The following is a 56,718-nucleotide window of genomic DNA, read 5'->3' on the forward strand; positions in this document are numbered from 1 at the left end:
GCGCGGATCGGCTCAGACCTCCGACCCGCCCCGCATCCGTCGCTGCGCCAGAGCGCGGCCGGCCACCGGACACCCGGCCCGGCGCCCGGTCCACCGCCCGCCGTTCAGCAGCACGCCCTCCGGCCGGCGGGCAGCAGCAACAACGGGCCCCTGCGTGCACCAGGGGGCCGGCGGCCCGCCCCCGGGCCACCGCCCCCGGCGCGAAGCCCCGCCGCCGCCATCACGACCGGCGCCCCTCCCCCTCCCCCTTCTCCCGCCCGCCGGACTCAGCCGCCGGCCGGCGCCTCCCACGGGCGGAAGACGGCGAACTCCAGCGGATCGTCGTCCTCGTCCAGCGCGGGCAGGCCGGGTATCCGGCCCTCGCCGCGCAGCCAGCTCAGCAGCATCCCGGTCAGCGTCATGCCGTGCAGCGGCGGGCCCTGCCCGGCATGCCGGGGCCAGACCACCAGCGGCCAGGAATCCGGCTCGCCCTCGGTCAGCCAGCCCAGCACATCACCGTCGGCCGAGTCGGCGAAGGACAGCAGCCCGCCCGGCTCCGGCCAGACCGGCAGCGGACACTCCTCCGGGAACTCCGCCCGCAGCTCCCGGTAGACCTGTGCATCCGCCCGGGACCGCGCGACGAGCCCCGACCCGCCGCCGTCCAGCGGATCGTAGAAGCGCAGCCAGCCGCCCCACTCCCCGGCACCATAGAGCTCCATCAGCTCGGCATACTCCCGCGGCAGCCCCGTCCCCAGCCGCTCGGAGACCTCCGGCCAGGCCGGCTCCCCGGGCCGCGGCCGGTCCGGGGGCGGCGGAACCAGCACCCGCAGCGCCGCCGTCCCCGTGCCCGTCTCCAGGGCGAACCGGCGCAGCTCCGGGGAGAGCGGCACCCGCCGCGGCGGGGGTGTCCACGGCCCGGGGCCGGTCAGCGCCCGGTTCCGCGCCACCACCGCGGGCAGCGGGCCGAACCCCTCGCCGCCGTCCGCCGGCCGCACCGGCCCGCGCACCACGGCCGCCAGAAACTCCGACAGCGTCAGCCCGGTCTCCCACCAGGGGTTGCCCTCCCGGTAGAGCGCGTCCCGCCGGAAGACGGTGACCGTCCAGCGGTCCGGATCGGCCGCCGAGGTGTCCCAGAACAGCTCCTCGGCCGCCCGCGTCGTCCCCCAGGCCAGCAGCCCGCCCTCGGCCGGCCGGAACTCCGGGACCCGGCAGGCCCCGGACTCCCGGCTGAGTATCCGGCACATCCGGTGCGTGGAGCGCAGCCACTCCCCGTAGTCGAACCGGCCCTCCTGCCGGCATGGCACATGCAGCCACAGATGCCCGCCGAAATCCGCCGGGCCCCAGGCGTCGGCCAGCGCCTTGTAATCTCCCGGCAGCCGCACCCCGAGCCACCGCTCGACCCGCTCCCAGTCGACGCACACGCCCACCGGCGGACTCTCCCGGTCCACCGCCACCACCGCGGCCATCCCCGCCTCGTCCATGGCACCAAGCCTGCCACCGCCCACTGACAGACCCTCATGCCCGCCCGGAGTGACCGGATCTGACCTCTGGCTACTTCTCCTCCCCCTTCTCCCGGCCCTCTTCCTCCTCCTCGGCCTCATTCTCCGTCTCCCTGCCGTGTTCGGACGATTCCATTGCCCGCTGCGCGACCGAGAGTTCGAAGCCGGCGATCAGCGGATAGACGACGGAGACCAGAAAGGCGGCCAGCGGCCAGGCGGCCAGACCGCCGATGAAGTGGGCCACGGCCCAGGCGGTAAGGGTGGTGGCCCCCACGGACAGCGGACTCAGCGAAATCCCCATGGCCGTGACCGTGCTGGGCTCCCGCTCCAGCGGTTTGCGGAAACCGGACGAGGCCACAGCCTGCAGCATGCTGAAGGCGAGCGCCGCTCCCAGCGCAAAACAGATGATGTGCACCACTCCGGAAAGCGCCGCCTCGGCGTTGAGCAGCGCCAGCGCGGCGGTGATGGACACCGAAAACCCATATGCCTGACCGTTGTTGCGCAACGAGGAACGCAGCCCGTGCGCCAGGTGTGTGAAATGCATGCTTCCCGCTCCGTGGTGGCGAGACAAATCGCTTCCGAGCCGCTCAATTCTGCACGAATTCCCGCCGCCGTTCCCGCACCCCGCCACCCCCGGGCCACCGCCCGGCGCGCTCCCGCCGTCCGCCTGTCAGACCTGGCATGTAGCTTTCTGCCGTTCTGCCCGCAGCTGTCGAGGAGACCTCGCGTGGTCCGTCACACTCCGCCCCGCCCGGTGCCGATCGAGGAACTGTGCCCGGAGCTTGCTCCCTTCCGCAGGGAGGCGGTGCGGCTGCACCCCCGCTCCGGCAGTCCCACCTGCCGGGACAGCTCGGTCGGTGGCCCGCTGCTGTGGCCGGAGGAGGAGCCATGGCCGATCTGCCCGGGCAGACAGGGAGACGTGTCCTACGCCGGCCACGAGGAGCCCGTGCCGTACATACCGATAGCGCAGGTCTACCGGTCGGACGCCCCTTGGACGCCCTTCCCCGAAGGGCGTGACCTGCTCCAGGTGCTGTGGTGCCCCTACGACCACGGTGAGTTCTGCTACCCGCTGCCGATGGTGCGCTGGCGCTCCGCCGCTCCGGTGGCGCGCGTGGCGTCTGCTCCGCCGCCGCCCGCCGGGGCTTCCGAGGATTACGTGCCTGACCCCTGCATCCTCCATCCCGAACCCGTGGTGGAGTACCCGAGCTCGGATCTGCCCGACGAGGTCGCCGATCGCATCAGGGACCGCCTTGACCGCCTGGAGACGGAGACCGGCTGGATGTACCACTACCACTTGGCCGACGCACCGGGCATCAAGCTCGGAGGCTACCCGGGCTGGACCCAGGAGCCGTGCTGGCCCGGCTGCCCCTCCTGCGGCAAGCGCATGGAGCACCTGATCACCGTGAGCAGCTGGGAGTGCGACGGCGAATCCTGGCGCACCTGGCTCCCCACCGAGGACCGGGTCATCGAAAACGGCCGGGAAACCAGACGCCAAGGGGTGATCAACGCGGCGGGCCTGATGCTGGGGGACGCCGGAGGCGTGTACATCTTTGAATGCCCCCGCTGTCCCGACCGCCCCCTCGGCCACTGGTTCGACTGCTCCTGACCCGAGCCTCCCACCCGAGTCCCGCCGCCCTGCGGCAGGGCTTCAGCCTTCGGCGGGGAGAGAGCCCACGGGCCGTAGCCGTTCTCATCGCGGTCGAGATACTCCTGGCGGGTGCTTCCACCGGCAGTGCTGTGCGTCCGGTCCGCCTTCTCAGCGGGCATCTCCCGCTCTGTGGCACGTGCTCGCTGTCGGGGAGGCCAGCAGGAGAACAAGTGCGTCCCGGCCGAGGTTGCTGCCCCGGCCGGTGCGGGGACGAGCCATTCGCGGAAGCCGGTCAGCATGGCGCCGCGGGCCCCGGCATCGAGGCCGTAGAGGTGGGTGACATGGGAACGGCAGGAGCCGTCCAGCGGGCCGAGTATTCCGGGGCGTCGCCGGAGATGGTCCAGGTGTTCTGACGTTCCACCGGTCAACCCCGAGCGCCCACCGGCGGACGGCCTCCAGGACGCCGGGCAGCCCACCACCCGGCAGCCATCCGCACGGCCCAGGACAGCCCGGCGCCCCTACGGCCGGCGGCAGCCCTCACCCACCGCCGAAGCCACCACCAGCCCAACCCAACCCCCGCGCGCACAGACAGCGAAGCGGCCCGGTCCCCGTGAGCCACAGCGGGAACCGGACCGCACGACGGACAGCCATCCGCCGCAACCCCGGGAACCGGTGCGCGAAGGAACCCCGGGGAGTCCATCACCGGCCGCTACCCGGCACTGTCGTGGTAGGGGTTGCCCGGCGCCGGTTCCACCACCCAGCGCTGCTCGATCCGCAACGTGAACCGCCGGTGCGAGGGGTTCAGCCCTGTGTGCTTGATCGTCCACACCTCGACCGACAGCGGCTCGTCCCGGGCCGTGAGCGACCGCGCGCCGCAGTCCGCGCACTCGGCCGTGAACTCCGCCCGGGGCAACTCCGGTGACGGGTCCAGCGTCAGCGTCCACTCAGTCGTTCTGATGACAGCCCGGCTCACCGCAGCGTCCCCCGCCGTGACCGGTTGTTCGTCACGGCCACCCGGGCGCTGAGCGACGCCTGGTCGCCGAGGACCACCACGTCCTCACGGTCCGCCTGCCACTCCCGGCCGCCTCCCAGCGGGCGCAGGTGCACCCAGATGCGGTCGACGTCCATCACTTCTCCGACCCTGTCCCGCACGGTGTCACGGGCCACCACACCCCTGCGCAGCTCCGGTGGCCGTTTCCCGCCCCCGGCCGCACCACCCACCGGCGACCCGGCATTACTCTTCATCCGTCAACGCTCCTAGTCAGCGTCTGGCCACGCCCCCGGACGTCGCCACGTCGCGGGGGTACGTGCTTGCGTGACCATGGTTTGCGCCGCCGTGTGTGACTCAACAGGTGACCAGCGTGACTACACTGGGGAGTTGTCAGTCACCCCCTCAGTGAGGACTGATCGCAGTGAGTGACTTCGCGGAGCGAGCCGGACAAGCGCTCGAACACAGCGGGTACTCCATAACCGCCGCAGCGCGGGCGCTGAACTACGACCGGGCGTTCCTGAGCCGTGTACTCAACCGAAAGCAACAACCTTCGCTGAGGCTTGCCCAGATGCTCGACGACCTCACCGACTCCGGCGGAGATCTCTACCGGCTCGTGGCCAAGCAGTCCTCACCGGACCCGTCGCCCGGACTACCTGTACCGGTCCTGTCGCTTCCGGATCTGGCACCTGATCCCGACCTCAACGACCGCATCACCCGGACAATGGAGGGACTGCGCCACCACGTCGACGCGTCCGTGATCGAGTGGCTGCACCGGTGCCTTGCCGAACACCGTAAAGCGGAGGACACCATCGGCGCGGGACCGGTCATCGCAGTCGTACAGGCGCAACTGTCCTCGGTCTCGGCCCTCACCCGGAACGCTTCCGGCCCTCTCGCCGATCAGCTCACGAGTCTGGTCGCCCAGTACGCGCAGTTCGTCGCCTGGATGTGCAACGACCTGGGGGACAAGGCGGCTGCGCTGGGGTGGTACGACCGCGCGCACGACTGGGCGATGGAAGCCGGTGACGCCAGCATGGCGGCCACCGCTCTCAGCATGAAGGCACACCTTGCCTGGAGTGTGGGGAACCCGACCCGCACCGTCAGGCTGAGCGAGGCCGCCCGCTGGCACGAAGGGCGCATCACACCCGGGGTACAGGGCATGGCGACCCAGATGACCGCCCGTGGTCATGCCCTGGGCGGAGACGCCAGCGCCACCCTGGCCGCCCTGGACACCGCAGAGCGGCTGATCCGCCGCGCCGCCGAGCACCCAGAGGACGAGCCGTCATGGATGTACTTCTACGGTGAAACCTGGTTGGCGGGCCAGCGCGGCATGATCATGCTCGACCTGGTGGAGCGGACCGGCCGCGACGCCTCCCAGGCGATCGCTCCCCTTGAGCTCTTCCTGAATCAGCTTCCGGCCACCTACGTGCGGGACCGCGCGTGGTACGGCGCCTGCCTGGCCCGCGCTCACTCGGCGGCCGGTGATCTGGACGCCGCCAGCCAGACGGCCCGGACCTTCGCCCCGGACGCGGTGAGACTCAACCGCTACGCGGCCGACGACCTTCGCACGCTCCACGGTCTTCTCAGCCGGAGAATGAGCAGTGATCCCGGCATCCGGGAGCTGGGCGAGGTGCTGCAATGCGCCTGACACGGACGGTGGTTGGGGCGGTCGGTCTCCGGGATTTTTAGGCAGCCACCATGGGGGAGCCTCGAAGACCGGGTACCCCATCGGGCTACATACCGGGCAGGCCACAAGCCAGCCCGATTCGCGGAGCCTACGGGCACCCGAACTCTCCCCCCATGGCAGCTCCCGCCCAAAAGTCCCTCCGACCGCCCGCGCTGGCACGTGCGGGCGGTACGTGGCGCGGCGCAGGTCAGCCGTCGGTGGGCAGGATGCCGGTCGGGCAGGAGGCGCCGCCGCTGATGCCGTCGATTGGGTCACTTAGCTTGACGCCGGTGCCACCGATGCCGCAGTAGCCGTTTTTATTGCGGTCGAGGTACTGCTGGTGGTAGTCCTCGGCGGGGTGGAAGGGGCGGGTGTCGGCGGGGAGGATCTCGGTGGTGATGGTGCCGTGGCCGGCGGCGGTGAGCGCCTGCTGGTAGGCGGTGCGGGAGAAGGATGCCCGCTCCTGCTGCTCCGGGGAGTGGGTGAAGACCGCGGAGCGGTACTGGGTGCCCACGTCGTTGCCCTGGCGGAAGCCCTGGGTGGGGTCATGGGCCTCCCAGAAGACCTGGAGCAGCCGGTCGTAGGAGACGACGGCGGGGTCGAAGACGACGCGGACGCTCTCGGTGTGCCCGGTCAGCCCGGAGCACACCTCCTCGTAGGTCGGGTTCGGGGTGTGACCGCCCTGGTAGCCGACCAGGGTCGTCCACACGCCCGGGGTCTGCCAGAAGCGCCGCTCGGCGCCCCAGAAGCAGCCCAGCGCGAAGTCCGCCACGTCGAGCTGCTCCGGGTACGGCGGCAGCAGCGGGTTGCCCAGTACGGTGTGCCGCTCCGGCACCCGGAAGGCGGGCTCGGCGCGGCCCGGCAGGGCCTCTTCGGGGGTGGGCAGCCGGTCCTTGACGCGGAAGCGCACGTCGGATCACTCCTTACTGTCCGCCGATGGCCAGGGCCCGGTAGGCGGCGTACTGGCGGGCCGGGTCCTCACTGTTCACCCAGGGCAGGGCACCTACATAACCATCCACCGCGCGCACCTGTTCCGCCGCCTCCGGGTACCGCTCGGCACGCACCAGGAAGAACAGCAGCAGATGGTGCACGTGCGGCAGCACGGGGTGGCCGGGGCGGGCGTGGAGCAGCGCGTAGTGCGCCGCCTCGATGGCGTCCGTGGTCACCTTGCCCCGGTAGACGCCCTCGGCGAAGGTCACCTCCGGCAGGTGGTCGTAGACGGCGAACAGCGGGAGCGCGGGCAGCAGGCTGCCGGGAGCGGCGCCGGCCGCGGCGCTCTCGGCGAAGGCGTACGCCTCCTTGCGGGAGCCGTGCCACTTCTCGGACCAGTAGGGCAGGGCGGCGAGATGGGCGCCCATATGGTCCGGGGCAAGACGGACGACGCGCTGCCACAGCGCCTCGAACTCCGGCCGGCCGTCGCCCAGGACGCGGGCCACCATCAGCTCGGTGATCAGCGGCGTGGGATCGTCCGCGGCCAGCCCGGCGGCCTCCCGGCAGACGGTGCGCGCCTCCTCCAGGATGATCCGGTGGCCGGCCGAGCCGGGGTCGGACAGGGCCTGCCAGACCAGGAACTGGGCGTAGACCTGGGCGCCGCCCGCGTCGGCCGGCTGCTCCCGCCGCCATTCGCGCAGCCAGCCCGCGTCGCTCACCGGCGCGCCGGGGGCACCGCCGGGGACGCCGGTGGCCTCCGGTGCTCCCGGGGGCTGCTCGTCCGGTCCGGCGGAGCCCTGCGCGGCCTGCCACCGGGCGAGCTCCATGGCGGCGGCCCCGGCCAGCGACTGCACCCGCTGCCAGCGCAGTTCCACGTCATCGGTGAGGGCCAGCAACTGTCCGGCCGGACGCCAGTCCTGGGTCCGCTGGGTTTCCTCCAGCGCCTCGATCAGCTCGTCGTCCGGGCCGGGCAGCCGCCGGTCCAGGTTCTCCACCGGTACCAGGCCGCCTTCGGTGACCCGTCCCGGGCCGGCGTCCCCGTCCGCGCCCTCCTTGCGGAACGACACCGGGCGGTCGCCGGACGCCTCCGGCCCGAGGGGCGGGCGCGGCGACGAGGCGGCTGCCCGCTCGAAGTCCCGGCGCCTCAGGTGGCGCAGGATCGCGGGCCTGGCCACGATCACGGCGAGGACGGTACAGGCGAAGAGCACCAGCAGGAATTCCATGACGTGCGGCTTCCGTGGAGACGACAGGGACGGCGGGGCGGGCAGGAACGGGCAGGAACGGGCAGGGGCGGCGAGGCGGCGGCGGCACCGCCGCCGACACACGGTACGGCAGCGCCGGCCCGGTCCGGCGGTGCGGCCGGTCGCCGTCCTCTCTCCACGGTACGGCGGACTACGGTGGTGCCATGCAACCGCAGCAGCAGGAAACCGGCGGCGACCGGCCGCGCTTCGAGACTCTCGCCATCCACGCCGGCCAGGAGCCGGACACCGTCACCGGCGCGGTGGTGCCGCCGATCTATCAGGTCTCGACCTACAAACAGGACGGCGTCGGCGGCCTGCGCGGCGGCTACGAGTACAGCCGTTCCGCCAATCCCACCCGTACCGCGCTGGAGGAGAACCTCGCCGCGCTGGAGGGCGGGCGCCGCGGGCTGGCCTTCGCCTCCGGCCTGGCGGCCGAGGACTGTCTGCTGCGCGCCCTGCTCCGGCCCGGTGATCATCTGGTGATCCCGGACGACGCCTACGGCGGCACGTTCCGGCTGATCGCCAGGGTGGTGGAGCGGTGGGGCGTGAGCTGGACGGTCGCCCGCACCTCTGACCCGGAGCAGGTGCGGGCCGCGCTTCGCCCCGAGACCAGGCTGGTCTGGGTGGAGACGCCGTCCAATCCGCTGCTGGGCATCACGGATCTGGCGCTGGTGGCGGATCTCGCCCGGTCCGCCGGGGCCCGGCTGGTGGTGGACAACACCTTTGCCAGCCCCTACCTCCAGCAGCCGCTGGCGCTGGGCGCCGATGTGGTGGTGCACTCGACCACCAAGTACATGGGCGGGCACTCGGACGTGGTGGGCGGCGCGCTGGTCACCGCGGACGAGGCGCTGGGCGAGGAGCTGGCTTTTCACCAGAACGCCATGGGCGGGGTGGCCGGGCCGTTCGACGCCTGGCTGGTGCTGCGCGGCATCAAGACCCTGGCGGTGCGGATGGACCGGCACTGCGCCAATGCCGCCCGGGTGGCGGAGATGCTGGCGGCGCATCCGCGGGTGACCCGGGTGTACTACCCGGGCCTGGAGTCACACCCGGGTCATGAGACCGCGGCAAAGCAGATGCGCGGCTTCGGCGGCATGGTGTCGTTCCGGGTCGCGGGCGGGGAGGAGGCCGCGGTGGAGGTGTGCGACCGGACGCGGGTGTTCACGCTGGGCGAGTCGCTGGGCGGGGTGGAGTCGCTGATCGAGCATCCGGGCCGGATGACGCATGCCTCCGCGGCGGGTACGGCGCTGGAGGTGCCGGCGGATCTGGTGCGGCTGTCGGTGGGGATCGAGGCGGCGGAGGATCTGCTGGACGATCTCGGCCGGGCCCTCGGCGCGCTCGGCTGACCGGGCGCCGGGCGCCGGGCCCGCCGGGCCCGCGGGGGAGGGCGGCGGCACACGCGAGGGCCGGCGGTGCGGGGCTGAGTCCGGGCCGCCGGCCCTGTCCTCCGGGTGCGGTCCGGCCCGTGCCGCCGCCGCATCGGCGGCCGGATCGTCCTGTCCCGGTGTGCGTCGTGTGTTCGGTGTTTCCGGTGATTCCTGTGCTGTGGTGTCCGTGCCGCCGGCCGTGAGCGGTGGGCCGGGGCCCGGGGCGTCCGGTCGTGCCGGGGCTACTCGGGCAGGGTGTAGTTGTTCTGCCACTCGGCCACGGCGGTGTTGAACCGGGTGAGCAGCTCGCGGAAGACCTCTCGCTCGTCATCCGACCAGTGCTCGGTGAGCCGGGTCATCAGCTTGCAGCGCGAACGCCGCACCTCCGCCAGGCGCACACTGCCCCGGGGGGAGAGCTGAAGGACGACGGCCCGCCCGTCGTCGGGGTCGGCGGTACGGGTGACCAGCCCCGATTCGACCAGCGGGGCGACCTGCCGGGTAACGGTCGAGGAGTCGATGCCCATCCCGGCGGCCAGGGCCTTGACCCCGGTCGGGCCTTGCTGGTCGAGCTTGCTGAGCAGCAGGTAGGCGGCGCGGTCCATGGAGTTGCGGGCGGGACCCAGACCGCCGAGGCGGGTCTGCTCCGCGCGCCGGGCGAAGATCGCCACCTCGTGCTGGAGCGCGTCGAGCTGGGGACTGATCTGGTCCTGGGGTGCAGTTGCTTCAGGCTTCATTTCCAACGGTTGCGTTAGGAGGGGTGAGGGTAGAAGAAGAGTTTGTGTGCGGTGCGCCACAGAGTACGCGCCGCAGACCATGCGCGGACACCGTTGCGTAAACCTCTGACAACACCATTCGATAACTGGACTGGCCCGGCAACGAAATGGTCGCCTTGGAACGTTTCGGATGGTTGCTGAGAGGGTTTCCGGGGCGGGGCGCGGCAGGGGACGGCGCCGGCGCGGCCGGGTCCGCGGGCGGGGCGGCTGCCAGACTGGCCGCATGGCTGCGAATTCCGCGAACCCCGCGAGCGACGCCCCGGGCGCCACCCGTGCCCCCGCCTCCGCCGCGCTTTCCGCCACCCCCGGCCCGCTCGCCCCGCCGGGCCTGGAGGAGATTCTCGCCGCCCAGAAGGCGCTGGCCTCGGTGGCCCGGGTCACGGCCCTGGAGGGCAGCCGCCATCTGAGCCGGCTGATCTCCGCGCCGGTGCATCTGAAGTGCGAAAACCTCCAGCGCACGGGCTCTTTCAAGATCCGCGGCGCCTACACCAGGATCGCCGCGCTGGGGCCGCGGGAGCGGGCCCGGGGGGTGGTGGCGGCCAGTGCCGGCAACCATGCCCAGGGGGTGGCCCTGGCGGCCACCCTGCTCGGGGTCCGGGCCACCGTCTTCATGCCCATGGGGGCGGCGCTGCCCAAGGTCGCCGCTACCCGGGAGTACGGCGCGGATGTGCGACTGCATGGTCATGTGGTGGACGAGACCCTTGCGGCGGCACAGGAGTATGCCCAGGAAACAGGTGCAGTCTTCATTCACCCCTTTGATCATCCCGATGTGATCGCGGGGCAGGGGACCATCGGTCTGGAAATCCTGGAGCAGTGCCCCGAGGTGCGGACCATCGTGCTGGGCATGGGCGGCGGCGGGCTGGCCGCCGGGGTGGCACTGGCGGTGAAGTCGTTGCGTCCCGATGTCGCGGTGGTGGGTGTGCAGGCGGCGGGCGCCGCCGCCTACCCGCCCTCGCTGGCCGCCGGTCGTCCGGTGGCGCTGGACTCGGCCGCCACCATGGCGGACGGCATCCGGGTGGCGCGCCCCGGCGACGTTCCCTTCAAAATCGTTGGCGCACTCCTCGACGACGTCCGTACCGTTACCGAGGACGAGCTCTCCAGCGCTCTGCTGCTGTGCCTGGAGCGGGCGAAGCTGGTGGTGGAGCCGGCCGGGGCAAGCCCGGTGGCGGCCCTGCTGTCGGCGCCGGAGGCGTTCGACGGGCCGGTGGTGGCGGTGCTCTCCGGGGGCAATGTCGATCCGCTGGTGCTTCAGCGCACGCTGCGCCACGGCATGGCGGCGGCGGGCCGGTATCTGTCGCTGCGGCTGCGGCTGCCGGACCGTCCCGGGGTGCTCGCGGCGCTGCTCGGGGAATTGTCAGTGGCCGACGCTAACGTCCTGTCCGTCAATCATGTGCGGACGGATCCGCGGCTGCGGATGGACGAGGCGGAGGTGGAGCTCCAGCTCGAAACGCAGGGCCATGAGCACTGCGCGGAGGTGACGGCCGCCCTGCACCGGGCGGGTTACACGGTGCTCGGCTGAGCCGTCGGCCGGGCCGCCCACGGGGGTGGCGGCCCGGCCGGGCGGCCGTTCCGCGGGCGCTCCGTCTTGCGTATAACGTCTTGCGTATAACGCGATACATCGCGATAGTGTAAAGTGGCGGCGCCGCCCGGCCCGGGTGAGCCTGAAACCGCCGACCGGGCCGGACAACCCGGGCAAACCATTCTTCAGACCCCCAACCGGGAGAACTCATGCCAGGCGCCATATACGCCGAGGGCCTTGTCAAAACCTTCGGCGATGTCAAGGCACTGGACGGCGTAGACATCGACGTACCAGAGGGCACCGTGCTGGGCCTGCTCGGGCCGAACGGAGCCGGCAAGACCACCACCGTGCGGGTGCTCACCACCCTTCTGCGGCCCGACAGCGGCCGGGCCGAAGTGGCGGGCATCGACGTGCTCAGGCACCCCAACGAGGTGCGCCGCTCGATCGGCCTGTCCGGCCAGTTCGCCGCCGTGGACGAATACCTGACCGGCCTGGAGAACCTCCAGATGGTCGGCCAGCTCTACCAGCTTCCCGCGAAGCAGGCCCGGCAGCGTGCCGAGGAACTGCTGGAGCGGTTCAACCTCACCGACGCGGCCGGCCGCATCGCCAAGACCTACTCCGGCGGCATGCGCCGCCGCCTGGACCTGGCCGCCGCCCTGGTGGTCAGTCCGCCGGTGATGTTCATGGACGAGCCCACCACCGGCCTGGACCCGCGCAACCGGCAGGGGCTGTGGGAGGTCATCCAGGAACTGGTGGCGGGGGGCACCACCCTCCTCCTCACCACCCAGTACCTGGAGGAGGCCGACCACCTGGCCGACACCATCGCCGTGGTGGACCACGGCCGGATCATCGCCCGCGGCACCTCCGACCAGCTCAAGGACCAGACCGGCGGCGATGTGGTGGAGGTCGTGGTGCACGAGCGCGAGCACATCCCGGTGGCCACCGAGATCCTGGAGCGGCTCGGCGAGGGCGAGGCCAAGCTGGAGGGCCACACCCGCAAGCTGACCGTGCCCGCGGCCGGCGGCGCCAAGCTGCTCGCCGAGGTCATCCGCGAACTCGACTCCCGGGGCGTGCCCATCGACGACATCGGGCTGCGCCGTCCCACCCTGGACGACGTCTTCCTCTCCCTGACCGGACACACCGCCGAGGACGCCGAGGACGGGGAGAGCGGCGAAGGCGGCGAAGGCGGGCACGGCAAGGGCGCCCGGGGCAGGGGAGCGAAGGCCGCCAAGGGCGCGGCGAAGGAGAAGGTGACCAAGTGACCACCACCACCGAGCGGCCCTCGGCCGCCCCGGCCCCGGTGCCCGGGAACATCGGCATCGGCCAGACCGTGCACGACTCCCTGGTGATCGCCAAGCGGAACCTGCTGCGCATGATGCGGATTCCCGAAGTGGTGATCTTCGGGCTCATCCAGCCGGTGATGTTCGTCGTGCTGTTCAGTTATGTCTTCGGCGGTTCCATCAACATCCCGGGCGCCGGCCTGGACGCGAGCGCCTACCGGGAGTTTCTGATGGGCGGCATCTTCGCGCAGACCGTCACCTTCGCGGTGGCCGGTCCCAGCATCGGCATCGCCGAGGACATGAGCAAGGGCATCGTGGACCGGTTCCGCTCCCTGCCCATCGCCCGCGGCGCCGTGCTCACCGGGCGCACCTTCGCCGACCTGGTGCAGACCGCGCTGATCCTGCTGGTGCTGGCGGTGGTGGCGTTCCTGGTCGGCTGGCGCATCCACGAGGGGCCGCTCAAGGCGCTCGCCGCCTTCGGGGTGCTGCTCCTTCTGGGCTATGCCTTCACCTGGATCGGCGCGCTGATCGGCCAGTCCGTGCGCACCCCGGAGGCGGCCGGATCGGCCGGGCTGATCTGGCTGTTCCCGCTGACCTTCATCTCGGTGGCGTTCGTGCCCTCGGAGAACATGCCGGGCTGGCTGCAGCCGGTCGCCGAGTACAACCCGTTCAGCGCCGTGGTGATGGCGGTGCGGGATCTGTTCGGCAATCTGCCCCAGGGGTACCAGCCGCCCGACGCCTGGCCGCTGCAGCACCCGGTGCTGGCCTCGGTGATCTACTCGGTGCTGATCATCGTGGTGTTCCGCACCCTGGCGGTCCGCAAGTACAAGAGCAACGCCGGCTGAACCCCGGCACCACCGGGCCCTCTGCCACGACGGCCCCGCCGCGCGCCCCGGCGCCCGGCGGGGCCGTCCCCGTGTCCGTGGCCGTGTCCGGCGTGCGGGCGTGCGTGCGTGCGAACGTGAACAACTACCCACCGTGCGGCCCCTCATCCGCGTCCAAGCCTCAAACCGGGCTCAAAATCAGCTTGATTGACCAATCCAGAGGGAACGCCTCCTGCACGGGAGACGCAGAGGGGGAAGCGATGGCCCAGTTGGAGATGACCGAGCGGCACCGGGCCGATGTGGAACGGCTGCTCGTCCGGGCGGTGGAGGAGGAGGTGCGCCGCTCCGGCGACACCGTCGACGGACGGCTGCTGCTGCGCCGGGCCCGCGACGCCATGGCCGACATCGTGCGCCCGGCCGCCGAGGAGTGGGAGCACTACCGCCAGGCCGAGATCGCCCACGCCCCCGGACGGCTGGCCGAGCGCTTCAACGGCCGCGCGCTCGGCGGCCTCACCGCCGCCGCGCTGGCCGCCGCGCTGGCCGCGCTGCTGCTGATCGGCCGCCACACCGACGCCGGCCCGGCCTTCTCCGGCGCCGCCATGGTCGCCCTGGCCGCCTTCCTCGGCTTCAGCTGCCAGGCGGCGCTCGCCCACCTGTGGTCCGCCGAGTCCCAGGCCGGCCGCCGCCACCAGCCCGGCGGCGTGGAACAGCTCCGGCTGAGCTGGCTGACCGCCGCGGAGGTCCGCGGCATCCGGCCGTGGATGGAACAGCAGCGGGTGACCGCCCCGCGCCGCGCCGACACCCCGGCCGGCGAACCGCCCCGCCGCACCAGGCCCAGCCGCGGCGGTGCCGCCCGCACCCGCGCGGTGCTGGCCAAGTCCTTCGACCGCCTTCCCGACCGCGGCCGGCCCTTCATCGGCCGGCACCGCGAGCTCGCCCGGATCACCCAGTGGGTGCATCGCGACCGGGCCCGTACCGACACCCGGCCCACCGTGGTGGTGCTGCACGGCCCCTCCGGCTCGGGCCGCACCATGCTCGCCCGCTGGGCCGCGCACGACATGCGGGAACTGTTCCGCGGCGCCTGCCTGGTCGATCTGCGCGGCCAGAGCCAGGACCCGCTGCCCACCCGGGACGCCGTGCTGCATCTGCTCAACCGGCTCGGCGCCCCGCGGGAACAGCTCCTCTTCCGGGAGGGCGGCGGCCCCGGCGGCGAGCAGCAGCGGCTGCGCCGCCTGCTGGAGCGCTACCACCAGCACCTCACCGACCTCAGCGTGGTGATCATCCTGGACGACGCCACCGACGCGGAGCAGGTCCGCGCCCTGGTGCCGGAGCGCTCCAACTCCCTGGTGCTGGTCACCGCCGAGCAGCCGCTCACCCTCGGTCCCGGCCTGCACGCCTCCGTGCACCAGCTGCCGCTCGGCGCCCTGGACCGGCCGGACGCCGAGGCCCTGCTGCGGGCCGCGGCCGGGCCCGAGGCAACCGGCCCGGACACCCCCTCCGGCGACCCCGCCTGGGAGCGGGTGATCGGGCTGTGCGACGCCCGTCCGCTGCTGCTGCACCTGGCCGGCGCCGCCCTGGACCACCGCACCCCGGCAGCCCTCGCCGCCGGCCTGGAGGCATACGGACCGGCCGCCGGCGGCATCGACCCGGTGGAGCGCACCCTGCGGCTGCGCTACGCCGACCAGTCCGAGCCCGCCCGCCGGCTGCTGCGCCGGCTCGCCCTGGTGGGACGCGCCAGCCTCGGTGCCCGGGCCGCCGCCGCCCTGCTGGACACCTCCCAGGCGGAGGGCGCCCGCCGGCTGGAGGAGCTGACCCGCGCCGGGCTGCTGCGCAATGTCCGCGGCAACCGCTACCGGCTGCACGACCTGGTGCGCCGCTTCGCCCGCGCCCGGATGCGGGACGAGGAGAACCCGCGGGAGCGCGTCGCCGCCCAGGAACGGCTCATCCGCAGCTATGCCGAGCTCGCCGACACCGTCATCCGGCTCGTCGACGGCAACACCTCCACCCGGGCCGGCCTGCTGCCCGCGGCGGCCGGCGGCCACGGCTTCAAGTCCCTGGACGCCGCCCTGAGCTGGCTGGACGACGAGACCAGCTTCATCACCGCCACCCTGCGCCATGCCGACCCGGCCGTGGACCGGGAGGTCGTCCAGCATCTGCTGGGCGCGCTGTGCGACTACTGCCTGCTGCGCGGCGACCTCTACCGGCTGGGCGAGCTCAACGAACTCACCCAGGCCATCAACCAGTCCATGCTCACCCGCTCGGTCAAATGGCGCACCGGCGTGGCCGAGCGGCAGCTCGGCGAACTGGACAAGGCCCGCACCACGCTCTCCACGGTGGTCGATCTCTACCAGGCGGCACACAACGAGCCCGGCGCCGCCCGGGCGCTGCGCGATCTGGGCATCACCCTCCAGCACCAGGGCTCCCTGCCGCAGGCCGGGGAGAAACTCGGCGAGGCCCTGGAGTTCCAGCGCGGCGAGCGCCTGGCCGGCGACCGGGCCTGGACCCTGCACGCCCTGGCCGCGGTGGAACGGGAACGCGGCCGGGTGGTCTCGGCCTCGGCGCTGCTCGCCGAATCCCTGGAACTGCACCGGGCCAGCGGCAGCGTGCACGGCGAGGCCTGGGCGCGGTTCCAGCTCGGCCAGAACCTGCTGCGCCGCGGCGCCCCGGCCGAGGCCGGGGCCGAGCTGCGGGAGTCCCTGGCGCTCTACGAGCAGTCCCGGGACCCGCGCGGCCAGGCCTGGGCGCTCACCCAGCTCGGCGTCGTCCGTATCCACGAGGGCGAGGCCACCGCGGCGGCCGAGGAACTGCGCGCCGCCATCGCCCGCCACCGGGAGAACGAGGACGCGCGCGGCGAGGCCTGGGCGCTGTACAACCTGGGCCAGGCCCTGGAGGACTCCGGCGACCCGGAGGGCGCCGTCCGCACCCTGGAGGCGGCCCGCACCATGTTCAGCCGGATGCCGGACAGCTACGGCCTGGCCGCGGCCCGGCACCACTCGGGCCGGGTGACCCGGGACCTGCGGGCCGAGGCCACCGGCTCACTGCGCAACAGCGGCTTCGCCCGGCAGCTGCTCACCGACGCCCGCCGTGACTTCCGGCGCTCCGGCGCCCCGCACGGGGAGGCCTGGTCGGCCGCGGAACTGGTCGTCATCGAGGCCGGCAACGAGCGCTTCGCCGCCGCCCTGGACCTGGCCGGCCAGGCGCTGGCGCTGTTCACCGAGGGCTATGGCGAGGGCCGGCCCGACCGGCGCGGCGCCGACTGGGCGGCCTTCCTGCGCTGCACCCTGCTGCCGCTGGCCTCGCCCGGCGGCTCCGAGGTCGGGCAGGCCGTGGCCCAGCAGGAACTCCAGCAGCTTCTCGCCGCCGACCACCCCCTGCGCGACCCCCGGCTGGCCGATGCCGCCGAGACCTACGGCCTGATGCTGGAACGCGGCCAGGGCCCGGAGGACGGCTGGCCCGCCTGGCGCCTGGGCATGGTCCCCCGGCGCGCCGCCCGGGATGTCCTCGCCGTCCTGTGACCTGGGGCGTGAAAGGGATTCCGGGGTGGTTGCGGCGGCCGGGGGCGGAGGGGGGACAATGGCGGTATGAGTGAGCTTGTACCCCTGGCGGCACGTGAGCTGAACGAGTACACCGTCACCCCCGGCGTGCTCGGGTTCATCGTGTTCGCCGTGATGGGCGTGGCCGTCTGGCTGCTGCTGAAGTCGATGACCCGGCAGCTCAACAAGATCGACTTCAAGGAGCGGGACCGCGAGGAGCACTGACCCGCCCGGGGAGCCCGCCTCCATTCCGGCCCCTCCTCCTCCCGTCCTCCTCCCGTCCTCCTCCCGGCCGCCCGGGGAGCCCGCCGGCTCAGAGCCGCTCGCGGACCCCGGCGAACAGATCCGACTCGGGGACCGATGTCTCCACCAGGCTCTTGGCCAGCTCGTACTCCTCGGTGGGCCAGACCTCCTGCTGGATCTCCATCGGCACCGCGAACCAGCCGCCGTCCGGATCGATCTGGGTGCGGTGCGCCAGCAGCGCCTTGTCCCGGACGGGGAAGAACTCCGAGCAGGGAACGAAGGTCGTCAGGGTGCGTTCCTTGCGGCTGAACTCGTCCCACCGCTTCAGCCACTCGCCGTAGGGCGAATCCAGCCCGCGCTCCAGCAGCGCGTTGTGCAGCGTCTCGGTGCGGGGGCGGTTGAAGCCCTGGTTGTAGTAGAGCTTCAGCGGCTGCCAGGGCTCCCCGGTCCCGGGATACCGTTCCGGGTCCCCCGCGGCATCGAAGGCCACCATGGTGATCTTGTGGGTCATGATGTGATCGGGATGCGGATAGCCGCCGTTCTCGTCGTAGGTGGTGATCACATGCGGCCGGAACGCACGGATCTGCCGCACCAGCGGCCCGGCCGCCTCGGCCACGTCCTGCAGGGCGAAGCAGCCCTCGGGCAGCGGGGGCAGCGGATCGCCCTCCGGCAGCCCGGAGTCCACAAAGCCCAGCCATTCCTGCTGCACGCCGAGAATGTCCCGCGCCTCCGCCATCTCACGGGCGCGCACCTCGTGAATATTGGCCTCGATGTAGGCGTCTCCCTGCAGCTTGGGGTTCAGGATCGATCCCCGCTCGCCGCCCGTGCACGTCACCACCAGTACGTCGACACCCTCGGCGACGTACTTCGCCATCGTCGCGGCGCCCTTGCTCGATTCGTCGTCGGGGTGCGCGTGCACCGCCATGAGCCGAAGCTGCTCAGTCAAGGCTCGGTCCCTGTCGTCTCGCGGTCCTGGAAGGGCCGGTCCGGTCGGCGGTGCCCGGCCACTGGCTTCTATAGTTGCGGAAGGGTCTGACAACAGGCACAGCGCCCGTTCCGCCGGCCGTATTCCGGTTTCTGTATCCCGGGGCACCCCGGCGGTGCCCGGCCGCACCGCGGTGTTCCGCCCCTCCGTCCCAGGAAGTGATCATGCCGACCGCTCAGCAGCAGCCGCCGCACGGCCGGTACGGCCGTCCGGCCGGCACGGCCGCCCGTACCGACCGGCGGCTGAAGGCCGTGGGCGCGGCGCTGGGGGCCCTGCTGACCGCCGGGCTGGCCTGGGCCGGCTGGGCCCATGTCACCGGAAACCCGGTCTCCGGGGAACTCACCGGCTTCCAGGTACTCTCGGACACCGAGGTCGAGGCCAGCATCCAGGTGCGCAAGCCGGCCGGCACGGTCGCCCTGTGCACCGTCCGGTCACAGGCGGTGGACGGCCTGGAGGTCGGCCGGGCCGAGTTCCGCTTCGAGGACGACGCGGACCAGGTGCACCGGGCGGTCACCCTGAAGACCATCGGGCGGGCCACCACCGCGGAGCTGCTCGGCTGTACCGCGGCCCCGGACTGAGCCGCCCAGCCTCCGCCGGCCATCCGCCGGGCCCGGTCCGGCCTGGAGTCCGGCACTCCGGGTACCCGGAGCATCCCCCTGTGGACCTGCCGCTTTTCGACCACAGGTCACCGGTTTGCGTCTGGTCCCGGAGGGTAATTCTTCCGAAACTCGATCAGCCTTCGTTATGATCGATGTTTCGCCCACCCGGAAACACAGTCCAGGCGACGACGTCATCCGGGGCGGGCGTTGCTTTTAGCAGAACACGTACCCGAGGAGCACTTGTGACCCAGACCAGCGAAAACGTTACCTGGCTGACCCAGGAGGCGTTCAACCAGCTCAAGAGCGAGCTGGAGTATCTGGAGGGTCCTGCACGCACCGAGATCGCGAAGAAGATCGAAGCGGCTCGCGAGGAAGGCGACCTGAAGGAGAACGCCGGCTATCACGCGGCCAAGGAGGAGCAGGGCAAGCAGGAGGCGCGTGTGCGCCAGCTCCGCCAGTTGCTGGAACGCGCCAAGGTCGGCGAGGCCCCCGCGGACACCGGTGTCGTGGCCCCCGGCATGGTGGTGACCGTCGCCTTCGACGGCGACGAGGACGACACCCTCACGTTCCTGCTCGCCTCCCGGGAGTTCGCGACCTCGGACATCGAGACCTACTCGCCGCAGTCCCCCATGGGCAGCGGGGTCAACGGCAAGAAGGTCGGCGAGGACGCGCACTACGAGCTCCCCAACGGCCGGCCGGCCATGGTGAAGATCCTGGAGGCCAAGCCCTACCAGGGCTGATCCCCTTCCCGCGGCCCCGGCCCGGCCGTTTCCACGGACCCCCCGGTGACCGGGTGCCGCCTCCCGCGGCACCCGGTCACCGCGCGTATACCTCCCCTCCGGTACGTTGACCGCACCGGCAGATGAGGACCGACGGGGGGATGGGCCGTATGCCGATGTATCGCAAGGGGGGTATCAGCCCCTGGCAGCCGGCGCTTCTGGGACTGCTGCTGACCGGGCTGGGAGTGGCGGTGCCCGCCGTCATGCTGCCGCCGGCGCTGGCGGACGGGCGGGCCTACGCCGCCGCCGCGCCGTGTCCCGGGGGAACCGCGGCGGTGGACCCGGCGGCGGACTGCCTGCTGACCCGGCAGGCCGCGGTGACCGGCAAGGACGTCACCGGCAGGGGCGACAACAAGAAGTACTTCCTGGTCCTCGGCTTCCCGGACGGCACCCGGCAGCGTGCGCAGCTCGGGAAGAACAGCCAGCAGAAGTTCGAGACGGGGGAGCCGGTCACCGTTGTCTCCTGGCGCCACGAGATACGGGAGATCACCACCCGCGACGGCGAGCGGCTGACCACCCGGGCCCACCCGGCCGGCGGGTACATCGCGCCGATGATGGTGGCCGTGCTGGCGACGCCGGTGGGCGGGTCGCTGCTGTGGATGGCGCACTGGCTGCGGCGGCTGCGGCGCACCGGCCGCAGTCCGGCGTCCGTCGGCCGCCGGCACACCTCGGTCCCGTTCGTGACCGCCGTGCTGTACGGATTCGCGGCGATGATCGCGGTCGCCCTCTCGCCGAGCGCCCCGGCCGCGGCGGCCGGCGCGGGCGGGGTGGCCGTCGGCGCGGTCCTGCTCGGCGCCCTGGCCTGGCGCCGGCAGCGGAACAAGGCCGGGCCGAAAGCGGCCGGGCTGCTGGCCGCCACCGGGGTCCGGGTTCCGGTGGCCGAGACGGTGATCCCCGCGCGGGTGTCGGGGGAGGTCCCCTACAGCCGTACCGACTGCGACCATCTGGTCCTCTCTCCGGCGGGCGTGGCCGTGACCTCCGACGGGCGGGGCAGGGGCCTGCGCATCCCGCTGCCGGGGTCCCTGGCATTTGTCCGGCTGCACCGCGGGGACGCGGTCGGCCGCATCGACGGCGTCGCCCGCCCGCTGCTGGTGGAGTGCCGCGACGGCGACCGCGAAGTGCTGATCGCCGCCGACCGGGGCCATGTGCCGTGGATTCTGGGCGCGCTGTGGCCACGGCTGCCGGGCGCCGCTCCCGCCGTGCCGCCGGGAAGCTGACGGGCGCGGTCCGCGGGGTCCGGCCGCGCAGACTGGGCCGGACGGACCGGATCATGCGACGATGCCGTTATGAATCGACTGGCCGACTCCCAGTCGCCCTATCTCCTCCAGCACGCGTCGAATCCAGTGGACTGGTGGCCCTGGGAGAAGGCGGCGTTCGACGAGGCGAAGCGGCGCGACGTCCCGGTACTGCTGTCAGTTGGTTACTCTTCGTGTCATTGGTGTCATGTGATGGCGCATGAGTCCTTCGAGGACGCGGAGGTCGCGGAGTACCTCAACGAGCGGTTCGTGGCCGTGAAGGTGGACCGCGAGGAGCGGCCCGATGTGGACTCCGTCTATATGGAGGCGGTGCAGGCCGCCACCGGGCACGGCGGCTGGCCGATGACCGTCTTCATGACCCCGGCCGGCGAGCCGTTCTACTTCGGCACCTATTTCCCGCCCGAGCCGCGGCACGGCATGCCCTCCTTCCGGCAGTTGCTGGCCGGGGTGCACAGCGCCTGGCAGGAGCGCCGGTCCGAGGTCGGCGAGGTGGCGGAGCGGATCACCCGGGAACTGGCCGGGCGCAGGCTGGGCTATGACGCGCCCCGCCCGCCCGAGGAGCGCGACCAGGCCGCCGCGCTGCTGATGCTGACCCGGGAGTTCGACGCGGCGCGCGGGGGCTTCGGCGGGGCGCCCAAGTTCCCGCCCTCGATGGTGCTGGAGTTCCTGCTGCGGCACCATGCGCGGACCGGGTCCGAGGGCGCGCTGGAGATGGTCGAACGCACCTGTGACGCCATGGCCCGCGGCGGCATCTACGACCAGCTCGGCGGCGGTTTCGCCCGCTATGCGGTGGACGCGGAATGGGTGGTCCCGCACTTCGAGAAGATGCTGTGGGACAACGCGCTGCTGTGCCGGGTCTACACCCATCTGTGGCGGGCGACCGGCTCCGCGGCGGCCCGGCGGGTGGCACTGGAGACCGCCGGTTTCCTGGTGCGGGAGCTGCGCACCGACGAGGGCGGCTTCGCCTCCGCGCTGGACGCGGACAGCGAGCCGGAGACCTCCGGCCGTCCGGAGGAGGGCGCGTACTACGTCTGGACGCCCGCGCAGTTGCGGGAGGCGCTGGGCGAGGAGGACGGACGGCGGGCGGCCGGGCTGTTCGGGGTGACGGAGCAGGGGACGTTCGAGCGGGGCGCCTCGGTGCTGCGGCTGCCGGGGGAGGAGGCCCCGGAGGAGCTGCGCGCCCGGCTGCTCGCCGCCCGCGAGCGGCGCCCGCGGCCCGGGCGGGACGACAAGGTGGTCGCCGCCTGGAACGGGCTGGCCATCGCCGCGCTGGCCGAGACCGGCGCCTGCTTCGACCGCCCCGACCTGGTGCAGGCGGCGGTGGCCGCGGCCGATCTGCTGGTCACCCGCCATCTCGACGAGCACGGCAGGCTGGTCCGCACCTCGCGGGACGGGGTGCCGGGCGCCGGGGCGGGCGTGCTGGAGGACTACGCCGATGTGGCCGAGGGCTTTCTCACCCTGTGCGGGGTGACCGGCGAGACGGCCTGGCTGGAGCTGGCGGGCACCCTGCTGGAAACCGTGCTGACCCGGTTCCGCGCCCCGGACGGTTCGCTGTTCGACACCGCGGACGACGCCGAGCGGCTGATCCGCCGTCCGCAGGACCCGACCGACAACGCCACCCCCTCCGGCTGGACGGCCGCGGCCGGTGCGCTGCTGTCCTATGCCGCGTACACCGGGAGCGAACGCCACCGGACCGCGGCCGAGGAGGCGCTGGGCATCGTCCGGGTGCTGGCCGGAAAGGCGCCGCGCTTCATCGGCTGGGGCCTGGCGGTGGCCGAGGCCGCGCTGGACGGGCCGCGGGAGGTGGCGCTGGTCGGGGCCGGGGACGACCCGCGGGCCGCGGCGCTGCACGCCGCCGCGCTGCGGGCCACGGCGCCGGGCGCGGTGATCGCGCTGGCCGAGCCGGACACCCCGGAGGAGGAGCGGCCGGCGCTGCTGCGCGACCGGGCGCCGCGCGGGGGCCGGGCCACCGCCTATGTCTGCCGCCGTTTCGTCTGCGCCGCCCCGGCCACCGACGCCGGCACGCTCACCGACCAGCTCACCCCGGCCGGGAGCTGACCGCCCGCCGCCGCCCGCCGCCGCGGGGCGCGCGGTGAAGCCCGCCGGGCCCGGGGGCCGCGGTGGTGACACAGGGGCGGCGGGACACACACCGGAAGCCATGGCGTGAACCGGCGGTAACACATCGAGTGGTGCTGCTCACCTGAGCATGAACTAGACACAGACGTGTACGCCTGGCAGCATCAGATGAGCGTGGTCGATACCGGATGAGCGCCAGCGGCATCCGGATCGCAGCCCCCACGGGGTCGATTCAGTCGTGTCAAAACGGATATGTGTGCAGATATCCGACAGAGCACCCTCACCCTTGGAGCGAGACGTGGCGCCCACAACAACGGCTCCCACCCACACCCCGGCCCCCACCAACCACAAGGAACTCCTCGCCTGGGTCGACGAGATCGCGGCCCTCACCCAGCCCGCCCGCGTGGTCTGGTGCGACGGCTCCGAAGCGGAGTACCTCCGTCTCAGCGAGGAACTGGTGGCCCGGGGAACGTTCCGCAAGCTGAACCCCGAGCGGCGCCCGCACTCCTACTACGCCGCGTCCGACCCGACCGACGTCGCCCGGGTCGAGGACCGCACCTTCATCTGCTCCGCGCGCGAAGAGGACGCCGGACCCACCAACCACTGGATGGACCCCGCGAGGATGCGGGAGATCTTCTCCGGCCCCGGAGGACTCTTCCGCGGTGCGATGCGCGGCCGGACCATGTATGTGGTGCCGTTCTGCATGGGACCGCTCGGGTCGCCGCTCTCCGCCCTGGGCGTGGAGATCACCGACTCCGCCTATGTCGCCGTCTCCATGCGCATCATGACCCGGATGGGCCGCGCGGTGCTCCAAGAGCTCGGCGACTCGGGCGAGTTCGTGCGCGCCGTGCACTCGGTCGGCGCGCCGCTCGCCGCGGGCCAGGCCGATGTGGCGTGGCCGTGCAACCCCACCAAGTACATCTCGCACTTCCCCGAGGACCGGGAGATCTGGTCCTTCGGCTCCGGCTACGGCGGCAACGCCCTGCTGGGCAAGAAGTGCTACGCGCTGCGCATCGCCTCGGTGATGGCCCGCGACGAGGGCTGGCTGGCCGAACACATGCTGATCCTCAAACTCACCCCGCCGCAGGGCGAGGCCCGGTACGTGGCCGCGGCGTTCCCCTCCGCCTGCGGCAAGACCAACCTGGCCATGCTCCAGCCCACCATCCCCGGCTGGAAGGTGGAGACCATCGGGGACGACATCGCCTGGATGCGCTTCGGCGAGGACGGCCGGCTCCGCGCCATCAACCCGGAGGCCGGCTTCTTCGGGGTGGCGCCGGGAACCGGTGAGCACACCAACGCCAACGCCATGCGCACCCTGTGGGGCAACGCCATTTTCACCAATGTCGCCCTGACCGACGACAACGACGTCTGGTGGGAGGAGATGACGCCCGAGCCGCCGGCGCATCTCACCGACTGGAGGGGCAACGACTGGACGCCCGGGACCCCGGCCCCGGCAGCTCATCCCAACGCCCGGTTCACCGTGCCGGCCGCGCAGTGCCCGATCATCGCGCCGGAGTGGGAGGACCCCGCGGGCGTGCCGATCTCGGCGATCCTCTTCGGCGGCCGGCGGGCCACGGCGGTGCCGCTGGTGACCGAGTCCTTCGACTGGCAGCACGGCGTCTTCCTGGGCGCCAACGTGGCCTCCGAGAAGACCGCCGCGGCCGAGGGCACGGTCGGCGAACTGCGCCGCGACCCGTTCGCCATGCTGCCCTTCTGCGGCTACCACATGGGTGACTACTTCGCCCACTGGCTGCGGCTCGGCGAGCGCGCCGACGCGGCGAAGCTGCCCCGCATCTACTACGTCAACTGGTTCAAGAAGGACACCGACGGGCGGTTCGTCTGGCCCGGCTTCGGTGAGAACAGCCGGGTGCTGAAGTGGATCGTGGAGCGGCTGAACGGGCGGGCCGAGGGCGTGGAGACACCGATCGGGGTGCTGCCCGCGCCGGGCGCCCTGGACACCGAGGGCCTGGACATCAGCCGGCAGGACCTGGACTTCCTGCTCACCGTGGACCCCGAGGTCTGGCGGCAGGAGGCCGCGCTGATCCCGGACCACCTCAGCACCTTCGGCGATCGCACCCCCAAGGAGCTGTGGGAGGAGTACCGGAAACTGGTCGACCGGCTCGGCTGACCCCTCACCCCGCCACGAGCCGGCACCCCCGGGCCCCGCACAACGGCGTGCGGGGCCCTTTCCGCGCCGCCTCGCACCGGCCCCGGCACTGCCCGGTACTGCCCGGTACTGCTCAGTGCTGCTCAGCGCTGCTCAGTACTGGCTGTATCCGTCCAGGAAGGCGCCGATGCGGGAGATGGCGTCGGCGAGCTGTTCGGCCCGGGGCAGGGTGACGATGCGGAAGTGGTCGGGCTCGGGCCAGTTGAAGCCGGTGCCCTGCACGATCATGATCTTCTCGGCACGCAGCAGATCGAGCACCATCTGCCGGTCGTCCTTGATCTTGTAGACCTTGGGATCCAGCCGGGGGAAGGCGTAGAGCGCGCCCTTGGGCTTGACGCAGGTCACCCCGGGGATGCCGGTGAGCATCCGGTAGGCCACGTCGCGCTGCTCGCGGATGCGTCCGCCGGGGAGCACAAGCTGCTCGATGGACTGCCGCCCGCCCAGCGCCGCGGCCACCGTGTGCTGGGCGGGCACATTGGCGCACAGCCGCATGTTGGCCAGGATGGTCAAGCCCTCGATATAGCTGACCGCGTGGTCCTTGGGGCCGCACACCGCGAGCCAGCCGCAGCGGTAGCCGGCCACCCGGTAGTTCTTGGACAGCCCGTTGAAGGTCAGGGTGAGCAGATCGGGGGCGATGGCCGCGGTGGGGGTGTGGGTGGCGCCGTCGTAGAGGATCCGGTCGTAGATCTCGTCCGAGCAGACCACGAGCTGGTGGCGGCGCGCGATCTCGGTGAGCTCGCGCAGCATCTCCTCGGTGTACACCGCGCCGGTCGGGTTGTTCGGGTTGATGATCACCAGCGCCTTGGTGCGGTCGGTGATCTTCCGCTCGATGTCGGCGAGGTCCGGCATCCAGTCGGCCTGCTCGTCGCAGCGGTAGTGCACGGCGGTGCCGCCGGCCAGCGCCACCGCGGCCGTCCACAGCGGATAGTCCGGCGCGGGCACCAGCACCTCGTCCCCGTCGTCCAGCAGCGCCTGCATGGCCATCTGGATCAGCTCGGAGACGCCGTTGCCCAGATAGACGTCCTCGACCGAGAGATAGATGCCCTTGGTCTGGTAGTGCTGCTGCACGGCGCGCCGGGCGGAGAGCAGCCCCTTGGCGTCGCCGTAGCCGTGGGCGCTGCCCACATTCCGCAGGATGTCCTCCAGGATCTCCGGCGGGCACTCGAAGCCGAACGCGGCGGGGTTGCCGGTGTTCAGCTTCAGGATGCGGTGACCTGCCGCCTCCAGCCGCATGGCCTCCTCGAGAACCGGGCCGCGGATCTCGTAGCAGACATTGGCGAGCTTTGTTGACTGAATCACCTGCATGCTGCACACCCTACGGGCCCGGAACTCCGGGCGCTCCGTGTTTTCGGCCACCCGGGTGGGGGCGGTGGACGCACCCGCACGCCGGGTACCCGGGCGCGGAAGAAGGCGGAGGCGCCCGAGGAGGGCCGGAGGGAGCACGTCATGCCGGGCAGACCGGAACAGGCGGTACACCGGGCCGTGCGGCCCGGCCGGCGGGCACGCGACGCCGTGGTGGTGGTCACCGGCGCGTCCAGCGGCATCGGCCGGGCCACCGCAGTGGCCTTCGCCCGCCGCGGGGCCCGGCCGGTGCTGGCCGCCCGCCGGGAGGAGGCGCTGTGGGAGACCGCCCGGGAGTGCGCCGGGCGGCGCGGCGCCCGGGACGGCGGACGCATCCTGGTGCTGCCCACCGATGTGACCGACCCCGGCGCGGTGCGGGACCTGGTCCGCCGCACCGTGGCGCACTTCGGCCGGATCGACGTCTGGGTCAACTGCGCCGCCGTCGTGGCCTTCGGCCGCCTCGACGACGTGCCCGCGGCCGACGACCGCCGGGTGCTGGAGGTCAATGTGCTGGGCACGGTGCACGCGGCCCGCGCGGTGCTGCCGGTGCTGCGTGCCCAGGGACATGGCACGCTGATCAACGTCTCCTCGGTGGTCGCGGTGGCCGGCCAGCCCTTCGCGCACTCCTACGCCATGTCCAAGGCGGCGGTGCGGACCCTGGGCGCCGGGCTGCGGCAGGAGCTGTGGCTGGCCGGCGAGCACGGCATCAGCGTGTGCACCGTGCTGCCGTCCAGCATCGACACCCCGATCTTCACCCAGGGTGCCAACTACACCGGCCACCGGATCCGGCCGGTGCCCCCGGTCTACCCGCCGGAACGGGTGGCTCGGGCGGTCGTGGAACTGGCCCGCTCGCCGCGTCCGGAGATCGTGGTGGGCGGCGCCGGGCGGGGGCTGGCCATGGCGGCCCGCCTGTGGGCCGGCGCGGCGGAGAAGACCATGGCGCACCGCAGCGGGCACCGGATGCTGGGCCCGGCCCCGGACGGCGCGGTGCCGGACAGCGCGGGCAATCTGTACGAGCCGACGCCCGGCGCCGGCAGCGCGCACGGCGGCTGGGGCGGCGGGCGCGCGGCCCGGCGGCTGGCCGCCGCCGCGGCCGTCACAGGGGTGGCGCTGGGCCTCGGGCGGATCCTGCGGCACCACCGCTGACCGGCGGTTTCCGGTACCGGACCAGGCTCCGTTGACCAGGTCATCGGCGGATGTTAGACAGGACCTGCACGCGCCGCCATGGCGCGTGCACCATGCGCGACGAACGCCTTGTCGGGGAGGTCATCGGCCATTGCCCAACCGCCGGGGGTCCCCCGCTCCGCCCTCGCCCGCCGGGGAGCCCGGCCCGACCGGAGAGACGAGCCAACCGGAAATGCACATCGGCAGCGCGCTCGAAAAGCTCGGGGACGAGGTCGTCGACCACCGGTTCCGGGGCCTGCCGCCGGACGCCGACGGCCGGACCGTCCGCGATCTGGCCGCGGAACGCCGCAATCTGCACCGCGGCGGATTCACCACTCCCGTGCTCACCCTCTCCGCCGAGGCGGTGGAGCACAATCTGCGCTCCATGGAGCGGTTCTGCAGCCGCCACGGCCTGGCCTTCGCGCCGCACGGCAAGACCTCCATGGCGCCACAGCTCTTCCGGCGCCAGCTCGACCACGGCGCCTGGGGCATCACCGTGGCCGTGCCGCACCAGGCCCGGGTGGCCCGGGCCTACGGGGTGCCGCGGATCTTCCTGGCCAACGAGGTGGTGGACGAGGCGGCCCTGGCCTGGCTGGCGCGGGAGCTGGACCGCGATCCGGGCTTCCGCTGCGTGGTCTACGCCGACTCGGTGCACGGGGTGCGGCTGATGGACGCCGCGCTGACCGCCGCCGGGGCGCGCCGCCCGCTGGAGGTGGTGGTGGAGCTGGGCGCCGCGGGCGCCCGCAGCGGGGTGCGCACCGTGGCCCGGGCGGCGGAGGTGGCCGACGCCGTCACCGCCGCACCGGCACTGCGGCTGACCGGCGTGGCCGGTTACGAGGGCGAGCTCATGGACGCGGACGCCTCCCGGGTGCGGGGCTGGATGCGGGAGCTGGTCTCGCTGGCCGTGGAGTTCGACAAGGCCGGGCGCTTCCAGCAGACCGAGGAGGTGATCGTCAGCGCCGGCGGCAGCGCCTGGTTCGATGTGGTCGCCGAGGTCTTCCAGGAACTGCCCGCGCTCTCCCGGCCGGTCTGCCGGCTGCTCCGCTCCGGCGCCTACATCAGCCACGACGACGGCCGCTACCGGGCCGTCACGCCCTTCAACCGGATCCCGCAGGAGGGCTCGCTGCTCCCCGCCTTCCGGCTGTGGACCCAGGTGATCTCGCGGCCCGAGCCGGACCTTGCGCTGGTCAACGCCGGGAAGCGGGACGTCGCCTACGACCTGGGCCTGCCCGAGGTGCAGGTCATCCGGGAGCCGGGCGGCCGGATGCGGTCCGGGGCGGGGCTCACCGTGAGCAGACTGGCCGACCAGCACGCCTTTGTCCGCGGCCCGGAGGAGAAGCTGCCGCAGGTCGGTGACTGGGTGGGACTGGGCATGTCCCACCCGTGCACCATCTTCGAGAAGTGGCCGCTGATCCCCCTGGTGGCCGGGGACGGCACGGTCACCGACTACATCCGCACCGTCTTCTGAATCCTCGTCCTCCGGGCCGCCGGCCGCCGGGCCGTCACACCCGGCGCTTGAAGGTCCACACCGACAGCGGCGCGAACACCGCGGCGATGGCTCCCGCCCACAGCAGGGTCTGCAGCACCGGGGTGGCCACCGGGCCGCCCAGCATCAGCCCCCGGCAGGCGTCGGCGATGATGCTCACCGGGTTGACGTCCACCCACGCCTGGAGCCAGCCCGGCATGGTCTCCACCGGCACGAACACATTGCTGACAAAGGTCACCGGGAACAGCGCGGTGAAGCCGAAGATCTGCACCCGCTCGGCGTCCTTGGCGGTCAGGCCCACCAGCACCGCCACCCAGGAGAAGGCCAGCGCGAACACCAGCAGCAGCACCACCGCGCCGGCCAGGCCGAGGAAGCCGTTCTCCAGCCGGAAGCCGAGGATCATGCCCACCCCCAGCACCAGCACGATGGACCAGAGCTGCTTCACCTGGTCGGCCATGATCCGGCCGGCCAGCGGCGCCCAGCGGGCGATGGGCAGCGACCGCAGCCGGTCGAAGACGCCCTTGGTCAGGTCGGTGTTCAGGCCCTGGCCCACATAGAGCGTCACGAACAGCATGTTCATCGCGACCATGCCGGGCAGCATGAACGTCAGATAGTCGCTGACCGAGCCCGCGATGGCGCCGCCGAAGACATAGGTGAACAGCAGCACGAACATGATCGGCTGGATGCTGAAGTCGCTCAGCTCCCAGGGGTTGTGCCGGACCTGGACCACCGTCCGCCACGCCAGGGTGAGACTCTGCCGCACCCCGTCCGCCAGACTCACCCGCTGCGGCAGACCGCCCTCGGGGGCCGCCGACGCGGCCGGGACCTTCACGCTGCTCATGCCTTGCTCCCTTCACCGCCGGACGCGGACTTCTCGGCCTTGACCATGTCTTCCTCTTCCTCCTCGGCGGGGTGGCCGGTGAGGGAGAGGAAGACCTCGTTCAGACTGGAACCGCGCAGCGCCAGCTCGGTGAGCACCACGCCCTCCTCGTCCAGCCGGCGCACCACGGCGCCCAGCACCGCGGGATCCGCCACCGGAGCGGTGACCAGCTTCCCCTTGACCTCGGGGGCCGACCCGGTCAGCTCGGCAACCGCCGCCCGCACCGCCGGCACCCTGCTCTCGTCCAGCGGCCGGACGGCCAGGGTCTGGGCACCGATCTTCGCCTTCAGCTCGTCCGGCGAACCACTGGCGATCTTGCGACCGCGGTCGATCACCACGATCTCCTCCGCCAGCTCGTCGGCCTCCTCCAGATACTGCGTGGTCAGCAGCACGGTGGTGCCCTCGGCGACCAGGGACCGGATCATCCCCCACAGCTCGGTACGGGCCCGCGGGTCCAGACCGGTGGTCGGCTCGTCCAGGAACAGCAGCGGCGGGCGGCCGACCAGGCTGGCCGCCAGATCCAGCCGGCGCCGCATGCCGCCGGAGTAGGTCCCGGCGGCGCGGCCCGCGGCGTCGCTGAGCTGGAACTGCTCCAGCAGCTCCTTGGCCCGCTGCCGGGCCGCCGCCCGGCCGTATCCCAGCAGGCGGCCGATCAGCAGCAGATTCTCGGTACCCGTGAGCTGCTCGTCCACCGAGGCGTACTGCCCGGTGAGGCCGATGAGCTGGCGTACCCGGTGGGCATCGTCCTGGATGTCGTAACCGCCGACCGTGGCCCGCCCGGCATCGGGCGGCAGCAGGGTGGCCAGCACGCGCACCATGGTCGTCTTGCCCGCACCGTTCGGCCCCAGCAGGCCCAGGACCGTGCCGGTCCTCACCTGAAGATCCACGCCGCCCAGGGCGGTGGTGGTACCGAAGCGTTTGACCAGGCCCTCCGCCTGGATTGCCAGCTCCATGGTGCACTCCCTTCGAGGTTCCTCTCCGAGCATTGCGCGCCCCACTGACAGTCGCGAGCGGATTTCCCCCGCGACGCCGCGTGCGGTCCCCCGCTGACCTGCGGAGAAAAAACTTCCGCGGCTACCGCGGCCCGCTCCGCGACGGCGCGTGTCAGTCTCGGTGGAGAGGACGGAACGGAGGCCCGTCGGGTTGCCCGCCGTCCGCCCACGGCACGCGGCCTTCCCGGCCGGCCGACGGTGCCGGTCCGGCGTCATGACGGGGTTCGGCCCGGCCTGGCCTGCTCGCCTCGGATGTCGATAAGCTGCTCAACTGGCAGACTCGGCGGCACCACTGGAACGGACACGGGACGCTCGGCCCGGGGGGAGCGGCGCATGCCCATGGCAATCGCGGTGACCAGCCCCGATCTTGTGCTGCCGGTCGCCGATCCGCGCACACCCGGCGCCCATGTGCTGCGCCCGCCCGCGGAGCAGGACTTCCCCTCCGCGCTGGCCGAGACCGCCGGACTGCTGGAACGCCATGGTCATCTGCTCGTGATCTATCCGGGCGGCACCCCGCTGCCGCACATCCAGCGGCTGCACGCGGTGCGCGCCCTGCTGGAGGCCGACCGGATCGCCCTGCTGCCCGGCCCGCTGCCGCCGCTGGGCACCGCCGTGCTGGTCCGCCAGCTCCGCCAGCTCTCGGTCTGCGACTTCAGCCCGGGCGTGCTGGCCTCCGCCGCCCGGCTGCTGGCCCACTACGTCTACGCCGGCGCCCAACTGGCCGGCGGCCGGGCCCTGGAGAAGCTGCCGGTCGAGCTGCCCGCGCTGCCGGCCACCCGCTCCGGGGGGCCCTGCGTGGTGCTGGCCGGGCCGACCCCCCAGGTGGTCCGCACCGGGGAGGGCACCCTGGCCGGACCGCAGTTCGCCACCACCCTCACCTACGCCGTCGGCGGCCTGGGCAGCGACTGGGTGGCGGGTGAACTGGCCCGCCGGTGGCGGGTCGGCGGTGTGCACCCGGTGCGGCTCCCGGAACGTTCCCCGCACTGGTGGGGCACCCACAAACTCGTCGAGTTCGCGGCCGGCATCCCCGATGTCGGACCGCTCTACCAGATGGTCAGCTCGGTGCGGCAGGAGACCTGCCACTGGTGCGGCCTGGCCCTGATCGGGGACCGCTGCGCATTCTGCGCCGCCCCGGTGGTGACACCCGCCGACCGCCGGCCCCCGGCCCTGCCCGCCCTGGTGCCACGCCGTGCCCTGACCTGACCCGGCCGGCCCGGCCCGTCCCGGCCCGCCCGAAGGCCGAGCCGCCGGAGCTTGCCGCCCGCCCGTCCGGGAAGCCTCCCGAAGACATCCGGCCGGCCACCGCGCCGCCACCGACCAGCCCTCCGCAACCGACAGACCGACGGAAGAGAGAGACCGGCCCTATGAACGCTCGCCAGCGGCGCGGCGCCGTCCTGCTGCTCGTCTCCGCACTGCTGGCGCTCGCCGCCTTCGCCGGTGTCCTGGCCGTGGTGCGGGACGTCCGCTCCAAGGTGGGGCCCGAAGTCACCGCCTATGAGCTGGCCGAGGACATCCGGCCCTATGAGGAGCTGAGTCCCGATCAGTTCCGCGAGGTCTCGATGCCGGAGCGCTATGTGCCGGACACCGCCGTGCGGGATCTGGCCGCGATCGAGGGCAAGGTCGCCGTCGGGCCGCTGCTCGAAGGCTCCCTGCTCCAGAACGACATGATCTCCGACCGCCCCGATCTGTCCGAGGGCGAGATGGAGATCGCCATCATGATCGACGCCTCCACCGGGGTGGCCGGGAAGATCTATCCCGGTGCCACCATCAACATGTACGCCGCCTACAGCGTCGACCTGCCCGACGAGGACGGCAGACTGGGCGGTGACGGCGGCGAACAGGAGGACATCGAGATCGTCCGGCTCATGGTGAACAACGCCCGCGTCATCGACGTCGGCGACCTCACCGAGGTCGAGGAGGACCGTGAACAGGTCGAAGTGGTGCCCATCACCTTCGCGCTGACCAACCTGGACGCCCAGCGGGTCGCCTTCGCCGAGGCCTTCGCCGAGCAGGTCCGGCTCGCCCTGGTCGCCCCCGGCGACGAGCGGGACATCCCGCGCGAGGAGTGGACCTACACCATCGTCGGGGACATCCTCGGCAATCCGCACACCGATCCGCTGCAGTTCGGCGGCGGATCCTCGGAATGATCCACCGGATGATCCACCGGATGATCCAGGGAATGTTCCAGGGAATGGGGCCCCGCAGACGTGGCCATGAGAACCATGAGTAAGCAGGACTGAGAGCAGGTGCCAACCCGATGACAACGCGCGTACTCCCGGCGGTGAGCGACCCCGACGCCGCTCGCGCCATGGTCACGCTGCTCAGCCAGCTTCCCGGCTGCGAGCCCCTGGGGCCGGTTCCGGACTCCACCGCCCTGCTCGACACGCTGGCCGCGCAAGCCCACGAAACCGTTGCCGACCTGCCGGAAGTGGTGGTCATCCACGAACGGATGGGCCCGCTGCCCGCCCTGGAGCTGATCCGCGAGGTGGCGCTGCGCTTCCCCGCGGTGGGTGTGGTGCTGGCCTCCGCCGACCCCACCCCCCGGCTGTACTCCGCGGCCATGGAGGCGGGCGCCCGGGGCCTGGTGGGCCTGCCGCTGTCCTACGACGAGCTGGCGGCCCGGATCACCGCCGCCGGGCAGTGGGCCGCCGGCATGCGCCGCCACCTGGGGGTGGGCGACGCCATGACCTCCGGGCCGGGCGCCCGGATGGTGACCGTCGCCGGCGCCAAGGGCGGCGTCGGCACCAGCCTGCTGGCCTGCCAGCTCGCGCTGGCCGCCCGGGCCGGCGGTCCCGGCGACCGGCGGGTGCTGCTGGTCGACCTCGACCTGCTCTGCGGCGACCTCGGTTCCTTCTTCGACGTGCAGTTCCGCCGCTCGGTCGCCGATCTCTCCGGGATCGCCGACATCACCCCGCAGGTGCTGGCCGAGGCCGTCTTCCCGCACGAGACCGGGCTGTCGCTGCTGATCGCCCCCGCCGAGGGGGAACGCGGCGAGGACGTCAGCGACACCACCGTCCGGCAGCTCCTCAACGCCGTCCGCAGCCGCTATGACGTGGTGATCGCGGACTGCGGCTCGCACCTGTCCGGCGCCACCGCCGCGGCGGTGGAGGCCTCCGACACCGCGCTGCTGGTCACCACCCCCGATGTGATCTCCGTGCGGGCCGTCAACCGCATGGTGCGGATGTGGGACCGGCTGCAGATCCGCAAGGCCGAGGAGACCCTCACCGTGGTCAACCGGCTGGGCCGCGGCAGCCATATCCAGCCGCAGCTCATCTCGCGGATCACCGGCACCCGGGTGGCGCGCTCCGTGATCCCGGCGGCCTTCCGCGAACTGCAGGAGGCCATGGACGCCGGCCGCATCCAGGACCTGGACCACCGGGGGAGCGTGCGGCGGGCCATGTGGGCGCTGGCCGCCGAGATCGGGATCAGCGCCCCCGACGCCGCTCCGGCGAGCGGCCGACGGAAGGCGAAACGCTGATGCCCCTTGCCGTCATACCCCGGCTCCGGACGCGGGCCCGGGACCTGCCGCGGGACGGCTCCGGCCCCGGACCTGAGCCCGGTCCCGGCCGCCGTGCCGCCGCGGACCGGGGGTCGGTGCTGGTCGAGTTCGTGGGGATGTTCCCGTACATCCTGCTGATGATGGCCCTCATCTGGCAGGGCATCCTCATCGGCTACACCTTCTCGCTGGCCGGCAACGCCGCGGACCAGGGCGCCCGGGCGGGCGCCGCCGCCCAGGGCGGCGCCGGGGCCTGCCAGGACAAGGCCCTGGAGGACCTGCCCGGCGCCTGGCAGGGCAGCGCCGCCGTCACCTGCGCGGACGACGGCACGGTCTACACCGCGGAGGTGGTGCTGACCGTTCCGGTGCTCTTCCCGGGGGTGCTCTCCTCCCCGATCACCATCGACGGGCGGGCCGGCGCCGCCGACGAGCGGGAGGGCGGCTGACATGCGCGGCAGCGGCAGCGGCAGCGGAGGCGGCGGCGTGCGCCGCGGCCCGGTGTTCCGGCGGGGAACCGCGCGGCGGGACGACGGTGTCACCGCCGTGGAGTTCGCCGGCTGGCTGCCCATCCTGATCATGGTGGCGCTGGCCGGTATCCAGCTCGGTCTGATCGGCTTCGCCGCGCTCCAGGCCGGCTCCGGGGCCCGCGCCGCCGCCCGGGTCGCCTCCGTGGAGGAGACCGCCGGGGACTGGGAGCCGGCCGGACAGCAGGCCATGAGCGGCTGGCTGTCCGGCAGCGTCACCATGGACGAGGGCTGCGGCGGCGACGGCGAGGTCACCGTCACCGCCACCGTCACCATCCCCTCCGTACTGCCGTTCTTCGGCGGCCTCGGAGACGCCGCCAAGACCGTCACCATGCCCTGCGACTGACCACCACCCCGCACGACCGACACCTGTGCACCGAACCCGAACCACCGAGGAGACCGGATGGGCCTGAGGTCCCGGCTCGCCGCCCAGGACGAGCCCGCCGAGGCCGGCCACGGCGACAGCCGGCTGGTCGCCACCTACCGCGCCAAGCTCCTGGAGGAGATCGACCTCGCCGAAATGGCCGGCATGGGCACGGCCGAGCGCCGCGAGCGCCTGGAGCGGGTCCTCGGCCACATCCTCAGCCGGGAGGGCCCGGTGCTCTCCGCCCAGCAGCGCGCCCTGCTGATCCGGCGGGTGGTCGACGAGGCGCTCGGCCTCGGCATCCTCGAACCCCTTCTGGAGGACGCCTCCATCACCGAGATCATGGTCAACGGGCCGGACCGGATCTTTGTGGAGCGCGCCGGACGGGTGGAGCAGCTTCCGCTCCGCTTCGCCTCCGAGGAACAGCTCATGCAGACCATCGAGCGCATCGTCTCGGCGGTCAACCGCCGGGTGGACGAGTCCAACCCCATGGTCGACGCCCGGCTGCCCAGCGGCGAGCGGGTCAATGTGATCATCCCGCCGCTCTCGCTGACCGGCCCCTCCCTGACCATCCGCCGCTTCCCCCGCGCCTACACCCTGGCCGAACTGATCGGCTTCGGCACCCTGGACCAGCAGATCATGCTGCTGCTGGCCGCCCTGGTACGGGCCAAGTTCAACGTGATCGTCTCCGGCGGCACCGGCTCGGGGAAGACCACCCTGCTGAACGCCCTGTCCGGCCTGATCCCGCCGGGCGAGCGCATCATCACCGTGGAGGACGCCGCCGAACTCCAGCTCCAGCAGAACCATGTGGTCCGGCTGGAGTCCCGGCCGCCCAATGTGGAGGGCAAGGGCGAGGTCACCATCCGGGAACTCGTGCGCAACTCCCTGCGCATGCGCCCCGACCGCATCATCGTCGGCGAGGTCCGCGGCGGCGAGACCCTGGACATGCTCCAGGCCATGTCCACCGGCCACGACGGCTCGCTGGCCACCGTGCACGCCAACAGCGCCGAGGACGGCCTGATGCGGCTGCAGACCCTGGCCTCCATGTCCGAACTCCAGGTCCCCTTCGAGGCGCTGCGCGACCAGATCAACAGCGCGGTGGACGTCCTGGTCCAGCTCGTCCGCCACCCCGACGGCACCCGGCGCATCGAAGAGGTGGCGCTGCTGGCCAGCCGCGGCCGGGAGCCGTTCCGGATCGCCACCGTGGCCCGCTTCGACGCCCAGCCGATGACCCCGGACGGCACGGTGCCCGGCGCCTTCCGGCACTTCCCCCTGCCGCGCGCGGTGGCGGAACGCCTCCGCCTGGCGGGCGAATCGCTGCCGGCGGCCTTCGGCGTCCTGCCGGACGACCGCCGGCTCATCACCAGGGAGGCCCTCTGACATGGGCGACATGGGCGGCATGGCCGCCGCACCGCTGGCCGCCTCGTTGAGCGCACCGTTGAGCGCGCCGTTGAGCGCGCCGTTGGCCGTACCTCCCGTCTCCGCGCTGGCCGCCGACAGCTCCGCCCGGCTGTCCCTGCTCGCCCTCGGGCTGGCCCTGCTGGCCGCGGTGGTCGCCGTGGCCGGCCTGGTCGTCTACGCCTCCGGCCGGGCCGAGCAGCGCGAACTGCTGCGCCGGCTCTCCGGGCCGGCCCCCGCGCCGGCCGACCCGATCACCGCCGCCGTCCTGGCCAAGCACTCCCTGCCCGCCCGCAGCCGCCGCTTCGAGCGCGTCGACCGGCGGCTGCGCGGCACCTCCCTCGGGCGCGGCCTCCGGCTGCGCCTGGCCGCGACCGGTCTCGACATCACCCCCGGCGAGTATGTGGTGTACGTCGGCGGGATCACCGTGGCGCTGTGGCTGGCCGGCGCGGTGGTACTGGCCCCGTTCTTCGGACCGGTGTGCGCCCTGATCGGCCTCTGGGGCGGCCGTGCCTACCTCAACTGGCAGCGCGCCAAGCGCAATGAGAAGTTCATCGCCCAGCTCCCCGAGCTGGCCCGGCTGATCGCCAACGGCACGGCCGCCGGACTCGCCCTGCGCACCGCGCTGTCCATGGCCGCGGAGGAGCTGGAGGACCCGGCCGGCTCCGAACTTGCGGTGGTGGCCAACCAGCTCGCCGTCGGCCGCTCCATGGAGGAGGCCCTGGACGAGATGAGCGAGCGGCTGCCCTCCCGGGAGCTGAGCGTGCTGGTCGCCACCCTGATCCTGGCCAACCGGGCGGGCGGCGCGATCGTCGAGTCGCTGCGCAACCTCACCAGCACGCTGGAGGAGCGCAAGGAGACCCGCCGCGAGGTGCGCACCATGCTGGCCGAGATCAACGCCACCGCGGTCACCGTCCCGGCGCTCGGACTCGGTGCCCTGCTGCTGATCAACGCGATGGCACCGGGGGCGCTGTCCCGGGTCACCGGGTCCACCGGCGGCCAGATCGCCATGCTGGTGTCGCTGGGCCTGTACGCCGTCGGGTTCATGGTGGTCCGCCGCATCGGACGTATCGATGTCTGACCTGCCGCGGCCCGGACCGGCCGGCCACCGCCACTGTCCGGTGGCCCCCGGGACCCCGGGGACATGGGAGTCACCGAGAACGCCGAGGACGCCGAGGACACCGAGGAGGCGCACCGCATGATCGCTCTGCTGCTGGCCCTGGCCGCGGCCGTCGCCGTGGCCGGCGTGGTCGCCGCCGTCCGGATGCTGCGCTCGGGCACCCCGCTGCCCCCGGACCTGGCACTGGCACTGGAGATCGGCGCCACCCGCACCACGGTCACCGGATCGGCCGTGGACCGGCTGGGCATCCGGTTCGTCCCGCTGGTGCTGCGGCTGATGGGCACCAAGGCGGTGGAGCGTAAGCGCCTGCGCATCGACCAGGCGGGCAACCCGGACGGCCTGACCATCGAGCGCTATGCCGCCCGCCGCGCCGTCTACGGCCTGCTCGGCGTGTGCACCGCGTTGGTGTTCTTCGCCGCCGGCTGGCCGCTGTTCGGCCTGTTCGGCCTGGCCTTCGGGCTGTTCGCGGCGGACGCCCTGATCTGGCAGGCGGTCCGGGCCCGCAAGGACGAGATCGAGCGCATCCTGCCGGACTTCCTGGACGTGATGGCCGTGGTGGTCTCGGCGGGCCTGGGCTTCCGGCAGGCGCTGGACCGGGTCGCCGCCCGCTACCCGGGCCCCTGGTCGCACGAGATCCAGATCACCCTGCGCCAGATGGACATGGGGGTCTCCCGCCGCGAGGCGTTCGAGCAGCTGCGCCGCCGCAACGACTCCGACCCGGTCAACCAGTTCGTCGCGGCGTTGCAGCAGGGCGAGGAGCTCGGTGCGCCGATCGCCGAGACGCTGGTGCAGATCGCCAACGACATGCGGCGCACCGACGCCCAGAACGCCCGCCGCCGGGCCAGCCGGGCCGTCCCCAAGGCGACCATGGCGACCCTGGTGTTCATGGTCCCGGCCACCATGGTCATCATCGTCACCGGGATGATCCTGGGCTCGGGCACCGACCTGCTCGGCGTGCTCGACCGCTGAGCGTGCCCGGCCCGGGCGGCGCTCAGACGGGCTGGTTCTGCCCGCCGCCTTCGGAGCCGTCGCCCTCCAGCGAGGACTCCAGGTCGTGGTCCATGGTCTGGAAGGTGTCGACCACCTGCTCGGAGATCTCCTTGATGGCCTCCAGCTGGCCGTCGATCTCCTTGCGGCCGTCCCGCCAGTTGTCGACGAAGTCCTCCAGGGCCTTCCGGACGCTCTCGTCCCCCATGTCGTCCTCGTAGTTCTCGACATCCTGGCCGGTGCCGTTCATCCGGTCCCGGATGGACTGCATCTCCCCGCCGAAGTTCTCCAGCATTTCGAACGGGACCTTGAGATCACTCATGCGGAACTACCTCCCCGGGAACGGATCGGACGAACGGGTCACAGGAAGCGGAAGGTGGATGTCACCGCGTCGAAGACGTCGAAGAAGGAGTCGGCCAGGTCCAGCACCTGGCTGCTGCCGGAGACCAGCGCGATCTTGTCGGCGCTGCCGGGCACCGGAATGTAGGTCTGCATCAGCACCACCCGGAGCAGCCGCGGATCCCCCTGGTATCTGATGTCCTCGACGCCGTGGGTCCGGGCGACGGTTCCCACCCCGGGAATCTCGACGGTGGACACCCGGCGCCAGGGGTCGCCCTCCTTGCGCGGCTTGATCTCGGTCAGCCGGCGGGCGATGGCGGCCGGATCGGTGGCGGGCGCCGAGCCGTCCTGGGCACGGGCGTTGATCAGCGACACGGTCAGGCTGGCGGTGATGGGCACCTCGCCGCCGAAGGCGTCGGCCATGCAGCCGATGTAGGCGGCGCCGTTGTCCCATGCCTCCTTTGCCTGGCGGCGCAGGAAGGTGCGGATGGTCTCGCGGTGCGCGGCCATCTGCGGCGAGGCCTTCACCCGTTCCTCGACCAGGCGGCGGATGGAGTCGTCGCGGGTCTCCGGCCGGATGTCGAACTCCCACCAGCTGTCCGGGACCTTGATGTGGAAGCCCTCCCGCTCCACCGGGACGGTGTCCACCCACTTGCCGGTCATCCCTGCCCCCTTCCGTGTCCGCGCCGTGCACTCCCGGTCACCGTACCGTCCGGCCGGGGGCGCACGACGGCGGACCGGACGCCGGATGACCGGCGGATGTCAACCGACAGCATGCGGACAGCCTCTTTCCGTAGGCAACCCCGTCAATCTAACCTGCACACCTGACAAGTGAGGGAGTGCGGCGACCGGCGAACCGGCGGAGGGCGTCCGGCTCCCGCTGCCTGACGGCAGCCTGTGACCGCGGGAGGGGCGCCATGGCACGACCGGCCCCTGAGGGCGTACCCCCGGGTCCGTCTTCGGTCTGCGAAAGCGGCGCAACTGGACGGAATTGCGCGGGCGCCCAGATACCTGGACACTCGGGTCCGCAGTACGGTGTGGGCTGCACCGCCAGGGGTACCGACACACCATCAGCATCAGGGCCCGCGGGCCCTGCCGGAGGGGATGAACGTGATGGGCAGAGTGATCAGTGGCTGGGGCCGGCGGACGGCCCGCCGCCTGCGCGGTGCCGACGGCGACCGGGGCGCCGGTTTCGTCGAGTACGCGGGCCTGCTCCTGCTGATCGCCTCCATCGTGGTGGCCGTCGTCGCCCTCGGCCTGGACGAGACGATCGCCAACGCCATTCAGGGGGCGGTGGAGGACATTCTCGAGTGATGTGCCGCCGGCCCGTCGGGGACGACGGAGCCGCATTCGGCCTCTTCATCTGGATGGTGAGCGGGCTGCTGCTCATCGCCCTGACCTTCTTCGTCTTCGCCCAGGCCGCCGTGAGCCGCAGCGACAGCCAGTCGGCTGCCGACGCCGCCGCGCTGGCCGCCGTCCGCGAGGCACGCGACGACATTTACGACGATTTCCTCGATGTGCTCGAGGACGAGGAGCTCGAGGGCCTGGAGGACATCCTCGACGGTGCCGACTTCGGGTCGGACTCCGCGTGCGCGGCAGCCGCCGCCATGGCCGCGCAGAATGACGCGGAACTGGTGGAGTGTGCGCCGGTTCCGGCGGGTCAGGGCTACCGGGTGGTCGTGCAGAACGCCGTGGGCGAATCGGTCATCCCCGGAACCGAGGACCAGCACGCCCGGGCCGAGGCCACCGCCGTGCTGGGCACACTGTGCGCCGACGCCAGTGATGGGGGAGACGGTGGAGACGACGGCGGGGGCGAAGGGGACGAAGGGGACGAAGGGGAAGAGGAAGAAGAGGAAGAGGACGAGCCCGTCCGGCTGTCTTGCGACGATGGTGACTGGGAGTTCGACGCCAGTGATGCGGACGCGCTGCCCATGGCCAGGGATCTCTTCCGGATCTATCTCGATGACTGACACTCTTTGAGAATTGATACAGCGCGCAGACTGAAGACTTGACAGGGGCAGTTGTCCGATGAATCTCCGTGATGGCAAGACAAGACTCATTCTGATCGCCGCCGCCCTGGGCATCGCCCTGGTGGTCGCCGTCGCAAGCTGCGGCGGAGGTGAGGACGACGGCGGCGAGCAGAAGGAGGACGGACAGTCCCAGGAGACCGCCAATACCGGTGAGGAGCAGCCGGAGGGCGAGACATCGGACAACCAGGGCGGCGAGGAGACCGAGGGGGGCGAGGAGTCTTCCGCCATCGGGCAGGTCACCACTCCCGAGGGAATCAGCATCACCTTCACCCGGGCGGAGCGCGAGGACGGCGGCTTCCTCACGATCGAGGGCAGCATCACCAACAACGGCTCGGAACGGCTCTTCGACGTGGGCTGGGCCGGACCGGAGAAGGAACTCGCCGAGAACGGCTTCTCGATGGCCGGAGCGACCCTGACCGCGAGGACAGAGGGCAAGCGGTACCTCATCCTCCGGGACACCACCGGCCGCTGCCTCTGCACCGGCTTCGCCGGGTCCATCAAGCCGGGCGAGACCGTGAGCTGGTTTGCGCAGTTCCCCGCACCGGATCCGGCGACCGACGAGGTCGACTTCCAGATCGGCACCATTCCGGCCGTCACTCTTGAGATCCAGTGAGGGGTGAAGCGAGGTGGACAGCATGAACAGTCGCCGGCATCTCTCGCAGCGGGCCGCGGTGGTGGTGGCGGCGGTGACGGTGGGTGCGCTGGCCGTGCCCGGGCACGCCTGGGCGGCCGAGGACGACGACTTCGAACAGCCGCCCGGCTACGAGGCCCCGGCCACGCCGGAGGTCGATGCCAACGCGCCCGGCCTGCGGCTGGGCGATGGCGCCACGCTGGCCACGCCGGAGGTGCTGGACATCAAGTTTGTGGTGGAGAGCATCGGCGGGGCGGACGCCGGCACCGGCGATACCACCGGCGATACCACCGGCGATACCACCGGCGATACCGCCGGTGGTGCCACTGACGGCGGCACCGACACCTCCGGCGGCAGCGGCGACTCCACCGGCGGCACCACGGAGGGTGGTACGGATGGTGTCACCGGCGAGACCGGCGAGACCGGGGAGACCGGGGAGACCGGCGGTCAGGACACGGACACCAGCGGTCCCCGTGAGGAACGCACCGGCGGCACCCGCAAGTTCGTGCTCCAGACCGACGTGCTGTTCGCCAAGGGCAGTGCCGAACTGAGCGACGACGCCCGCGCGGCGCTGGCATCGGTCGCCGTGGCCATCGAGGAGCAGCAGCCGGAATACGTCAACGTCTTCGGCTTCACCGACGACCTGGGCTCCTACGAGTCCGGTCTCACGCTCTCCAACGACCGGGCCAAGAACGCCCGGGAGGTGCTGCTGGAACTGATCGACGATCCCTCCGGCATCACCTTCAACGTCCGCGGCTACAGCGAGGACTACCCCATCTACGACAACAACACGGAGGAGGGCCGGCAGAAGAACCGCCGAGTGGAGATCTCCTGGCCCACCGCCGCCTGAGCACGCCCCCGCCCCGCCCCCGTCTCCCGGCAGCCGGCCCCGTCTTCGGCGTGTCCCGGCGGCGGCCGTCGTCACCCCGTGGTGACGGCCGCGACCGCCTCCTCGGCCAGCCGCCGGAGGTCTCCGGCCTCGGCCTCACCGAGCGGCGCCGCGCCGTCCAGCGCGTACAGCTTGATGTCCACCACCACATTGGCCCGCCGGGCCTGGACGGTGATCCGGGTGCCGTCCCGCCCTTCCCGGTATGCCTCGTCGCCGATCGCCAGCGTCTCCGCCTCCGCGTGCTCGCGGCGCTCCGCAAAGGCCCGTTCCGCCGACGCCACCGACCTGTCGTCGGTGCCCTGCCACGGGAAGAGCCGGTAGGTGAGATACAGCAGCCGCTGCTCGTCCTGCCATCCGCAGGTGCGCTGATCGGTGGCGATGTCCCGGTAGCCGCCGGTCTCCGGCGCGGACGCCTCCGGCACCAGCACCGCGGCCCGCTCCGCAGCCACCTCGCACGGGTCCGGCACCGAGCCGGCCAGCCCGCTGCCCGGGAACCAGGGCGCCCGCCACGGCTGGTCCAGCGGAAGTGTCGCCAGCACGGCGGTGACCACGGCGCCCGCCGCCGCCCAGCGGACGGCCGGCCCCATCCGCCCGCGCTTGCGCCCGCGCCCCTGGACGGCGTGCCAGAGCACCACCGCGATCAGCAGCAGCCCGAGCCACTGCAGGGCGGACAACTGCCAGTGGAACGCCCACCACACGACCGCGACCAGCACCGGCAGGGCCAGCGCGTGCGGCCACAGCGGCCGTCGGCCTTTCTCGTTCTTCTCCTCGGACATCGTGCGGGTCCCTCCCCGTGCGGCCCCGTTCCGCGGCCCCGTCCCTCACTCCCGGCCCACGCGGCTCCGGCGGGCGCTTGTGCTGTCAGCCCTCACATCCTGCCCTACCGCCCGGCCCGTCCTCGGATACGTTTTCGGAATGATGTCTGACGACGGACCCGGCGACGCGGGCCGGACGGACACGGCCGGCTTCACCTACCCCGATGTCGGGGCCACCCGCTCCGGCCCGGCGGCGCTGCCGCCGCCGGGCCACCGCCTGCTGCGGGTGTGTGTGCCGCTCGGCCATGGCGCGGCCCTGGCCAGGGAGGCCGGCCGGGCGCTGATGGACTGGCGGATGCACCGCGCGCTCGGCGTCATGGTGGCGGCCGACACCCCGGAGGCGGAGCCGGGCAGCCGGGTGGTGATCGGACTGGGGGTGGGGCGGTTCCGCCTGGCCGCTCCCTGCCGGGTGGTCTGGACGGTGCGCGAGCCGGACCGTACCGGCTGGGCCTATGGCACCCTGCCCGGCCATCCGGTGTCCGGGGAGGAGGCGTTTGTCGTGGAGCGGGCGCCGGACGGCACCGTCCGGCTCACGGTGACGGCCTTCAGCCGGCCCGTCGCCTGGTGGACCCGGGCGGGCGGGCCGCTGGCGCGCGCCGGGCAGCGGCTCTATGCCCGCCGCTGCGGCCGGGTACTGCGCCGCCTTGCCCGGCGGGCGATGTCCGGCTGATCCCGCCCGGTGGCGGGGCCCGTCCCGCCATGTGTTGTATCGTTCAACTGTCTCGGACCGCCGGCCTCGTCCATCCCCCCGGTGACGGCCGGCCGGGCGGGCCCGTGAGCCATCCCCCCCCGCTCCGGGCCGCCCCACGCGACGGGCCGGTCCGCCTTCCCCACTCGGTCGGGCCGGCCCGCGCCCAGCTTCCGCCTCCCGTACCGCCGGTGCTTCCGGCCGGTCCGGCGGTGTCGGTGGCGGCGGCTACGCTCGGTGCGTGCCTGTGCTGCTGCTGATCGTGCTTGCCGCCGGATACGGGCTGGCCGCCGGATTGCTGCTGGCGCGGCCGGTGTACCGGTTCTCGGTGCCGGCCGGCGAGCCCTGGCGCGACCGCTGCCCGGCCGGCCACCCGCTGCCGGCCGGCCCGCGGGGCTGGCTGGGCCCTGGCCGCTGCGGGTGCTGCGCGGCCGGGCGGGGCGCGGTACCCGCGGCCGTCGAGCCCGCCGAGCCCGTCGAGCCCACCGTGTCCGAAGCCTCCGCCGCGTCCGCCGCGTCCGCCGCGTCCGCCGTGTCCGGCGGGCCGGCCGAGCCGGCCCCGCCCGCCGAGGCCGGCGGCCGGCGGCCCGGGCCCCGGGGCTGGGTGCTCGCCCTGCTGACCGGTGCCTGCTGCGCCGCCGTGGCCGCGGCGGCCGGCCCGCGCCCCGAGCTGGCCGTCTGGCTGCTGCTGATACCCGGCCTGGTCGCGGTCACCGCGGTGGACGCCGCCGTGCTGCGGCTGCCGGATCCACTCACCCTGCCGCTGGCCGTCCTGGCCGCGGCCGGCCTGGGCGTGGCCGCGCTGCTGCCCGGCGCGGCCGGAAGCTGGCCGCGCGCCCTGCTGGGCGGCGCGGTGCTCGGTACCGTCTTCTTCGTGCTCGCCCTGATCTCCCCGCGCGGCATGGGGCTGGGCGATGTCAAGCTTTCCCCCACCCTCGGTCTCGCCCTTGCCTGGTACGGCTGGCCGGTGCTGGTCGGCGGGGTCTTCGCCGCCTTCCTGCTCGCCTCCGGCTATGCCTTCTTCCTGGTCGTCGCGCGCGGCGCCCGGCGCGGCACGGCGTTTTCCATGGGCCCCTTCCTGGCCCTGGGGACCCTGGCCGGAGTGCTCGCCGGAGGACTCGGCGGATAATTCTCACGCCAGGTGCACGCACCACCGCCGGGGATGCGTTACTGTGGAAACCCCCCCCCTCGGGCCGGTCCGTCACCCCCCCCACGGACCGGCCCGCTTCTGTTCCCCCCTTCTTCCCGCCGGTCTCTCCCGGTCCGCTCCCGGCTCCGGGTCGCGGGAGGATCACCCAGGTCACAGCCCTGTCACAGCCTCGCCCCGGGGAGGCCGGAAGGGCCCGGGAGCGGCCCCGGTCCAGGTGTACGCTGACCGCGGGGTACCGATGGAGGGGCGACACCGATGAAGACCAAGCTGCGCCAGCTCATGGTCAGGCTGTACGCGCGGCGGGTGGAGGGGCGGCTCGACCCCGACCGCGTGCCGCACCACATCGGTGTGATCCTGGACGGCAACCGCCGCTGGGCCAGAGCCGCCGGTTCCAGCACCCGGGAGGGACACCGGGCCGGGGCGGCCAAGATCGAGGAACTGCTCTCCTGGTGCGAGGAGACGGGTGTCCGGGTGGTCACCCTCTGGATGCTCTCCACCGACAACCTGCTCCGCCCGCAGGAGGAGCTCGGCCCGCTGCTCACCATCGTCGAGGACGCGGTCCGCGATCTGGCCGAGGACGGCCGGTGGCGGGTGCACCATGTGGGCGCCCTGGAGGCCCTGCCCGAGCGCACCCAGCGGGTGCTCAAGGACGCCGAGCGGCTGGCCGGGGAGCGCGACGGCATACTCGTCAACGTCGCCGTGGGCTACGGCGGCCGGCAGGAGATCGTGGACGCGGTGCGCTCGCTGCTGGCCAAGCGGGCCGCGGACGGTGCCACCCTGACGGAGGTGGCCCGCGGCCTGACCACCGAGGACATCGGCGAGCACCTCTACACCCGCGGCCAGCCCGACCCGGATCTGGTGATCCGCACCAGCGGCGAGCAGCGGCTGTCCGGATTCATGCTCTGGCAGTCGGCGCACTCCGAGTACTACTTCTGCGACGTCTACTGGCCGGCCTTCCGCAAGGTGGACTTCCTGCGGGCGCTGCGCGAGTTCTCCGCCCGCCACCGCCGCTACGGTCAGTGAGCCGGCCGGCCGCCGCCGCACAAGGGGGCCGCGCCGGGCGTGTCCCAGCCGCCCGTCCTTCACCCCTGCGCCTCCTGCGTACACCGGACCGTTGACCGGACGTCAGGTATGAGCCGCCCCGGTCCAGGGCATATTCCGGGCGGGCCGGTGTACTTCCCGGCCCGCCGGGAGGCCCGCTTGCGCACCACGAGAACGCAGAGGGCCGGTACGCGGCCCGCGCGGCGCGGGCCCGTTCCGGCCAGACCCCCGGGCGCCGCCGCTGCCCGCCGGGCAGCCGGGCGCCTGCCCTCCCCGACCTCGTCCAAGGGGGTTCTCTCTCCGTGGTGACCAGCAAGAAGCGCGCCGACCGGCGCACCTATGTCCTCGACACCAGTGTCCTGCTCGCCGACCCGGCGTCCATCACCCGTTTCGACGAGCACGAGGTGGTGATTCCGGTGGTCGTCATCTCCGAACTGGAGGCCAAGCGGCACCATCCGGAGCTGGGTTACTTCGCACGGCAGGTACTGCGGCGGCTCGACGACTACCGGGTGCGGTTCGGACGGCTCGACTCTCCCCTGCCCATCGGCGACCTCGGCGGCACCCTCAGGGTGGAGCTCAACCACTCCGATCCGACCGTGCTGCCGCCGACCATGCTGAACGACCGGGGGAGGCTGGCCGACAACGATTCCCGCATCCTGGCGGTGGCGCGCAACCTCCAGGCCGAGGGCTACGACGTCACCGTGGTCTCCAAGGACCTGCCGCTGCGCATCAAGGCCTCCTCGGTGGGGCTGGCGGCCGAGGAGTACCGCGCCGAGCTGGCGGTCACCGACTCCGGCTGGACCGGGATGACCGAGATCACCCTGGGCGCGGACGCGGTGGACGAGCTGTTCGCCACCGAGCATGTGCAGGACCCGGTCACCGAGGGGCTGCCGGTCCACACCGGCCTGGTCATCGTCTCCGAACGCGGCCATGCCCTGGGCCGGGTGCTGCCGGACGGCCGGATCAAGCTGGTGCGGGGCGAGCGGGAGGCGTTCGGCATCCATGGCCGCAGCGCCGAACAGCGGGTGGCCCTGGACCTGCTGCTCGACCCCGAGGTCGGGATCGTCTCCATGGGCGGCCGGGCGGGCACCGGCAAGTCGGCGCTGGCGCTGTGCGCCGGCCTGGAGTCGGTGCTGGAGCGCCGGCAGCACAGCAAGGTGATGGTGTTCCGGCCGCTGTACGCGGTGGGCGGCCAGGATCTGGGCTATCTGCCGGGCACCGAGGCCGAGAAGATGAACCCCTGGGCCCAGGCGGTGTTCGACACGCTGTCCGCGGTGACCTCGCGCGAGGTGATCGACGAGGTGGTGGCCCGCGGCATGCTGGAGGTGCTGCCGCTCACCCATATCCGCGGCCGGTCGCTGCACGACGCCTTTGTCATTGTGGACGAGGCCCAGTCGCTGGAGCGCAATGTGCTGCTGACCGTGCTGTCCCGGATCGGGCAGGGATCCCGGGTGGTGCTCACCCATGATGTGGCGCAGCGGGACAATCTCCGGGTCGGCCGGCATGACGGGGTGGTGGCGGTGGTGGAGAAGCTCAAGGGGCATCCGCTGTTCGCCCATGTGACGCTGACGCGTTCGGAGCGTTCGCCGATTGCCGCGCTGGTGACCGAAATGCTGGAGGAAGGGCGCATCTAGCCCGGGTCGGCAGCTCTGTCCGGATACCCGGGGCCGAGCGGCTTTCCGCCGGTTTCCGCTTGTATCACCCTGTCCGGGGGGACATTCGCGGAATGCGGCATCGCGGCGGCCATGACCCGTTGTGCCGGGTCGTGGCCGCCGTGCGGGGGCACCTTATAGGACGGCCCGCCGGGTTCCGCGTTTTTCCTCGGAACGATGAGGCCAAACACCTTGTGACCTATCCCACATCGCAGTGGATTGCTTCGAGTATCACGGTTCGGGCAAGGTGTGCTGCTGTCAGGTCCCGCATACGGCACCGCCGCCCGCCCAACGGACGGCCCGCGCACCGGACTCCTGGCGGTCGCGACGACCGCCCGGTCCCGGCGGCGCACAACTGAAGAAGCTTTGCGCCGTATGCCGCCCGAAGCACCATGCTTCTCCCGCGTCCGTCACGCGGGCGGAGCACCGGGCCGGAGCCTCCGGTGGCCAGGCCGCTCCCGCGATGCGGGGGTGGGCCGGTGGAGGCCAGTGTCAGGGGCATGTCCACGTCCGCGCGGCCACCCCGGAAGCGGACACAGGCGGAAGGGAACCGAGTGACCGGGATGTCTGTCCGAGGATTCGCAGTGGCGTCCGCAACCGCGGTGACGACCGTGGGCGCGGCGGTCGGCGTCGCCTCGGGGGATGAGCGCGGCGGCGAGGACATCGAGGTCGCCGTCGCGGACCCGTCGCTGCTCGTGGAGATATCGGCCTCCGGGGACACCGGGGCGCACGCGGCCTCGCTGACCCGGCAGGCCGAGACACAGGCCACCGCCGCCGAGGCCGCGGTGCGCAAGGCCGCCGAGGAGGCCGCCCGGAAGCAGGCCGCCGAGGATGCGCTGGCCAAGCGCGAGCAGGCGGAGCAGGAGGCCCGGGAGGCCGCGGAACGCGCCGAGGAGGAGCGCCTGGCGCGCGAGGCCGAGGAGGCCGCCAGCCGGGCCGCAGCCGCGGAACGCACGGACTTCGCCGTCCAGTCCTCCTACACCAAGGCCGAGATCCAGGCCATGGCGCTGGAGATCGTGGGCCAGAACCAGTTCCAGTGCTTCTCCAACATCGTGGACCACGAGAGCGGCTGGGATCACACCGCCACCAACCCCTACTCGGGTGCCTACGGCCTGATGCAGGCGCTGCCGGGCTCCAAGATGGCCTCGGCCGGCGCCGACTGGCAGACCAACCCCGCCACCCAGCTCAAGTGGGGCCTGAACTACATGAACGACCGTTACGGCAGCCCCTGCGGCGCCTGGGAGTTCTGGCAGGCCAACAACTGGTACTGAGCCGGCATCGAGCCGAGCGGGGCCGGGCCCCGGGGAGACGGTGCGCGCGGCCCGTTGCGGTGCCGCGCCCGTCTTCCCGGGGCCCGGCCGCCGTTGACCGCCGTCCCGGTCCGCCGGCCCCCGTGCCCTTCCGGGTGCGGCTGTCCCCCTCTGTCCTGTCTCACAGGTTTTCCGGCCATATCTTCCGGCCATGTCCCCGGCCGTATCTCCCGGCCGTTTTCCGTCCGGCGGGCGGGACGGGCGTGGTTCGGGCGCTGTTCTCCCGTACGGAACGGCGGCAGGGTAACGTCGGGTCGCCGGGACCCGGGGGAAGAGCAGGGGGAAGAACTCATGTCACGACTGGACCGCTTGCGCTCCGGTGTCCGGCAGATCCGGGCCAGGTTCTCCGACTACCGGGCGGCGGCCGAGCGCCAGGCGGAACGCAGACAGCAGCAGGCGGAGCAGCGGGTGGCCGCCGCCGCCGGGCTGAGCGGCATGCCGGAGCCCGACGGGGTGCCGGCGGAGGATCTGCCGCCGGGCGCCCGGCTGGCCCAGGCCGTCGCGCCCGCCGCCCAGGCGCCGCCCGCCGCGGGTGAACGGCTCGTCGGGGCGCCGGACTCCGTCGCGGCGGACCGCCCGCCGGCCCGGGAACGCCCGGCCTGCGGCCGGGACGACCCCGCGGCGGCGCCGGCCGGTACGGTCGCGGCGCAGCGCTCCGCCGGGCCGCCGGTTTCCGCCGAGGGAGCCCCGCCGCAGACCGCCGCGGACGGCGGTGATGCCGGTGCCCCGGTGCGGCCGGTCCCGGTCCGCATGCCCGAGCGCCCGCGTCCGGCCGACGCCGTGCCCTGGGGGCTGCGGGTGGCGGCCGAGGCCGGCTGGCGGCTGCTGATCCTGGCCGCCGTGATCTGGGTGCTGATCCAGGTGGTCGGGGCGATCAGCCTGCTGGTCATCTCCTTTGCGGCCGGCCTGCTGATCACCGCGCTGCTCCAGCCGCTGACCGGCCGGCTGAAGCGGCTGGGACTGAGCCGGGGCGCGGCCACCGCGGTCACCACCGTCACCGGCTTCGGCGTGATGGGCCTGATCGGCTGGTTCGTGGTCTGGCAGATCATGGAGAACGTCGACCGGCTGGTGGAGCAGGTCACCGAGGGCATCAACAATCTCCGCGACTGGCTGCTGGACAGCTCCTTCGGGGTCTCCGAGGAGGATCTGAACGAGCTGGCGGACAACCTCAACCAGTGGATCAGCGACCACAGCGCGGAGCTGACCTCGGCCGGGCTGGAGGGCGTCAACTACCTGACGCGCTTCCTGACCGGCGCCGGTCTGGTGCTGTTCGTGGTGCTGTTCCTGCTCTATGACGGCCGCTCGATCTGGTACTGGTTCCTCAAGCTGGTGCCCGCCGCGGCGCGGCCGGCGCTGGCCGGGGCCGGTCCGCGGGCCTGGATCACGCTCACCGGCTATGTGCGCGGCACGGTCCTGGTGGCCCTGATCGACGCGGTCGGCATCGGCCTGGGCCTGTGGGCGCTGAGCGTGCCGATGGCGGTGCCGCTGGCGGTCATCGTGTTCGTGGCCTCGTTCGTGCCGATCGTCGGTGCCATCGCCTCGGGTGCGCTGGCCGTGGTGGTGGCCTTTGTGACGCAGGGGCCGGTGACGGCACTGCTGGCGGTCGGCGTGGTGCTGCTGGTGCAGCAGATCGAGGGAAATGTGCTCCAGCCGTTCATCCTGGGCCGGATGGTCCGGGTGCATCCGCTGGCGGTGGTCCTGGCGGTGACCGGCGGCACGCTGCTGGCGGGCATCCCCGGCGCGGTGGTGGCGGTGCCGCTGGTGGCCGTGCTCAACACCGTGGTGACCTATCTGCGGGCCTATCACGAGCAGGTGGTGCTGCGGGCCGGTGCGCAGCGCAGCGGCGCCACCATCGCCGCGCTGGCGCCCACCCCGCCGCCGTCCGCCGGCCGGGACCGCGACGGCTGAGCAACGACCGGGGCCGGCCGAATGCCGGCTCCGGCCACCGGCACCGGCCACCGCTGTTACTCCGGCTTGCCCGCCCAGCCGGATCTGGGCGGGTGGCGCAGCTCCAGCAGCAGCCGCAGCCGTTCGGTGTCCTCGGCGCTCCAGTCCGCGGGCCGGGTGATGGCCTCCCAGGCGTTCACCGGGTTGGAGCCGTAGCGGTGGCCGTGCGGCGCCGGGGCGCCGTAGGAGACGGCCATGTCCACCGTGGTCTGCCAGAAGGTGACGAACGGGAACCAGTCGATGGCCTCGGTGACGTCCGGGCCCAGCGGCTGCCCGAGCCATTCCGGCCGCTGGAAGAGCAGATCCGGCTCCCACCACACCACCGGGTCGGAGGCGTTCTGCAGGTAGACCACGCGCGGCTCCTCCCAGGGCCGGTCGAAGGCCCACAGATCGCGCTCCGGGAACTGGGTGAACCGCACATGCCGGCCGTCGTTGTACTCGGGCCGCCACACGGGGCTGCCGGGGTCGCGGTGCGAGGTGATCTCGGAGTGGATGGGGCTGAAGTAGGGCGCGCCGATCAGCAGCGCGCCCTCGGTGCGGGCCAGCAGGTCGTCCAGGCCGTCGAAGGCCGCCTCCATGGCGGCCACGCCCATGGACTCGCCGAACACCACCAGCTTCGGCCGGCTCCCGGCCGGCTCCTGTGACCAGCGCCGGTACACCGCGTCCACCAGCTCCCGGGTGGCGGTGCCCGCCTCGTCCCGGTCGACCAGGAACGACGCCCAGCTCGGCAGGTAGGAGTACTGCATGGCGACCACCGCCGTGTCGCCGTGGTGCATGTACTCCAGGGCCTCCACGGTGGTGGGGTTGACCCAGCCGGTGCCGGTGGTGGCGCCGATGGCCAGTACCTCGCGGTCGAAGGCGCCGGTGCGCTCCAGTTCCCGCACCGCCAGCGCGGCGCCGCCGGCGTAGTCGTCGTAGGCGGCGCGTCCCACATAGGCCCGGACCGGTGAGGCGGCCTCGGTGCCGGTGAAGGCGGAGATCTCCGCGGCGGAGATGACCGTGCCGGTGAAGGTGCGGCCCTTGTTGCCCAGGTCTTCCCACCGGATGAGCGAGTCGGGGCTGCCGGAGACCAGGGGCGAGTAGGGGCGCAGCACCCCGGGGTCGGTGGAGCGGTCCTTGGCGGCTGCCCAGTGTTCGGCCGCGGTGAGGATGCCGCGCTCGAAGACCACGTCCCGGGTGCCGTAGACCACCACCATGCTGGTGATCATCAGCGACAGGGCGACCGCCACCGGCCAGGGCACGAAGCGGTTGAGCTGCACGGTGACCAGCCGGGTGAACAGCCGCACGGTGCGGGCGGCCAGTACCAGCCCGGCGCACACGGCCAGCGAGATCAGCGCGATCATCGCCGAGTGCCAGGTCAGGGTGGGCTCCAGATCCTGCAGGCGGCGCAGTTCGCGCTGCATGTCGGCGCTGCGCGAGAGCAGGAAGATCACGGTCGGCGGGGCGGTGACATAGAAGGCCAGCCAGCAGCCCGCGCGTACCCGGGGGCCGGGCCGCCAGGGCGCGGCCAGCCGGTAGAGCCAGCTCAGCAGCGCGCCCAGGCCATAGCCGATGGCGGCGGTGATGCCGCCGATGGCGCCCTGGAAGTACCACGGACGGGGGACCAGGGAGGGGGTCAGCGAGAGCCAGAAGAAGAAGACCGCCGCCAGGCAGGCGGTCAGATCCGGCCAGCGCCGCAGCACCCAGGTGGAGTCGGGGCGCTCCCAGTAGGGCTTGCGGACGAAGGCGGCGGTCCGGCCCCGGGTGAAGTCCACGGCCTGGGTGAACGGCCCGCGCGGCGGCTCCTCTCCGGTGTCCGGCCGGGACGCGGGGGAGGCGCCCCCGGCGGTGTCCAGCATCAGTGTTTCTCCGCCCGTCTTCGGTCCGGTCTCATGATCCGCGCGTGCCTCACGCTAGGGGATATGACGCGGCCGTGCGGCCGGGTAGTTGTTTCCCCGGCCGGCGCCGTGCCGCACGGCGGCACGCCGGGGATTTCCCGGCCCGCGCCGCCGGCCGGCGGGACGGCCGCCGGGCGCCTGCCCGGCGGCCAGCTATACACCTCGTGTATACGTGTGGTGTATAGTCCCGGCCATGTCCATCAGCCACGCCCTGCTCGGGCTGCTCGAAGCCGGCCCGCGCCACGGCTACGACCTCAAACGGTCCTATGACGAGCGCTTCGGCCATGACAAGCCGCTGCACTACGGCCAGGTGTACGCCACCATGTCCCGGCTGCTGAAGAACGGCCTGGTCGAAGTGGACGGCGTCGAGTCGGGGGAGGGCCCGGAGCGCAAGCGGTACGCCATCACCGAGGCCGGCGTCACCGATGTCGCCCAATGGCTGCGCACCCCGGAGAAGCCCGAGCCCTACCTCCAGTCCGTCCTCTACACCAAGGTGGTGCTCGCCCTGCTCAGCGGCCGGGACGCGGCGGCCCTGCTGGACACCCAGCGCGCCGAGCATCTCCGGCTGATGCGCGAGCTGACCCGCCGCAAGTCCGGCGGCGATCTGGCGGACCAGCTCGTCTGCGACCATGCGCTGTTCCACCTGGAGGCGGATCTGCGCTGGCTGGAGCTGACCGCGGCCCGGCTGGACCGGCTGGCCGCCCGGCTCGGGGAGCGTGCCGCATGACCGCCCGCGCCGCACGCACCGCCCGCACCGCAGGTACCGATGCCGCCCACGCCCCCGATGTCCCCGGGGAGGCCGTGCCCGGCCGGGCGCCCGGGCTGCTCACCGCCACCGCCCTGCACAAGTCCTACGGCGCCACCCCCGCCCTGGCCGGTGCCGACTTCTCGGTCGCGGCCGGTGAGATCGTCGCCGTGATGGGCCCGTCCGGCTCCGGCAAGTCCACTCTGCTGCACTGCCTGGCCGGCATCGTGCCGCCGGACGGCGGCTCGGTGCGCTACGCCGGCCGGGAACTGTCCGCCCTGCCGGACACCGAGCGCAGCGCCCTGCGCCGCTCCGATTTCGGCTTCGTCTTCCAGTTCGGCCAGCTGGTGCCGGAGCTGACCTGTCTGGAGAACGCCGCGCTGCCGCTGCGGCTGACCGGCACCCGCCGCCGGGAGGCCGAGCGCCGGGCCGCGGAATGGCTGGAGCGGCTGGAGGTCGCGGATGTCCGGCACCACCGGCCCGGCCAGGTGTCCGGCGGCCAGGGCCAGCGGGTCGCGGTGGCCCGTGCGCTGGTCGGCGGCCCCCGGGTGATCTTCGCCGACGAGCCCACCGGCGCCCTGGACTCGCTCAACGGCGAGCGGGTGATGGAACTGCTCACCGCCGCCGCCCGGGAGACCGGCGCCGCGGTGGTGCTGGTCACCCATGAGTCACGGGTCGCGGCCTACTCCGACCGGGAGATCGTGGTCCGCGACGGCATCGCCCGCGACCCCCTCGGCCCGGTTCCCGCGGCCGGCGGGGGAACGGCATGACCGCCACCGCGGCCGGCCCGGCCGCGGCCACCGCCTCCGCCGCGTCCGCCGGTCCGCGCCGGTGGGCAGCCGACCTCGCCCTGGGCGCCCGGTTCGCGGTCACCGGCGGCCGGGAGGGCTGGCTGCGCACCGTGCTCACCGCCGTGGGCGTGGGCCTGGGCGTGGCCGTGCTGCTGCTCGCCGCCTCCATCCCGAACCTGCTCACCGCCCGGGACGCCCGCCTGGACGCCCGCACCGGCGGCTTCGGCGCCGGCGTCGAACCGGGTTCGCAGACTCTGCTGCTCCACCAGCAGACCGGGGACTTCCTGGGCCGGCCGCTCACCGGTCTGACCCTGCGGCCGGACGGCGACCGCCCGCCCATGCCGCCGGGCATCGAGGAATTCCCGGCACCCGGCGAGATGGCCCTCTCCCCGGCGCTGCGGAAGCTGCTGGAGTCGCCGGACGGCGAACTGCTGGCGCCCCGGCTGCCGTACCGGGCGGGCGGCGAGATCGGCGACGCCGGTCTGCTGCACCCCGGTGAACTCGTCTACTACGCGCACGATCCGGAGCTTCGCTCCGCCGGCTCCACCTGGCGGGTCGCCGAGTTCGGCCACGATGCGCCGCGCACCCCCTTCGACGCCGTCCTGCTGCTGCTGATCGTGGTCGCCTGTGTGGTGCTGCTGCTGCCGGTGGGCGCCTTTGTGGCGACCGCGGTACGGCTCGGCGGGGAGCGCCGGGATCTGCGGCTGGCGGCCCTGCGGCTGGTCGGCGCGGACATCCGGATGACGCACCGGATCGCGGCCGGGGAGGCGCTGGCCGGCGCGCTGCTCGGGCTGCTGCTGGGCGCGGTGTTCTTCCGGCTCGGCCGGGACCGGCTGGCCGGGGTGGAGATCTTCGGCTACTCCGCCTTCCCCCAGGACGTCCGCCCGTCCGCCGCCATCGCGGTGCTGATCGTGGCGCTGGTGCCGGTGTCCGCGGTGGCGGTCACCCTCCAGGCGATGCGCCGGATCGCGGTGGAGCCGCTGGGCGTGGTGCGCGGCGGCGTCACCGCGCGGCGCCGGCTGTGGTGGCGGCTGCTGCTGCCGGCCGCCGGACTGGCGCTGCTGGCACCGCTGTTCAACAGCGTCGCCGCCGAGCAGACCGAGATCGACGAGTGGCGGGTGGCGGCCGGCATCGTGCTGCTGCTGGTGGGCGTCACCGCGGTGCTGCCGTGGCTGGTGGAGGCGGCCGTGCGGCGGCTGCGCGGCGGGCCGGTGCCCTGGCAGCTCGCCGTCCGCCGGCTCCAGCTGGACAGCGGGCCCGCCGCCCGCGCGGTCAGCGGGGTCACCGTGGCCGTGGCCGGGGCCATCGCCGCGCAGATGTTCCTGCTCGGCGTCGGCGGCGACTACACCTCGGACACCGGGGTCCCGGAGGGGGAGCGGCGCATCCGGTTCGAGGCCTATCCGGCCGAACCCGCGGACGCCCCGGCCACCGCGGCGCGGATCGCCGCGGTGGCCGGAGTGGTGCAGTCCGAGGTCGTGGTCCGCGACGGGGCCCGGGCGGCGGACGGCCCGGCCGGGGAAGGCGGGTTCGAGGTGCTGATCGCCGACTGCGCCGTGCTGGGCGACCTGATGTCCGTGCCCCGTGCCGTGCCCTGCGCGGACGGCGATGTCTTCCTCCAGGAGCCCGCCCCCGGGACCGTGCCGGAGGACCGGCCGTCCGGACCGCTCCGGCCCGGCCTGGACATCGAGCTGGCGGGCGACGGGCACACCTCGCCGGAGGCCGCGGCGGAACTGCCGGCCGTGCGCTGGCGGATCCCGGCCGATGCCCGGGTG

The 56,718-nt window shown here is 72.8% G+C and carries 51 protein-coding genes (1 of these 51 cut by a window edge); 36 read left to right on the forward strand and 15 right to left on the reverse strand.

Annotation, left to right across the window (positions count from 1 at the left end):
• Positions 1-266: 266 nt before the first annotated feature.
• Together BM242_RS01755 and BM242_RS01760 are read right to left on the reverse strand one after the other, a co-directional pair.
• Positions 267-1,460: an SMI1/KNR4 family protein gene (locus tag BM242_RS01755; protein WP_107365069.1), complete on the reverse strand. Its 1,194-nt coding sequence runs from the start codon at positions 1,458-1,460 to the stop codon at positions 267-269.
• A 70-nt stretch (positions 1,461-1,530) separates the two neighbouring features.
• Positions 1,531-2,022 (reverse strand): hypothetical protein, encoded by a 492-nt coding sequence (locus BM242_RS01760; protein ID WP_093836786.1) that lies wholly within the window; start codon positions 2,020-2,022, stop codon positions 1,531-1,533.
• Between the two features lie 183 nt (positions 2,023-2,205).
• On the opposite strand from BM242_RS01760, the gene BM242_RS01765 reads away from it, so the two are divergent.
• The gene (locus tag BM242_RS01765) at positions 2,206-3,084 is read left to right on the forward strand and encodes a YwqG family protein (protein WP_245833738.1); all 879 of its coding nucleotides are present in this window, start codon (positions 2,206-2,208) and stop codon (positions 3,082-3,084) included.
• 691 nt (positions 3,085-3,775) lie between these two features.
• Here the strand turns inward: BM242_RS01765 and BM242_RS01770 are convergent.
• Both BM242_RS01770 and BM242_RS01775 read right to left on the reverse strand, forming a co-directional pair.
• Positions 3,776-4,039 (reverse strand): DUF7848 domain-containing protein, encoded by a 264-nt coding sequence (locus BM242_RS01770; protein WP_093836788.1) that lies wholly within the window; start codon positions 4,037-4,039, stop codon positions 3,776-3,778.
• On the reverse strand, positions 4,036-4,194 hold the full coding sequence (locus BM242_RS01775) for a hypothetical protein (protein ID WP_245833739.1): 159 nt from the start codon (positions 4,192-4,194) through the stop codon (positions 4,036-4,038). Before BM242_RS01775 ends, BM242_RS01770 begins: the two co-directional genes overlap by 4 nt.
• 284 nt (positions 4,195-4,478) lie before the next feature.
• Between BM242_RS01775 and BM242_RS01780 the strand changes: the two genes are divergently transcribed.
• Entirely contained in the window at positions 4,479-5,702 is a 1,224-nt protein-coding gene (locus tag BM242_RS01780) for an NsdA family TPR-like regulatory protein (RefSeq protein ID WP_093836789.1), read from the forward strand.
• Positions 5,703-5,928: 226 nt separating this feature from the next.
• Here the strand turns inward: BM242_RS01780 and msrA are convergent, their stop codons facing one another.
• Together msrA and BM242_RS29780 are read right to left on the reverse strand one after the other, a co-directional pair.
• Positions 5,929-6,630: a peptide-methionine (S)-S-oxide reductase MsrA gene (msrA, locus tag BM242_RS01785; RefSeq protein WP_093836790.1), complete on the reverse strand. Its 702-nt coding sequence runs from the start codon at positions 6,628-6,630 to the stop codon at positions 5,929-5,931.
• A gap of 13 nt (positions 6,631-6,643) precedes the next feature.
• Positions 6,644-7,873: a hypothetical protein gene (locus BM242_RS29780; RefSeq protein WP_093836791.1), complete on the reverse strand. Its 1,230-nt coding sequence runs from the start codon at positions 7,871-7,873 to the stop codon at positions 6,644-6,646.
• 182 nt (positions 7,874-8,055) lie between these two features.
• Between BM242_RS29780 and BM242_RS01795 the strand changes: the two genes are divergently transcribed.
• Positions 8,056-9,234, forward strand: a complete 1,179-nt coding sequence (locus BM242_RS01795; protein ID WP_093836792.1) for a cystathionine gamma-synthase — start codon at positions 8,056-8,058, stop codon at positions 9,232-9,234.
• 263 nt (positions 9,235-9,497) lie between these two features.
• Here BM242_RS01795 and BM242_RS01800 read toward each other — a convergent pair whose 3' ends face one another.
• Positions 9,498-9,989, reverse strand: coding sequence for a MarR family winged helix-turn-helix transcriptional regulator (locus tag BM242_RS01800; RefSeq protein ID WP_093836793.1), 492 nt, complete (start codon positions 9,987-9,989; stop codon positions 9,498-9,500).
• 262 nt (positions 9,990-10,251) lie between these two features.
• Between BM242_RS01800 and ilvA the strand changes: the two genes are divergently transcribed.
• The 5 genes from ilvA (at position 10,252) to BM242_RS29120 (ending at position 17,409) form a co-directional block, all read left to right on the forward strand.
• Positions 10,252-11,547: a threonine ammonia-lyase gene (ilvA, locus tag BM242_RS01805; RefSeq protein ID WP_093836794.1), complete on the forward strand. Its 1,296-nt coding sequence runs from the start codon at positions 10,252-10,254 to the stop codon at positions 11,545-11,547.
• 209 nt (positions 11,548-11,756) lie between these two features.
• Positions 11,757-12,809: an ATP-binding cassette domain-containing protein gene (locus BM242_RS01810; protein WP_093836795.1), complete on the forward strand. Its 1,053-nt coding sequence runs from the start codon at positions 11,757-11,759 to the stop codon at positions 12,807-12,809.
• Positions 12,806-13,672 carry an ABC transporter permease gene (locus BM242_RS01815; RefSeq protein ID WP_093836796.1) on the forward strand — a complete coding sequence of 289 codons (867 nt, stop codon included), beginning with the start codon at positions 12,806-12,808 and terminating at the stop codon, positions 13,670-13,672. The genes BM242_RS01810 and BM242_RS01815 overlap by 4 nt, the downstream gene beginning before the upstream one ends.
• Positions 13,673-13,911: 239 nt before the next feature.
• Positions 13,912-17,166: a tetratricopeptide repeat protein gene (locus BM242_RS01820; RefSeq protein ID WP_245833740.1), complete on the forward strand. Its 3,255-nt coding sequence runs from the start codon at positions 13,912-13,914 to the stop codon at positions 17,164-17,166.
• Positions 17,167-17,232: 66 nt separating this feature from the next.
• The gene (locus tag BM242_RS29120; protein WP_175541206.1) at positions 17,233-17,409 is read left to right on the forward strand and encodes a hypothetical protein; all 177 of its coding nucleotides are present in this window, start codon (positions 17,233-17,235) and stop codon (positions 17,407-17,409) included.
• A gap of 88 nt (positions 17,410-17,497) precedes the next feature.
• Here the strand turns inward: BM242_RS29120 and mca are convergent, their stop codons facing one another.
• Entirely contained in the window at positions 17,498-18,373 is an 876-nt protein-coding gene (gene mca / locus BM242_RS01825; protein ID WP_093836797.1) for a mycothiol conjugate amidase Mca, read from the reverse strand.
• Between the two features lie 203 nt (positions 18,374-18,576).
• On the opposite strand from mca, the gene BM242_RS01830 reads away from it, so the two are divergent.
• The 5 genes from BM242_RS01830 (at position 18,577) to BM242_RS01850 (ending at position 25,250) form a co-directional block, all read left to right on the forward strand.
• Positions 18,577-18,990, forward strand: coding sequence for a DUF4307 domain-containing protein (locus tag BM242_RS01830; RefSeq protein ID WP_093836798.1), 414 nt, complete (start codon positions 18,577-18,579; stop codon positions 18,988-18,990).
• 263 nt (positions 18,991-19,253) lie between these two features.
• Positions 19,254-19,751, forward strand: a complete 498-nt coding sequence (gene greA, locus BM242_RS01835) for a transcription elongation factor GreA (protein WP_093836799.1) — start codon at positions 19,254-19,256, stop codon at positions 19,749-19,751.
• Between the two features lie 149 nt (positions 19,752-19,900).
• The gene (locus BM242_RS01840) at positions 19,901-21,007 is read left to right on the forward strand and encodes a hypothetical protein (protein ID WP_139238239.1); all 1,107 of its coding nucleotides are present in this window, start codon (positions 19,901-19,903) and stop codon (positions 21,005-21,007) included.
• 69 nt (positions 21,008-21,076) lie between these two features.
• On the forward strand, positions 21,077-23,104 hold the full coding sequence (locus tag BM242_RS01845; RefSeq protein WP_093836801.1) for a thioredoxin domain-containing protein: 2,028 nt from the start codon (positions 21,077-21,079) through the stop codon (positions 23,102-23,104).
• A 316-nt stretch (positions 23,105-23,420) separates the two neighbouring features.
• Positions 23,421-25,250: a phosphoenolpyruvate carboxykinase (GTP) gene (locus BM242_RS01850; protein WP_425443791.1), complete on the forward strand. Its 1,830-nt coding sequence runs from the start codon at positions 23,421-23,423 to the stop codon at positions 25,248-25,250.
• 132 nt (positions 25,251-25,382) lie between these two features.
• Here BM242_RS01850 and BM242_RS01855 read toward each other — a convergent pair whose 3' ends face one another.
• Complete coding sequence (locus tag BM242_RS01855; protein ID WP_093836803.1) at positions 25,383-26,594, reverse strand: pyridoxal phosphate-dependent aminotransferase; 1,212 nt, start codon at positions 26,592-26,594, stop codon at positions 25,383-25,385.
• A gap of 141 nt (positions 26,595-26,735) precedes the next feature.
• Between BM242_RS01855 and BM242_RS01860 the strand changes: the two genes are divergently transcribed.
• Positions 26,736-27,776: an SDR family NAD(P)-dependent oxidoreductase gene (locus BM242_RS01860; protein ID WP_093836804.1), complete on the forward strand. Its 1,041-nt coding sequence runs from the start codon at positions 26,736-26,738 to the stop codon at positions 27,774-27,776.
• 211 nt (positions 27,777-27,987) lie between these two features.
• Positions 27,988-29,262 (forward strand): amino acid deaminase, encoded by a 1,275-nt coding sequence (locus BM242_RS01865; RefSeq protein ID WP_093836805.1) that lies wholly within the window; start codon positions 27,988-27,990, stop codon positions 29,260-29,262.
• Between the two features lie 34 nt (positions 29,263-29,296).
• Here the strand turns inward: BM242_RS01865 and BM242_RS01870 are convergent, their stop codons facing one another.
• Together BM242_RS01870 and BM242_RS01875 are read right to left on the reverse strand one after the other, a co-directional pair.
• Positions 29,297-30,121, reverse strand: a complete 825-nt coding sequence (locus BM242_RS01870; protein WP_093836806.1) for an ABC transporter permease — start codon at positions 30,119-30,121, stop codon at positions 29,297-29,299.
• On the reverse strand, positions 30,118-31,113 hold the full coding sequence (locus BM242_RS01875; protein ID WP_093836807.1) for an ATP-binding cassette domain-containing protein: 996 nt from the start codon (positions 31,111-31,113) through the stop codon (positions 30,118-30,120). The genes BM242_RS01870 and BM242_RS01875 overlap by 4 nt, the downstream gene beginning before the upstream one ends.
• Positions 31,114-31,485: 372 nt before the next feature.
• On the opposite strand from BM242_RS01875, the gene BM242_RS01880 reads away from it, so the two are divergent.
• The 8 genes from BM242_RS01880 to BM242_RS01915 all read left to right on the forward strand — a co-directional run bounded on the left by BM242_RS01880 (position 31,486) and on the right by BM242_RS01915 (position 39,023).
• A complete protein-coding gene (locus BM242_RS01880; protein WP_093836808.1) occupies positions 31,486-32,355 on the forward strand; it encodes a hypothetical protein in 870 nt (289 codons plus the stop codon).
• Between the two features lie 161 nt (positions 32,356-32,516).
• A complete protein-coding gene (gene cpaB / locus BM242_RS01885) occupies positions 32,517-33,299 on the forward strand; it encodes a Flp pilus assembly protein CpaB (RefSeq protein ID WP_093836809.1) in 783 nt (260 codons plus the stop codon).
• 110 nt (positions 33,300-33,409) lie between these two features.
• The gene (locus BM242_RS01890; RefSeq protein WP_093836810.1) at positions 33,410-34,630 is read left to right on the forward strand and encodes a CpaE/TadZ family protein; all 1,221 of its coding nucleotides are present in this window, start codon (positions 33,410-33,412) and stop codon (positions 34,628-34,630) included.
• Positions 34,630-35,094: a TadE/TadG family type IV pilus assembly protein gene (locus tag BM242_RS01895; protein WP_093836811.1), complete on the forward strand. Its 465-nt coding sequence runs from the start codon at positions 34,630-34,632 to the stop codon at positions 35,092-35,094. Before BM242_RS01890 ends, BM242_RS01895 begins: the two co-directional genes overlap by 1 nt.
• A gap of 1 nt (position 35,095) precedes the next feature.
• Positions 35,096-35,518 (forward strand): TadE/TadG family type IV pilus assembly protein, encoded by a 423-nt coding sequence (locus BM242_RS01900; protein WP_093836812.1) that lies wholly within the window; start codon positions 35,096-35,098, stop codon positions 35,516-35,518.
• Positions 35,519-35,575: 57 nt separating this feature from the next.
• Positions 35,576-36,916 (forward strand): TadA family conjugal transfer-associated ATPase, encoded by a 1,341-nt coding sequence (locus BM242_RS01905; RefSeq protein WP_093836813.1) that lies wholly within the window; start codon positions 35,576-35,578, stop codon positions 36,914-36,916.
• 10 nt (positions 36,917-36,926) lie between these two features.
• Positions 36,927-38,015, forward strand: a complete 1,089-nt coding sequence (locus tag BM242_RS01910) for a type II secretion system F family protein (RefSeq protein WP_425443803.1) — start codon at positions 36,927-36,929, stop codon at positions 38,013-38,015.
• 117 nt (positions 38,016-38,132) lie between these two features.
• Entirely contained in the window at positions 38,133-39,023 is an 891-nt protein-coding gene (locus BM242_RS01915) for a DUF5936 domain-containing protein (protein WP_093837286.1), read from the forward strand.
• A gap of 22 nt (positions 39,024-39,045) precedes the next feature.
• Here the strand turns inward: BM242_RS01915 and BM242_RS01920 are convergent, their stop codons facing one another.
• Both BM242_RS01920 and BM242_RS01925 read right to left on the reverse strand, forming a co-directional pair.
• The gene (locus tag BM242_RS01920; RefSeq protein ID WP_093836814.1) at positions 39,046-39,363 is read right to left on the reverse strand and encodes a hypothetical protein; all 318 of its coding nucleotides are present in this window, start codon (positions 39,361-39,363) and stop codon (positions 39,046-39,048) included.
• A 38-nt stretch (positions 39,364-39,401) separates the two neighbouring features.
• The gene (locus BM242_RS01925) at positions 39,402-40,043 is read right to left on the reverse strand and encodes a hypothetical protein (RefSeq protein ID WP_093836815.1); all 642 of its coding nucleotides are present in this window, start codon (positions 40,041-40,043) and stop codon (positions 39,402-39,404) included.
• Between the two features lie 450 nt (positions 40,044-40,493).
• Between BM242_RS01925 and BM242_RS01930 the strand changes: the two genes are divergently transcribed.
• Genes BM242_RS01930 through BM242_RS01945 form a run of 4 tightly spaced genes read left to right on the forward strand, consistent with a single transcriptional unit; the run spans position 40,494 to position 42,891 of the window.
• Positions 40,494-40,694 carry a hypothetical protein gene (locus BM242_RS01930; protein WP_093837287.1) on the forward strand — a complete coding sequence of 67 codons (201 nt, stop codon included), beginning with the start codon at positions 40,494-40,496 and terminating at the stop codon, positions 40,692-40,694.
• A complete protein-coding gene (locus BM242_RS29125) occupies positions 40,694-41,350 on the forward strand; it encodes a pilus assembly protein TadG-related protein (RefSeq protein WP_175541207.1) in 657 nt (218 codons plus the stop codon). The genes BM242_RS01930 and BM242_RS29125 overlap by 1 nt, the downstream gene beginning before the upstream one ends.
• A gap of 58 nt (positions 41,351-41,408) precedes the next feature.
• On the forward strand, positions 41,409-42,023 hold the full coding sequence (locus BM242_RS01940) for a hypothetical protein (RefSeq protein WP_093836817.1): 615 nt from the start codon (positions 41,409-41,411) through the stop codon (positions 42,021-42,023).
• 22 nt (positions 42,024-42,045) lie between these two features.
• Positions 42,046-42,891 carry an OmpA family protein gene (locus BM242_RS01945; RefSeq protein ID WP_139238240.1) on the forward strand — a complete coding sequence of 282 codons (846 nt, stop codon included), beginning with the start codon at positions 42,046-42,048 and terminating at the stop codon, positions 42,889-42,891.
• Between the two features lie 71 nt (positions 42,892-42,962).
• Here BM242_RS01945 and BM242_RS01950 read toward each other — a convergent pair whose 3' ends face one another.
• The gene (locus tag BM242_RS01950) at positions 42,963-43,706 is read right to left on the reverse strand and encodes a hypothetical protein (RefSeq protein ID WP_093836819.1); all 744 of its coding nucleotides are present in this window, start codon (positions 43,704-43,706) and stop codon (positions 42,963-42,965) included.
• Positions 43,707-43,845: 139 nt separating this feature from the next.
• Here BM242_RS01950 and BM242_RS01955 point away from each other — a divergent pair, with 139 nt between their 5' ends.
• From BM242_RS01955 to BM242_RS01980, 6 genes are all read left to right on the forward strand, one after another.
• Positions 43,846-44,415, forward strand: a complete 570-nt coding sequence (locus tag BM242_RS01955) for a DUF1990 domain-containing protein (protein ID WP_245833742.1) — start codon at positions 43,846-43,848, stop codon at positions 44,413-44,415.
• Positions 44,416-44,674: 259 nt separating this feature from the next.
• Entirely contained in the window at positions 44,675-45,562 is an 888-nt protein-coding gene (locus BM242_RS01960) for a prepilin peptidase (RefSeq protein ID WP_245833743.1), read from the forward strand.
• 276 nt (positions 45,563-45,838) lie between these two features.
• A complete protein-coding gene (locus tag BM242_RS01965; protein ID WP_093836821.1) occupies positions 45,839-46,606 on the forward strand; it encodes an isoprenyl transferase in 768 nt (255 codons plus the stop codon).
• Between the two features lie 320 nt (positions 46,607-46,926).
• On the forward strand, positions 46,927-48,258 hold the full coding sequence (gene phoH2 / locus BM242_RS01970) for an RNA 5'-3' helicase PhoH2 (RefSeq protein ID WP_093836822.1): 1,332 nt from the start codon (positions 46,927-46,929) through the stop codon (positions 48,256-48,258).
• A 572-nt stretch (positions 48,259-48,830) separates the two neighbouring features.
• Entirely contained in the window at positions 48,831-49,547 is a 717-nt protein-coding gene (locus tag BM242_RS01975) for an aggregation-promoting factor C-terminal-like domain-containing protein (protein WP_245833744.1), read from the forward strand.
• Between the two features lie 330 nt (positions 49,548-49,877).
• Positions 49,878-51,494, forward strand: coding sequence for an AI-2E family transporter (locus BM242_RS01980; RefSeq protein ID WP_093836824.1), 1,617 nt, complete (start codon positions 49,878-49,880; stop codon positions 51,492-51,494).
• Between the two features lie 56 nt (positions 51,495-51,550).
• On the opposite strand, the gene BM242_RS01985 is transcribed toward BM242_RS01980, so the two are convergent.
• Positions 51,551-53,371, reverse strand: coding sequence for an alpha/beta hydrolase (locus BM242_RS01985; RefSeq protein ID WP_093836825.1), 1,821 nt, complete (start codon positions 53,369-53,371; stop codon positions 51,551-51,553).
• Between the two features lie 232 nt (positions 53,372-53,603).
• Here BM242_RS01985 and BM242_RS01990 point away from each other — a divergent pair, with 232 nt between their 5' ends.
• The 3 genes in view from BM242_RS01990 to BM242_RS02000 are tightly spaced (each overlapping or abutting the next) and all read left to right on the forward strand, a layout consistent with a single transcriptional unit that may run on beyond the window.
• Positions 53,604-54,137: a PadR family transcriptional regulator gene (locus BM242_RS01990; RefSeq protein WP_093836826.1), complete on the forward strand. Its 534-nt coding sequence runs from the start codon at positions 53,604-53,606 to the stop codon at positions 54,135-54,137.
• Complete coding sequence (locus tag BM242_RS01995; RefSeq protein WP_093836827.1) at positions 54,134-54,925, forward strand: ABC transporter ATP-binding protein; 792 nt, start codon at positions 54,134-54,136, stop codon at positions 54,923-54,925. The genes BM242_RS01990 and BM242_RS01995 overlap by 4 nt, the downstream gene beginning before the upstream one ends.
• Positions 54,922-56,718, forward strand: partial view of an FtsX-like permease family protein gene (locus tag BM242_RS02000; RefSeq protein ID WP_093836828.1) — the 5' portion only. The gene runs 609 nt beyond the window's last position; 1,797 of the gene's 2,406 nt are visible here — the first part of the coding sequence; its start codon is at positions 54,922-54,924; the stop codon falls past the right edge of the window. Before BM242_RS01995 ends, BM242_RS02000 begins: the two co-directional genes overlap by 4 nt.

This window comes from Streptomyces aidingensis, from assembly GCF_900112355.1.
GTDB classification, from domain to species: Bacteria; Actinomycetota; Actinomycetes; order Streptomycetales; family Streptomycetaceae; genus Streptomyces; species Streptomyces aidingensis.

Coding starts and splice junctions, on each gene's coding strand:
- BM242_RS01860 (WP_093836804.1), top strand. CDS start 26,736: ATGCCGGGCAGACCGGAACAGGCGGTACACCGGGCCGTGCGGCCCGGC.
- BM242_RS01985 (WP_093836825.1), bottom strand. CDS start 53,371: ATGCTGGACACCGCCGGGGGCGCCTCCCCCGCGTCCCGGCCGGACACC.
- BM242_RS01995 (WP_093836827.1), top strand. CDS start 54,134: ATGACCGCCCGCGCCGCACGCACCGCCCGCACCGCAGGTACCGATGCC.
- BM242_RS01915 (WP_093837286.1), top strand. CDS start 38,133: ATGATCGCTCTGCTGCTGGCCCTGGCCGCGGCCGTCGCCGTGGCCGGC.
- BM242_RS01945 (WP_139238240.1), top strand. CDS start 42,046: ATGAACAGTCGCCGGCATCTCTCGCAGCGGGCCGCGGTGGTGGTGGCG.
- BM242_RS01900 (WP_093836812.1), top strand. CDS start 35,096: ATGCGCGGCAGCGGCAGCGGCAGCGGAGGCGGCGGCGTGCGCCGCGGC.
- BM242_RS01925 (WP_093836815.1), bottom strand. CDS start 40,043: ATGACCGGCAAGTGGGTGGACACCGTCCCGGTGGAGCGGGAGGGCTTC.
- BM242_RS01820 (WP_245833740.1), top strand. CDS start 13,912: ATGGCCCAGTTGGAGATGACCGAGCGGCACCGGGCCGATGTGGAACGG.
- BM242_RS29120 (WP_175541206.1), top strand. CDS start 17,233: ATGAGTGAGCTTGTACCCCTGGCGGCACGTGAGCTGAACGAGTACACC.
- BM242_RS01840 (WP_139238239.1), top strand. CDS start 19,901: ATGCCGATGTATCGCAAGGGGGGTATCAGCCCCTGGCAGCCGGCGCTT.
- BM242_RS01855 (WP_093836803.1), bottom strand. CDS start 26,594: ATGCAGGTGATTCAGTCAACAAAGCTCGCCAATGTCTGCTACGAGATC.
- BM242_RS01755 (WP_107365069.1), bottom strand. CDS start 1,460: ATGGACGAGGCGGGGATGGCCGCGGTGGTGGCGGTGGACCGGGAGAGT.
- BM242_RS01930 (WP_093837287.1), top strand. CDS start 40,494: ATGGGCAGAGTGATCAGTGGCTGGGGCCGGCGGACGGCCCGCCGCCTG.
- BM242_RS01880 (WP_093836808.1), top strand. CDS start 31,486: ATGCCCATGGCAATCGCGGTGACCAGCCCCGATCTTGTGCTGCCGGTC.
- BM242_RS01800 (WP_093836793.1), bottom strand. CDS start 9,989: ATGAAGCCTGAAGCAACTGCACCCCAGGACCAGATCAGTCCCCAGCTC.
- BM242_RS01760 (WP_093836786.1), bottom strand. CDS start 2,022: ATGCATTTCACACACCTGGCGCACGGGCTGCGTTCCTCGTTGCGCAAC.
- BM242_RS01865 (WP_093836805.1), top strand. CDS start 27,988: ATGCACATCGGCAGCGCGCTCGAAAAGCTCGGGGACGAGGTCGTCGAC.
- BM242_RS01905 (WP_093836813.1), top strand. CDS start 35,576: ATGGGCCTGAGGTCCCGGCTCGCCGCCCAGGACGAGCCCGCCGAGGCC.
- BM242_RS01875 (WP_093836807.1), bottom strand. CDS start 31,113: ATGGAGCTGGCAATCCAGGCGGAGGGCCTGGTCAAACGCTTCGGTACC.
- ilvA (WP_093836794.1), top strand. CDS start 10,252: ATGGCTGCGAATTCCGCGAACCCCGCGAGCGACGCCCCGGGCGCCACC.
- BM242_RS01845 (WP_093836801.1), top strand. CDS start 21,077: ATGAATCGACTGGCCGACTCCCAGTCGCCCTATCTCCTCCAGCACGCG.
- BM242_RS01870 (WP_093836806.1), bottom strand. CDS start 30,121: ATGAGCAGCGTGAAGGTCCCGGCCGCGTCGGCGGCCCCCGAGGGCGGT.
- cpaB (WP_093836809.1), top strand. CDS start 32,517: ATGAACGCTCGCCAGCGGCGCGGCGCCGTCCTGCTGCTCGTCTCCGCA.
- BM242_RS01990 (WP_093836826.1), top strand. CDS start 53,604: ATGTCCATCAGCCACGCCCTGCTCGGGCTGCTCGAAGCCGGCCCGCGC.
- BM242_RS01940 (WP_093836817.1), top strand. CDS start 41,409: ATGAATCTCCGTGATGGCAAGACAAGACTCATTCTGATCGCCGCCGCC.
- BM242_RS01980 (WP_093836824.1), top strand. CDS start 49,878: ATGTCACGACTGGACCGCTTGCGCTCCGGTGTCCGGCAGATCCGGGCC.
- BM242_RS01955 (WP_245833742.1), top strand. CDS start 43,846: ATGATGTCTGACGACGGACCCGGCGACGCGGGCCGGACGGACACGGCC.
- BM242_RS01950 (WP_093836819.1), bottom strand. CDS start 43,706: ATGTCCGAGGAGAAGAACGAGAAAGGCCGACGGCCGCTGTGGCCGCAC.
- BM242_RS01890 (WP_093836810.1), top strand. CDS start 33,410: ATGACAACGCGCGTACTCCCGGCGGTGAGCGACCCCGACGCCGCTCGC.
- BM242_RS29125 (WP_175541207.1), top strand. CDS start 40,694: ATGTGCCGCCGGCCCGTCGGGGACGACGGAGCCGCATTCGGCCTCTTC.
- BM242_RS01965 (WP_093836821.1), top strand. CDS start 45,839: ATGAAGACCAAGCTGCGCCAGCTCATGGTCAGGCTGTACGCGCGGCGG.
- BM242_RS01775 (WP_245833739.1), bottom strand. CDS start 4,194: ATGGACGTCGACCGCATCTGGGTGCACCTGCGCCCGCTGGGAGGCGGC.
- BM242_RS01920 (WP_093836814.1), bottom strand. CDS start 39,363: ATGAGTGATCTCAAGGTCCCGTTCGAAATGCTGGAGAACTTCGGCGGG.
- BM242_RS01895 (WP_093836811.1), top strand. CDS start 34,630: ATGCCCCTTGCCGTCATACCCCGGCTCCGGACGCGGGCCCGGGACCTG.
- BM242_RS01910 (WP_425443803.1), top strand. CDS start 36,927: ATGGGCGGCATGGCCGCCGCACCGCTGGCCGCCTCGTTGAGCGCACCG.
- BM242_RS01795 (WP_093836792.1), top strand. CDS start 8,056: ATGCAACCGCAGCAGCAGGAAACCGGCGGCGACCGGCCGCGCTTCGAG.
- BM242_RS01830 (WP_093836798.1), top strand. CDS start 18,577: ATGCCGACCGCTCAGCAGCAGCCGCCGCACGGCCGGTACGGCCGTCCG.
- BM242_RS01810 (WP_093836795.1), top strand. CDS start 11,757: ATGCCAGGCGCCATATACGCCGAGGGCCTTGTCAAAACCTTCGGCGAT.
- BM242_RS29780 (WP_093836791.1), bottom strand. CDS start 7,873: ATGGAATTCCTGCTGGTGCTCTTCGCCTGTACCGTCCTCGCCGTGATC.